The sequence below is a fragment of the Pseudomonas sp. NBRC 111139 genome (assembly GCF_001753955.1).
GTDB classification, from domain to species: Bacteria; Pseudomonadota; Gammaproteobacteria; order Pseudomonadales; family Pseudomonadaceae; genus Aquipseudomonas; species Aquipseudomonas alloputida.
Genome location: NZ_BCBP01000031.1, coordinates 56,602 through 107,296, shown reverse-complemented (window position 1 = coordinate 107,296; position 50,695 = coordinate 56,602). Strand labels below are relative to the sequence as shown.

The window sequence follows — 50,695 nt, the reverse complement described above, 5'->3', positions numbered from 1 at the left end:
GCCATCGCCCTGCTGGTCTGGGGCATGTTCACCTTCGCCGTGGTACCGCCGCTGCAAATGCGCGTCATGACTGCCGCCATCGAGGCGCCAGGCCTGGCATCGTCGATCAACGTGGGTGCGTTCAACCTGGGTAACGCCGTGGGCGCGGCGCTGGGTGGTGCGGTTATCAGCCTGAACCTGGGCTACGCCGCCGTGCCAATGGCCGGAGGTGTGCTGGCGGCTGCGGGGCTGTTGCTGGTATGGGTGGGCGGCCGCCACAAGGTCGCCGGCAAGACCGCAGCCGATATGGCCTGAAGGCAACCACCTGCAGGAGCGGCCCACCGCGATACAAGGCCGCTTCTGCACACGGGCCGCACCTGACGCCTGCGACGCGCCGTTCCTCACTGCAATGATGAAATGCCGGGCGATTGCGTGCGCTTGTCAGGCTGTGGGCACGGATGCCCGAAACGCGACATTGGCTGCCCGTTCGGCGTGAGACAGGCAACCTCGGCACTGGATAACCTGCTGCGGCAATGCCTTGCTCCCTTGCCATAGAAGAACCTTGCCCATGACAACTTCCGCCGCCTCCGTAGCCGCCGCCACGCCTGCCGACCAGCCTCAGGGCTTTGTCGTGCGCATCGTCGGTGCTGCTGCATTCGCCCACCTGCTCAACGACCTGATTCAAGCCGTACTGCCGTCGATCTACCCCATGCTGAAAAGCGATTTCGCGCTGAGCTTCGCCCAGATCGGCTGGATCGCCTTGGTGTATCAGGTGACCGCTTCCCTGCTGCAACCTTGGGTCGGCATGTTCACCGACAAGCACCCACAACCCTACCTGCTGCCTGCCGGCATGGTGGTGACGCTGGTGGGCATCGCCCTGCTCGCCTTTGCCGGCAGCTATGAAATGCTGCTGGTGGCCGCCGCCGTGGTCGGCGTGGGTTCGGCCACCTTTCACCCAGAGGCCTCGCGGGTCGCCAGGATGGCTTCCGGCGGGCGCTTCGGGACCGCGCAATCAACCTTCCAGGTCGGCGGTAATACCGGCTCGGCCCTCGGCCCACTGCTCACCGCTGCCATCATCATTCCGCACGGCCAACCGGCCATTGCCTGGTTCATGCTGGCCGCTGCGCTGGCCGTTCTGGTGCTGCTGCGGGTGACGGGCTGGAGCGTGCGCCACGGCCAGGCCCGGCTCAAGAGCTTCGCGGGCCAACAGGCCCCCGGCCTGTCGCGGGGTGCCATGTGGCGCGCTGTGGTGGTGATCGCCGTGCTGATGTTCGCCAAGTTCGTCTACATCGCTTCGTTCACCAACTTCTTCACCTTCTACCTGATCGAGCATTTCGGCCTGAGTGTGCAGCACAGCCAGCTGTACCTGTTCGTGTTCCTCGCAGCCGTTGCGCTGGGCACCTTTGCCGGTGGCCCGGTGGGTGATCGCATCGGGCGCAAGGCCGTGATCTGGGTCTCGTTCCTCGGCGTGGCGCCCTTCGCCCTGGCCCTGCCCCATGCCAACCTCGCCTGGACAGCCGTACTGGCGGTGGCCATCGGCCTGGTGATGTCCTCGGCATTCGCTGCCCTGGTGGTGTATGCCCAGGAGGCGGTGCCAGGCCGGGTCGGCATGGTTTCGGGGGTGATGTTCGGGCTGATGTTCGGCATCAGCGGCGTGGGTGCAGCCGGCCTGGGCACACTGGCCGACCGGCATGGCATCGAATGGGTGTACCAAGCCATCGCGTTCCTGCCGCTGCTCGGGTTGGCCACCGCCTTGCTACCGGCCACCCGCTCGCGGGCCCGCCCTGGCCGTTGCTGCTAAAGTGGCGCTGCCAGGCTGCTTCGATACGAGGTCACGATGGTAAAGCCGCAGCGTGAATTGCTGGTGGAGGTCGATGAGTGGACCTGGGAAGTGGGTAGCCGTGCGACAGACTACCCAAGCGACTGGTTCATCGAGCCCCATAGCCATACCAAGCATCAACTGATCTATGCCATCAAAGGCCTGATGATCGTCGAGTCCGGGAACGAATGCTGGACAGTGCCACCCAGCCGCGGTGTGTGGATGCCTTGCGGCCAGGTGCACGCCATTCGCTGTGTCGGCGACGTGAAGATGCGCAGTGTGTTCGTGCGCATCGACGCGGCAACCGGCCTGCCCCTGCAGAGCAAGGCCATCAGCATCTCGCCCTTGCTCAGCGAACTGATCAAGGCCTCGGTGGGGTTCACCGCACCGTTTGCCGAGGACTCGCGCGAAGCCCGGGTCATGCGCCTGATCCTCGACGAAATCTGCGTACTGCCGACCTTGCCGCTGAAGCTGTCGCAGCCCAGCGACCAGCGCCTGCGGGTGATCTGCACGGCATTACATGAACGACCCGAGGATAACGCCACCGTTGCCGACTGGGGCCTGCGCCTGGGGGTGGACGAAAAGACCATCCAGCGGTTGTTCCGCAAGGAAACCGGCATGACCTTCGGCCAGTGGCGTCAGCAGGCGCGGCTGATGCAGGCACTGGAGCGAATTGCCCTGGGCGAGCGAATCATCGATGTGGCGGGGGCCTTGGGCTATGACAGCCCAAGTGCCTTCGCCAGCATGTTCAAACGCCAGTTCGGTACCACGCCCAGCCAGTTCTTCAGATAACCTGAAGTCCACGCATTTGCCGGCACTGGCCCGCCGCATACGGGCTGTCCGCTGACGGCTCGCCCTGCCTGTTCTTGCACAGCATCCCCGCCAAGCCGTATACAGTACCCCTACAACAATGCCCGCAAAGGAGCCCGGCACATGACCGTGACGCTGTCCCCCCTGCAGATCGACTGCGATTTCGACTCCGGCAACATACAGGTACTGGATGCCAGTAACCCCGCCCAGGTACACCTGGCCATTCGCCCGGACACCCACAGCGGCCACTACCAGTGGTTCCACTTCAAGGTCAGCGGGCTCACACCGGGGCAGGTCCATCGCTTCAGCCTGGACAACGCTTCTGGCTCCTCGTACAAGAACGCGTGGAGCGGCTACAACGCTGTGGCCAGCTATGACCAGCAGCGCTGGTTCCGCGTGCCCAGCCAGTTCGACGGTACGGCGCTATCGTTCGAGGTCAAGGCTGAACAGGACCAGATCTGGTTCGCCTATTTCGAGCCCTACCCGCGTGCCCGCCACAACCAACTGATCGAACGCGCCCGCCAACTCCCGGGGGTCGAGTTGCTGGCCAGCGGCCGCAGTATCCAGGGCCGCGATATCCCGCTGCTGCGGGCAGGCGACGGTGCCGAAGGCAAGCGCAAGCTGTGGCTGATTGCCCAGCAGCACCCGGGCGAGCACATGGCCGAATGGTTCATGGAAGGCGTGATCGACCGCCTGCAGGCCAACGACGCAGTGGTCCAGCAATTGCTCGCCAAGGCCGACCTTTACCTGATCCCCAACATGAACCCCGACGGCGCCTTCCTCGGCCACCTGCGCACCAACTTCAAAGGCAAGGACCTCAACCGCGCCTGGCAGGACGCCAGCGTCGAATTCAGCCCGGAAGTGTTCTTTGCACAGGCGCAGATGAAGCAGTACGGTGTGGATGCCTTCATCGACGTGCACGGTGACGAAGAGATCCCGCACGTGTTCACGGCCGCATGCGAGGGCAACCCCGGTTACACCCCTCGGCTGGCCAAGCTCGAAGAGCAGTTCCGTACCACCTTGTGCAGCCTGACTCGCGACTTCCAGACGGTGCATGGCTATACCCGTGACGAACCCGGACAGGCGAACACGACGCTGGCCTGCAACGCGGTGGGCATGGCCCATGACTGCCTGTCACTGACGCTGGAGATGCCGTTCAAGGACCATGACGACGCGCCCGATGCAGTCACCGGGTGGTCGGGGGCGCGCTCGAAGGCACTGGCCGGGGCGGTGCTGGAGACCTTGGCCAGCATGGTAGGCGATTTGCGCTGAACCTCGTCTTGCGCAGCCCCTGCAGGAGCAGCACGTCGCGACACGCGGCGGCTCCTTCGGGGGTATAGACCGCCGTTCAGAACTGCACATCCAGTATCACACTGTCGGTATAGGTCGCAGCCGGCGGTGTCGCCTGATCGGTATAGACCTTGGCGTTGTAGTTGAACACCTGGCTACCCGTGCCGGTACCCACGCCGGGGTTGATGTCGGCGTCCGTACTGGAACGCCTGGCAGCCCCGGACGCCCCCCAGCGCACGGTACCGGCACTTTTGAAAATGTCATAGGCCAGGTAGTTGTTGGCCGAAGACTTCATCCGCCGCCGCCCTCCGGACACGTTCTGCCCGTCACCCAGCCCTACCGTGTAGCTGCTGCCCTTGGTGCATGACACGTTTATGCCCTGGCTCACCGTGCCGAACCCCGCCACCACCGGCGCACTGGCGAAGCTGATGTCGGGGGTGGTGATCTGGCAATCGTTGGTCACCGTCAGGCTCACGTTCAAGACCTGGCTACCCGAGCCGATGTCACGCCCAAGGCATATCCCCAACGCGCCAATACCCGAACAATAATCCCAGCTCCAGGCCACGGTCAGGGCCTCTTGATACAACCCGGCCGCGACATTGCTGCCAATTTGGGTGCGCATGTAGATCGGCACCGCCTTGGGCGTGGTACCGCCGAGCAGCCCCAACAAGTCGAGGATGCCGTTGCGGGCGAAGTCGTAGGCCACACCCCGGGTAATCGGGTAGCGGGTGGTGTTGTCGGCATAGAGCGTGTAGGGAATGACATCGCCTGTCGGGCCGACCAGACCGCCCGAAGCGGGCGTGATCGTGGCGTAGAAATGATCACCGCTGCTGAGCAAGGTCAGCAGCGAACCGGTGCACTGCAACCCGGAGTTGAGGCTGGAAGCCGTCTGTACCGTGTTGCGAACCTGCGTCGAATTAAGGCTGCCAAACGCTGCCGGCAAGGTGGCCACCGACGAGCAAAGCGCCCAGGCCGTACTGCTCGGCAACAGCAGCACGCTCGCCACCAGGCCCCGCCGCCAGGCATTCATCGGCACACCAACGGACCAATCAAAGGGACCGAGCCTTGCGCGTCAGGCAGGTCGAACGCCACTTCGCAATGCCCACCCCCTTCAAGCGCCACCTGAAGGCGGTTATGCGACGACAGGTTCTCCAGGTACACCAACCCGTCCCACCCCACCACCGCCTGGGTGCCACTCTCTGCGTGGGTAACACGGCTACCCAGTTTGAGCACCTGCTGGTTGCCATCCACCAATTCGACACTGGCCGCCATGACGCGCTTGAGGGGGAACTCCAGCAAGTAGCCACTGCCCCGTCGTACCGCCACACGCTGCTCAACGTCCGGCGCGAGGACATCCGGTGGCAGGTTCATGGGGTCGATCTCGTACTTGCCCCGGTAGTAACCGCTGCTGTAAGGCACCAGCAAGTGCCCCTTGGCATCGGTACGGCCGATTTCCTGGTTTTCATAACGCACCGGTACATCGGCGTAACCTGCGGTGCTGACCACCACGAAGGCATCATCGATACGGTTGGCGGCGAACACGCCGGCATCCATCCACACCAGAGAACCACTGGCGTCGGCCCAGCGGGTCATCTCGCCGCTGCTGCCATACACACCGGCCTGCAATTGTACCGATTGCAGGCGCCAGGTGACGTCGGCCTGGCGATAGGCATCACGGTCGCTGCCTGCGGCATAGCCCAGGTTGTAACCGACGCCGACACCCGCTGGCACCGCGCGGCTGTAGTTGACCCGTTGCAGGGTCTCGCCTTCATTGCTGCGTTCCATGCTCAGCGCCAGGGTGCCGTGCAGGTCGAACGGGATCACCAGCTGCGCCTGCACCGCCCACTGGCTGTCACCCACTTCACGGTTGGCCGACAGGTACACACTGCTGCTGCCCCACAGCGGCTTGCTGTAGCTCAGGTTGATCAACCGGGTACGCGTTCCGTCACCGGCGCGCACGTCGAAGTAGCCAGCGCCAATGCTGCCGTACGCGTTCAGGTTGACACTGAGGGTAACCTGTTCGCTGCTTTTGCTCAGTTGCATGTCCGGGGAGCCCACCCGGCTCAGGTCGGCATAATCGCCATGGCGTTGCAGGCGCTGGTAACCGAAGCCGATGCGCTGGCTGTTGTACTGGTAGCCAAGGGCGACCTGGTGGCCTTTGTCGCCCTCGAACCGGCTTTGCGCCAAGGCAGCGTTGAGCACGCCGAAATTGCCCACGCGCATGTTGCCACCCAGCCCTCCGAGCATCAGCGACTCCGCCGTTTCGGCGTGGGTTTCCAGGGTGAACATGTCACTGAGCCCATAGCGCAGGCTGCCCGAGGCAATACCCGGCCCATAGCTGAAATCGCGTACGCCGTAATCCCGGCGCAGGCTGCCGGCGGCCACCGAGTAGTCCGACAGGCCCTTCTGCAGCAGGCTGCTGGTGACATAGAACGGCAAGGTGGTCGACACCTGCCGGCCAAGGGCATCAGTGGTGACCACCACCGCCTCCCCGGCCCCGTTGATGAACGGCACGTTGGTCAGGGTGTACGGGCCTGGCTGAAGTTCGGTGGTGCTGGACTTGAAACCGTTGATGAACAGGTCGAGCGACGTGGGGACCGCCGCTTCACCGGCGAACGCAGGCAACGGGTAAGTGACAAGATCCGGACGCACCGCGAAGTCGCGTGACAGCTGCACCCCGCCCACGCGCACCGAACCGCTCCAGGGCAACGCACCCGTCACGAAGTCACCGGCTTCGTAGGTCAGCAGGCGCTGCTCGTCGGTAAAGCGCCAGGTGGTGTCGTAACGCATGAAGCCACGGCGGGTATCGTCCGCCTGTGCGCCATTGAAAGACTGACGCCACTGCCCGGTGCTGGAAAAGGTACCCCAGCTGTCGAACAGGCGCAGCTCGTTCCAGGCGGCCAGGTAGGTGCCGCCTTCATCGGTGTCGTTGAGATACAGGTCGTAGTTGAACAAGGCGCCAAAACTGCTGCGCGCATCGCTGGCCGGGTAAAGGTTGCGATCACCCACTTGCTGGTCAGGCAACCAGGCCGGCGGTACCTGCAGCAACAGGCGCTGGTTCTGACTGTCGTAATCGGTATGCAGCCCCGCGATGCTGTCCAGGGCCACCTCCCCCTGGGGGTTGCCCGGCAGCGAAACGCCGGCTGCACGCAATAGGTCGCTGTCCAGGTACAACCGCCCGGCCCGCTGCTGCACCGGTATCAGTTCAACCCTGGGCATCTGGTTCACCACCAGGTCGAGGTAAAGGGTGGCCTCGGCGATGGCGGACATCTCCGTGGGCGGTGGGGGCAAGTCGTCGGCCAGCACCAGCGCGGGGCTGACCATGGCCAGCCCTAGGCACCAGCGGCACGTCGTCGCCGGGAGCCGTTTCACACACGGTTTCCAACCATTGCCGGGTCCTCCTTGGCCCCTGCACTTCATTCAGCCGTTGGCTCATTGGCCTTGGCGGATGGCGTCCGCCGAGTGTTGACCATTGACCCTGCCCTTCAGCACGCTAACGTTGCCGGATGCCACGGGAGCCGGCCAGCGCATGCTTGCCCCTGGCAGTACATAGCCCAGCAGGCCTTCAGCCAGTGGCTTGCTCTGGGGGCCTTGCTGCACGACCACATCGGTCAGCCGCGCATGTACCGGGCCCGTGTTACGCAGTTCAATGTAGGGCTTGCCCTGCACCGTCACCGGGCGCCAACTGAGCTGTGGCTTGCCCACGCCCTCGGCATTGCGTTTGCCTTCAGGGTCGGCCTTGCCCCACAGCCCTTCGCCATAGACGAACAGCGGCACCGAATAACGCATCTGCAAACGAATGGCCGCCGTGGCACCGGGCTCGGCCTTGTCGACCGGGATGGCGGGCGGAATCTCGTCGATGATGATGCGGTAGGCCTGCTCCTGGCCGGCGGGTGAAGGGCCGGTACGGGTCAGGCGGATCAACTGCTTCTGCCCGGGCGCAATGTTGGCGACCGGCGGGCTGCCGATAATCTCGCGCTGTGCCTGGAACTGCTCCTGGTAATCACCCTGGCGCCAGGCGAATACCCGCACCTGCAGGTTTGCCGGCGCAGTGCCACGGTTTTCCAGCCACAACGCACCGGCCTTCTGGTCGGCCTCCAGCACCGGGTCGATCGGCCAGATCAGCACCGACGTGGCCGCCCAGGCCGGCAGGCTTGCCAGCGACAACAATCCAGTCAATCCACGCGTCCACTTCGCGCCTGCCCGCATGCAGCTCTCCTTAGACACTTGTCAGGGGTGGCGCTGGCCGTTACCAGGTCACCGTCACTTGCACCACATCGGTATAGGTCCCTGCCGGCAGTGTGCCGGTCAGCTGGACCCGCCCGTACACCGGAAGCTTGATCGCCGTCGGGTCGGAATAGCTCACCGCCACGCTCTGGCCGATTCCCAAGGCCTGGCTATAGGCGGCGTCCCGGTACAGCTGGTAGGCCAGCACTTGCGTGCCACTGGTGCGCTTCAGGTTGCGTGTGCCACTGGCAGTGTTTTGCCCGCCGTCCAGGCTCATGCTCATGGCCACGCCCGGCGTGCACTGGAACGTCACGGTAGAACCACCCAGCGATGTGCTGAGCAGCCCCGTGGACAGCGCCGACTGCGAGCCATAATCGAGCGTGCCGTAGCTGGTGACACCCCCCACCACCAGGCACCCGGCGACAACCTGCGCCGTCACCGTGAAGGTACTGGTGGTCACTGCCCCCAGTGGGGCGGCCAACAACATGCTGACGCCAGTCAGGCCTCCTGCCAGCCAGCCGCGCATGGGTCAGAACGACAGCTCGACCGAGATCGTGTCGCTGTAGACCCCTGCGGGCAGGCCCGCCTTGCCGACGGCCTTGCCGTAAAGGTTGACGGTCTGGGCGGCGCCGGTACTGGTCGGCAGGGTGATGGTGTCGTCGACAGCCAGCAACGCCGTACGCCCCGCGTCGGTATAGAGGTCGTACGGTACAAAGTTGCCAGAACCATCAGCGAGCGCACGGGTGCCGCCGCTCGACTGGCCGTCATGCAGGCCGGCACGCACTTTGATCACGGGCACCGTACCTGCCGAGCACAGGATGCTCATGGCGCCCCCCCCGCCTCCCAGCACCTGGGCATTGGCGGTGACGAACAAGGCATCCTGGGTACCGAAGTTCAAGGCACCGAAGTTAAGCCCCGACGTGCCCGACGTGCCATTGACCTGGCACGCCGCAGTCAGCGTCAGGGTCGAGCTGATACTGCCCGTCACCGTGGCCGCCTGGGCCTGGGAAGCCAACGCCAGGCCCAGGCCTGCGAGGACGCAATATGAAAGGTTCGTTCGCATCGGAGTCTCCTTGCGTGGTTACCAGTCCAGGGTCACTCTGAGGGTGTCGCGGTAAAGCCCGGCCGGCAGCGCACGCGGTTGCGCCACTACCACACCGTAGATGGGAATCGGTACTTGCTGGCTGCTGCGAATGGTGAAGGCCCGCGCCTGGCCGACGCCGTAGCGGCTGTTACCGCCTGGGTCGACCGCCAGCTGATAAGGAATCAGTTCACGGCCGTTGCTCAGGCGGCGAATGCCATCGTCGCCATTGAGGCCGCCATTGATACGCACGTTGAAGGCCCGCACTTCAGGCGTGCAACTGATTTGCAGGCTACCCTGGCCGCCCACTTCGTCCACCTGGCTGCGCAACGGCTGGTCCCAGTTCGGACCGCGCTCGCCAAAGTCCAGTACGCCTGGGTCACCCAGCACGGCCGGTTGCGTCTCGTTGCTGCTGATCTGGCAAGACGCGCTGATCACCAGCCGCGCCTGGATGAAACCGGTGGTGCTGCCATGCACCGCACCGCCTGGGACCAGCAGCGGGCCGAGGGTGAGCAACAGGATCGAAGTGCGGCTCATGGCATGGCGTCCTTGTGCATGGTGGCGTCCCTACCAGGTGACGGTGACTTTCAGCAGGTCGGCATAAACCCCTGCATCCGGCACCCAGGCCAGTTTGTCGATACGTGCATACAGCGGCAATTCCACCGAACCGCTGCCCGGCACACGCGCCGACTGGGCCACCCCCACCGCCAGAGGCTCACGCCAGGCAGCGTCACGGTACAAGCGATAAGGAATGGGCCGCGCCAGGCGATTGTCGCTGGCCAGGTAGCGCAGTTCGCCGACGCCCCCATGCTGGCCACCGTCGACCCGCACCTGATAGGGCGTATCCGGGTTGCACTCCAGGCGCGGCGGGCGCTGGCTTAGCAGCACACCGCTCAAGGGCGCGCCAGGGCCATCCAGGCGCGCCGTCGCCCCCAGGTCGATACGACCCAGGGCCTGAGCCCCCGCATCGCGGGTCTGGTTGACCAGCATGCAGCCACGCTGCACCAGTACCCGCACTTCCACGAGAAAATCCGCCGCCACGGTACTGCCGCTGAACAACAGGCCGAACAGCGCGGCCAGCATGCGCTCCGTCACCTTGTTATCCTTATCGAAACGTCCTGAACTGAGCGTAGCAGTGAGGTGGCGCAGCCGATGTGGCATAACGCCATTTTTTTTGTATTAGCGATAAAGCGATACCGTGGCATCAAAAAAAGCCTGTACCACACAGAACCCGTGGCCAACCCGTGCCTCCAATGGCCAAGAGCCGGTAAATGCACCGGGATTCTGTTAGGGTGAATCGTACTCGTCCTGCGCCAGACACCTGTGCCGTACACGGACGACATGACAGGAGCTTTTTCAATCATGACTGCAGACAACTCACTGGCAGACGCCATGGAGCGCTGTGCCCAGGAGCCGATCCAGGTTCCGGGCAGCATCCAGCCTCACGGCTTTCTGCTGGTGCTGGATGCCACCGACCTGTGCGTGCTGCAGGCCAGTGAAAATGTCGAGCACTGGTTGGGCTTGCCAGCCCGTGAACTGATCGGTTGCCGCTTCGCCGACCTGGTTCACGAGGGCTTTGACCTGCACGCGCACCTCACACGGCTTCCTGAAGATGAAGTCTTCCCGTTCCACATTGGCGACGTGCGCTTGCACCAGGGCGCCCCCATCAGTGCCCTGCTGCACTTGCTGGTTCATTGCCACGATCAGGTACTGATTGCCGAGTTCGAACCGCCCCGCCTGCCAGCAGACCTGGTCGGGCAAGGCGACTATTACCCGTTGGTGCGCAGCTTTGTCGCCAGTCTGCAAGTGGCCAGCAGTATTGAAGACCTGCTGCAGCAAACGGTGTTGCAGTTCAAGCGCATCACCGGCTTTGGGCGGGTCAAGGCCTACCGTTTCGATGCCGAAGGCAACGGCCAGGTGCTGGCCGAAGTGGCCGACCCAGGCTACCCCAGCTACGCGGGCCTGTGCTTCCCGGCTGCAGACATCCCGCGCCAGGCGCGCGAGCTGTACCGGGTCAACCGTATCCGCGTGATCGAAGATGCCAACTATCAACCCTCGCCTCTGCTGCCCGCTACCAACCCGCGCACCGGCAAGGCGCTGGACATGAGTTTCGCCGTACTGCGTAGCGTGTCGCCCGTGCACCTGCAGTACATGCGCAACATGGGCACGCTGGCCTCGATGTCGCTGTCGATCGTGGTCGACGGCGAGCTGTGGGGGCTGATTTCCTGCCACCATCAGCAGCCACGCCCGGTGGACCTGCGCACCCGCACGGCCTGCGAGCTGTTGGCCAGCGTACTGTCGTTGCAGATAGAGTCCCGCGAGTCCCATGCCAGCACGCGCAAGCTGTTGGCGCTGCGCCAACACATCGTACGCATGATCTCGTCCATGGCCGACCACGACAGCGTCAGTGACGGCTTGCGCGACCTGCCTCACGTGCTGCTGGCCTTCGCCGACGCCCAGGGCGCGGCAGTGATCTCGGCCGAGCGCTGTGACCTGATCGGCCAGACTCCGCCTGAGGCCCAGGTGACGGCGCTGGTGCACTGGCTAGGCCAACGTGACGAAGACAGCGTGTTCCATAGCGACAACCTGCGCCGCGACATCACTGAGCTACCCGAGCTGGCAAACCATGCTGGCGGGGTGCTGGCAGTGGCCATCTCGCAGATCCACTCGCACTACCTGCTGTGGTTCCGCCCCGAGCAGATACGCACGGTCAACTGGGCCGGCCAGCCGACCAAGCAGGTCGGGCCACAGGGCAACCTCGACCCGCGGCACAGTTTTGAACGCTGGCAGGAAGAACTGCGCGGCTATTGTCAGGCGTGGGACCCACTGGTGATCGAGGGCGTGATGGAGCTGCGCACCGCGGTACTGGGCATTGTCCTGCGCAAGGCCGAAGAGCTGGCACAATTGGCTGGCGAATTGCGCCGCTCCAACAAGGAGCTCGAAGCGTTTTCCTACAGTGTTTCCCACGACCTGCGCGCCCCGCTGCGGCACATCGCCGGCTATACCGAACTGCTTGGCGAAATCGAAGGCCAGGGCCTGAGCGAACGCGGCAAGCGCTTCCTGCAGCATATCGGTGAAGCGGCGCACTTTGCCGGCAGCCTGGTCGACAACCTGCTCAACTTCTCGCAGATGGGCCGCTCGGCCTTGCGCCTGTCCGACGTCGACCTCAACGCCCTGGTCGAGGCCATTCGCAGCGAGCTGGCCCCCGATTACGAAGGCCGCGCAATCGTTTGGGACATCGCCCCACTGCCCAAGGTGATCGGCGACCCGGCATTCATCAACATGGCCTTGCACAACCTGATAGCCAATGCCATCAAGTACACTCGCGGCCGTACGCCTGCTCGCATCGAGATCAGTGCCGTACAGCACCCTGACGAAACCGAGGTCTGCATCCGCGACAATGGCGTGGGCTTCGACATGGCCTACGCCAACAAGCTGTTCGGCGTCTTCCAGCGCCTGCACCGCATGGAAGATTTCGAAGGCACCGGCATTGGCCTGGCGAGCGTACGCCGCATCATCGAGCGCCATGACGGTCGAGTCTGGGCCACTGGCCAGATCGACCAGGGCGCCAGCTTTCACTTCACCCTACCCCGAAACACTGCTACCTGAGGCACCGCTACCATCATGCTCAAGCCCATTCTGCTGGTCGAAGACAATCCCCGAGACCTGGAGCTGACCCTGCTGGCCCTGGAGCGCAGCCAGTTGGCCAACGAAGTCATCGTGCTGCGTGACGGCGCCGATGCGCTCGACTACTTGCTGCGCCGCAACGCCTATGCCGAGCGCGATGACGGCAACCCTGCCGTGCTGTTACTCGACCTGAAACTGCCTAAGGTCGACGGCCTGGAAGTGCTCAAGGAAGTGCGCGCCACTGCCGAACTGCGCAGCATCCCCACCGTGATGCTGACCTCTTCGCGCGAAGAGCCCGACCTGCTGCGCGCCTACGAGCTGGGGGTAAACGCTTATGTGGTCAAACCCGTGGAGTTCAAGGAATTCGTCACCGCCATCTCCGACCTCGGGGTATTCTGGGCAGTGCTAAACGAACCGCCACCCGGCTCACTGCGACTGAACCGTCGCGGTAGCAACTGAGGCCGCCGCGACGATGCAGCAAACGCCGCTGAAAATACTGATGGTCGAAGACAGCTCGATGGACGCCGAGCTGACCCTGATGCGCCTGGAGCGCAGCGGGCTGCATGTTCAGTCACAGCTGGTGTTCGACCATGCAGGTGTCGAACATGCCTTGCGCCAGGCCCGCTACGACCTGATCTTGTGTGACTGCGTGCTACCAGGCTCATCCGGCACCGAAGTGCTGGCCATCGCCCAACGCCTGGCACCCGACATCCCGTTCATATTCCTGTCCGGCATTTATGGCGAAGAGCACGCGGTGGAAATGATCCGCCTGGGCGCGACCGACTATGTGCTGAAGAAGAACCTGCCACTGCTGCCCAAAGCCGTGCGCCGAGCCCTGAGCGAAGTGCAGGAACGCCAACGCCGTCGCCGCGCCGAAGAGGCCCTGGCGGACGTCGAAGCACGTGCTCGCATTGCCATCGACGCCGCCGGCATGGGCACCTGGGACCTGCGCCCGCAAGAGGGCCTGTTGCTGTGGGATGACCGCTGCAAGACCTTGTTCGGCGTGCCCACCAGCACCGAAATGAGCCTTGAAGTGTTCTACGCCGGCATCTACCCCGATGACCTGCCACTGGTGCGCGAGGCAGTGGAACATGCCATGCGCCCGGAAAGCGGCGGTCATTACCGCGTGGAGTTTCGGATCGCGCAACCCAATGGCCTGGAGCCCCGCTGGTTGCTGAGCAGCGGCCAGAGCCAGTTCGTCGATGATCAGTGCGTTCGCTTTTCAGGCGTACTGCAGGACATCCACACGCAACGCCAGGCCACCCAGGCGCTGCGTCAGCTGAACGAGATGCTTGGCGAGCGGGTTGAGCGCCGTACCCGCGAACGCGATCGTGCCTGGGAGCTGTCGCAAGACTTGCTGGCCGTGCTGAACAAAGACCTGACCCCGGTCGCACTGAACCCCGCCTGGGAAGCCAGCCTGGGCTTCTCGCGCGAACGCCTGAGCCAGTCCTCCTTGCTGCACCTGCTGCCTGAGCACGACCAGGAACAGTTACTCACCGAACTGGCCGCCCTCTCCCACGGCCGCACCAGCGCACGCTTTGTCGGCCGCATCCTGCATGCCGGCGGCCAACAGCGCTGGCTGTCGTGGGTGGTGGTGCCGGAGGACACCCTGCTGTACGTGGTGGCACGCGACATCACCAGCGAGCGCGAAGCCGCCCTGGGCCTGGCAGATGCCAACGCCCGGCTGCGCGAACAGATCAACGAGCGCGAGCGCATCGAGGCCGCTCTGCAGCAGATGCAGCGGCTGGAGGCGGTTGGGCAACTGACGGCTGGCGTGGCGCATGACTTCAATAACCTGCTGACGGTGATACTCACCGGTGCCAGCTTTCTGGAGCGCGATCTGGCCAAGGCCGACCTGGACAAGGCCCGCACTCGCCTCACCCATATCCGCGAAGCGGGTGAGCGTGGTGCCAAGCTGACCTCGCAGTTGCTGGCCTTCTCCCGCCGCCAGCGTCTGGAGCCGGTGCCGCTGAACCTCAACCGTACCCTGGCCGGCTTGGAAGAGCTGCTGCGCCGCACGCTGGGTGGCAACGTTTCGGTGCGTCTGGACCTGGACCTGGCCCTGTGGCAGGCACTGACCGACCCCACCCAGACCGAGATGATCATCCTCAACCTGGCGATCAATGCCCGCGATGCCATGCCCGACGGCGGTCAGCTGACCCTGACAACGCGTAACACCCATATCGACCAGCGCCCGCAACGCCCCGAAGACCCGGACCCGGGCGAGTACGTGATGCTGAGCATCCGCGATACCGGTTGCGGCATGAGCGAAGACTTGCTGGCCAAGGTATTCGAGCCTTTCTTTACCACCAAGGACATTGGCAAAGGTTCGGGCCTGGGCCTGGCCCAGGTGTTCGGCTTTGCCAAGCAGTCCGGTGGCGGCGTGCGCATCGACACCACACTCGGTCGCGGTACCGAGGTGGCGGTATACCTGCCGGCGGTAAAAGAGGAGATGGTGAACGAACCCGTTGCAGCAGTGCTCAGTCAGTCGATCAACGAAAGCGGCCATAACCGCACGGTGCTGCTGGTGGACGACGACCACCTGGTGCGCGACATGCTTGGCGATGTGTTACGCCAATACGGCTACCAGGTGCGCCAGGCGCACAGCGGCGAGCAGGCATTGGCATTGCTGGATGACGACATTGACCTGCTGCTGACTGATTTCGCCATGCCCGAGTTCAATGGTGCACAACTGGCGCTGGCTGCCCGCGAACGGTACCCCCACGTGCCGGTGGTGTTTCTGACTGGTTATGCGGAGTTGCAGGGGCTGGAACTGCCGGGCAGCCTGGTGATCCAGAAGCCGGTGCAGGCTGATGAACTGGCCAGGGCGCTGAACGAAATGCTGGGGATTTCCGGGTAACCCGGTACGGCACGTACCCGCGCTCAGGAGGCGCGGAGGCGCGCAAAATCACAAAAACGCGAAAACCCAGTGCTCATCTTTCCTGGCACCGGGTTAAATACGTTTTAATCTTGAAAAATGGCAGGGGCGGCTGGATTCGAACCAACGCATGGCAGGATCAAAACCTGCTGCCTTACCGCTTGGCGACGCCCCTGTATCGGATGCAGCGTTTGCTGCTCTGACAATTCCAACTGAGTGACAACTGGGTTGTTGTCTTGGAATGCGCGGCACTTTAACAACAAACTTTCGGTCTGTGAACCCCCCTGATAAAAAAAATTGCCAAAAAACAGCGAGTTAGTCATTTCGGTGCTGGTGCAGCGACCGTCCGTCGGTTTCCGCCCGCCTCGCTTCAACACAATCGCATTCCGCACTTCCAATCAGGTAAGCCCATCGCATTGACCAAGGAGGACCCCATGCCTGTCTCTCACGACCTCTACCAGGACCTGCACTACCCGCGCGAAATCGTCCAGCAGCGCCGCCAGCAGGACAAGGCGCTGGATCGCCTGCTGGACGAGTACGTGGACATCGACAACCAGGTGCTGGCTGCCGAATCGATATCGGCCGGTAACTTCGTCGACGAAGACCTGCGCCACCTCAAGGAGCGTCGCCTGGCGGTGAAGTACATGATCGAGCGCCAGCTGGAGCGAAAGTCATAGCCCGCACAGGCACAAGAGGCGGCCAGACCTATCGCAAGAAGTGATGATTGCCCGGCACTTTCTCTATTAGTCAAAATGGCCGCTCTCGGGCAAGCTGCAGGCTGCCCCGCCATCGCCCAAGGAGCGTTGCTTTTGTCTGCCTGGATCCCTACCCCGCTGCGCCAGCTTGGCCAACGCTTGCGCGGCACCGCCAATCAACAGAGCGAGCTGCTCGGCTGGTTCGAGGACAAGGCGCATAGCCGCGGTTATCAGCTGAGTGACGGTCAGCGGCGGGTAATCCACTGCATGGCCGAACAACTGACGCAGCTTGAACAAGGTCAACCGCGCAGTCTGTACCTGTACGGCTCGGTCGGCCGGGGTAAAAGCTGGCTGCTCGATGGCTTTTTCCAGGCCGTGCCGATAGCCGCCAAGCTGCGCCTGCATTTTCATGATTTCTTTGCACGCCTGCACCAGGGCATGCACCGCCACCGGGCGCTGGACGACGCGCTGGGCGCAACGCTGGACGAGCTGGTGGGTGGTTGCCGGGTGCTGTGCTTCGACGAATTCCACGTGCATGACATAGGCGATGCCATGCTGCTCACCCGGCTGTTCAACGCCTTGTTCGCCCGTGGCGTGTACCTGCTGGTGACCTCTAACTACGCGCCCGAAGGGCTGTTGCCCAACCCGCTGTATCACGAACGTTTTCTGCCGGTCATTCGCCTGATCAACAGCTCGATGCACGTGCTCGAAGTCGGTGGCGACACTGATTTTCGCAGCTTGCCGGCCAACCGCGAGCATCAGCGTTTTACCCAGGGTCATTATGTCTGGCCGGGTAATGCGGCGCAGCGCCAGGCACTGAACGTGCCGAACGAACAACCGGTGATACTGGACGTGAACAAGCGCCCGCTGCGAGCGCTGGCCATCGATGGCCGGCGGGTGGTGCTTGGCTTTGACGATCTGTGCGAGAAGGCCACTGCGGTCATCGACTACCTGGTACTGGCCAGGGAGTATGACGAGTGGGTGATCGATGGGCTGGATGACCTCTCGGCGTGTTCGCTGGCGGCTCAGCAGCGCTTCGTCAACCTGGTGGATGTGCTGTATGACCAGGATCGGCGGGTGATTGTCATAGGTAAACGTCCGCTGGAAGAGAGCCTGGGCGGCCCGCTGGCCGACCTGATGCGTACCCGCAGCCGGTTGGGGCAACTGCACCAGATTGCCCCCTGAGCCTGCAGTGCCTGAGCCGGCCCTTTCGCGGGTGAACCCGCGCCTACGACGGCCTCTGCCGAACCACCGATGCGCGTCCCGCCCGCGAAGGGGCCATCGAGGTCAAACCATCAACCCGCCCTGGGCAAATCCGCCAGCACCGCTTCGATCTCTCCCAGCACTGCCGGGTCATCCAGGGTCGAAGGCGGCACATAATCCTGCCCATCGGCAATCTTGCGCAGCACCGCCCGCAGAATCTTGCCGGAACGGGTCTTGGGCAGGCGCTTCACCAGCCGTACCCGATTGAAACAGGCCAGCGGGCCAATTTCCTCGCGCACGCTACCCACCAGCTCCACCAGCAACTGCGCCTCGGCAATGCCCTCGCCATCCTTGAGTACTACCAGCGCCAACGGTACCTGGCCCTTGATCTCGTCATGCACGCCGATCACAGCACACTCCGCTACCGCCGGGTGCCGGGCGACCAGGTCCTCCATTTCACCGGTGGACAAACGATGACCAGAAACGTTGATCACATCATCGGTGCGCCCCATGATGTAGACGAAGCCATCATCGTCCAGATAGCCGCCATCGCCCGTGTGGTAATACCCCGGATACGTGCGCAGGTAGGCCTGCAGGTAGCGCTCGTGATCCCCCCACAGCGTCTGGCTGCAGCCGGGGGGCAGTGGCAGTGCAATCACGATCGAACCCTGATGGTTGGCCCCGAGCAAGTGGCCTTCGTCATCCAGTACGCGAACGTGGTAACCCGGCACCGCGCGGTTGCTCGACCCTGGCTTCGCCGCGCTGCCCTCCAGCCCGACGCAAGGCGCGGTGACCGGCCAGCCGGTCTCGGTCTGCCACCAATGGTCGTGCACCGGCTTGCCACTCACCCGCTCCAACCATTCATGGGTGCTGGAATCCAGCTTTTCCCCCGCCAGGAACAGTTGACGCAGCGAGCTGAGGTCATGGTTGCGAATCAGTTCGCCCTCCGGGTCTTCCTTGCGAATGGCGCGCATGGCCGTAGGTGCACAGAACAGCGCGTTGACCTGGTACTGCTCCACCACCCGCCAATAGGCCGAAGCATCCGGGGTGCGGATCGGCTTGCCTTCGTAGAACACCGTGGTACAGCCGCTCATCAACGGCCCGTAGACGATCAGTGAATGGCCGACCACCCAACCGACGTCGGAAATACCCCACCACACATCGCCGGCCTGCATGCCATAGATATGGCGCATGGCGTAACACAGCGCCACGGCATTGCCGCCGTTTTCCCGGACGATACCCTTGGGTTTCCCGGTGGTGCCCGATGTGTACATGATGTACAGCGGGTCGCCGGCATCCAGCTCGACGGGCGCCACCGGCACGGCGCCGGCCAAGGCCGCCTGCCAGTCCAGGTCGCGGCCTGGCAGCAGTTCAGCGTGCGCCTGTGGCCGCTGCAGCACCAGCACATTGCGCGGCTGGTGCCGGGCCAGTTGCAGGGCACGGTCAACCAGCGGTTTGTAGGCAATGACCCGGTCGAACTCCAGCCCGCACGATGCCGTCAGCAACAAGGTGGGCCGGGCGTCATCGATGCGCAGGGCCAACTCGTTGGCGGCAAAGCCACCGAACACGACCGAATGCACCGCGCCGATCCGCGCGCAGGCCAGCATCGCCATGGCCGCTTGCGGCACCATGGGCATGTAGATGATCACGCCATCGCCCTTGTTCACCCCCAGCTGGCGCAGCAAACCGGCCAGGCGTGCTACCTCGTCGCGCAACTGGTTGTAGGTGTAGGTCTGCTGCGCGCCGGTCACTGGCGAATCGTAGATCAGCGCCAACTGCTCGCCCCGGCCCTGCTCGATCTGGTGATCGAGGGCCAGGTAACAGCTGTTGAGGCGGCCGTCAGCGAACCAGCGGTGGGTACCGTCGGCGTTGTCTTGCAGGGTCAAGGCAGGCTTGCGGTGCCAGGCCAGGTGTGCGGCCTGTTCCGCCCAGAACGCGGCAGGGTCGGAAATGGAATGGGCGTAGCTGTGCTGGTAGCTCATGTCGTTAGAAACCCGGTACTTGTTGTTATTGAAGGGCGAAACTTGAGTATGGACCGCTATACCCACGCCGCCATGGGACTAAAGTCACAACCGACCTGCAAATTTGCAGACAACGCAATAGCGCCCCATAACGGTGCAAAGCCTCTAGAATAGGCAACCCCTTCAAACACCGAGCAGCCCATGGACATCGATCAGGCCCGTACCTTCCTGGAAATAGTGCGTTGCGGCAGCCTGGTCGCCGCGGCCGAACGCCTGTTCGTGTCACAAACCGCGATCACCGCGCGCGTGCAGCGCCTGGAACAGCAATTGGGTTGCCAGTTGTTCGTGCGTAGCCGCAGCGGCGCCAGCCTGACCAGCGATGGCGAAGCGTTCGTCAGTTATGCCAACCAGTTGGTGCAAACCTGGGAAGCCGCGCGCCGCGACCTGCCGTTGCCTGAAGGTTGCCAGCAGGTGCTGCATGTGGGCGGTGAGGTGAGCCTGGGCAACCCGATGATGCTCGACTGGGTAAGTGCCCTGCACCGTGAATTGCCCAGCCATGCCATCCGCAGCGAGGTGAGCGATGGAGAGTCGCTGCTGCGCAAGGTCGAGATGGGCTTGCTGGACGCCGCGCTGGTCTACCAGCCGACCTACGGTCCAGGCCTGCAGGTGGAGCAGTTGATGGAAGAGAAGCTGATTCGCGTGCGCCGGGTCGAGCGGCCCGAGCCGTACATCTACATCGACTGGGGCGAGGCCTTCCGCCGCCAGCATGATGCGGCCCTGCCCGACTGCGCACGCCCGGCGCTAAGTTTCAACCTTGGCCCGCTGGCCCTGCAGTTCATACTCGACCAAGGTGGCAGTGGCTACTTCCGCACGCGGGTGGTGCAGGCCTATCTGGACAGCGGCGTGTTCGAGCGGGTACCGCAGGCACCGGAATTCACCTACCCGACCTTTCTGGTGTACCCGCGTAAACGTGACAGCGAAGCCCTGCAACAGGCCTTCGCGATCCTGCGTCGGCTGGTAGCTGCCGGCGCCAGCGACTGGTCACAACGCTGGGACCCGGTTATCTGAAGCCTCGGTCTTGCTGAGCAACTGACGCTTGAGGCCGGCGATCAGGTCGGTCTGGGTGATCACCCCCACCAGCGTGTCGGCATCAAGCACCGGCAAGCAGTGCAGGCCTTGTTCGCACAACAAGGGCAGCAGGCGTTCCAACGGGTGCTGGCTGCTGACACTGACAACCCGCCTGCTCATCACTTGCGCCATGCGCACCGCCTGGCGGCCGAACAGACCGCGCCAGCTGAAACGCCCACGCTGCATCGCCGGGCCAACCAGGTCGCTGAGGCTGACGATGCCTACAAGCTTGCCGTGCTGCAGGACTGGCAGGGTTTTCAGGTGATGGCTGGCGAGCATTTTCCAGGCCTGCTCCAGCGTGGTATCAGGCGTGACGAACTGCACATCGCGGGACATCACCGAGGCCGCGGTGATACCGCCAAGGCTGCGCTGCAGGGCGTGCTGCTCGGTGGCGAGGATGATGCGCTCCAGCTCGTCACGGGTGACATCGACGAACTCGCCCAGCTCTTCCAGGGCCTGGTCCAGGTCTTCACTGCGGATGCCGACCCGCTCGCCGGGCAGCGGGTCATGGGTGTGGTGCAGGTCTTTGCGTGGCACCGTGCCTTTCGGGTAGCGCACACCCGTCAAACGGTTGTAGGCGATTGCCACTGTCACCAGGATCAGCGCATTGAGCAGCACCGGCTCCAGCAGGTGATCGCCCATGGCGGTCAACCCCGGGTCGGCCAGCACCGCGCTCACTGCCACACCGCCACCCGGCGGGTGCAGGCAGCGCAACAGGCACATGACCAGGATCGAGATGCCGAGCGCCGCAGCGGCCACCCACAGCTCGGCGCCGAAGCCTGCACGCATGGCCAGCCCCACTGCACCCGCCAGGGCGTAGCTGCCCAACACCGGCCAAGGTTGGGCCAAGGGGCCGGAATGCACCGCAAACACCAGTACCGCCGAGGCTGCCAGCGGGCCGAGCAAGTGCAGGGCGATGCTGGGGCCATAGACCATGCTGGTCAGCCAGCCCGCGAGGAAAAGGCCAAGCAGCGCACCGATTCCGGCACGCAACCATTCTTTTGGGGGGATGTTGAGAGGGGCCGGCAACAGCCGCTGCAGACGACTTTCGGAACGCGAGGCAGACATTTGGGCAATCGGGATCTTTGGTTTTTCTGTTTAAAAAGAAAGCCCAGCCGAGCTGGCCTGGGCCTCGTATTGCGCATGCAATACCACAAGGGGCTCCGTCCGTGGAGAGATGGAAACCGCAGGGTTTCGTGGGGCGATTTTGCCGGGTGGGGGGAATTTGGGCTAATTCAAAAAACTGCGGCTGTACTGCAATTTTTTTGCAGTACTGATAGGGCCAAAGGGGCGCTGCGCGCCCTTTCGCGACACAAGGCCCCCAGGGGATTGCGTACACCTGTGGGAGCGGCCTTGTGTCGCGATGGGCCGCACAGCGGCCCCGGCATTAACGAGCCTTGCGCGGCAGGTCGATGCTCACCCGCAGGCCGCCCAGCGGGCTCTCCAGCAAGGCCAGGCGGCCGCCCCAGGCATCAACGATATCGCGCACGATGCCCAACCCCAGCCCATGCCCAGCCACCTGTTCGTCCAGCCGCGAACCACGCTCCAGCACCTGCTGCCGCTGGTCTTGCGCAATACCCGGGCCATCGTCATCAACCCACAGCTGGTAGCCCTCGGCGTTCGGCGCGATACCCACGCGCACTTCGCTGTCTGCCCACTTGCAGGCGTTGTCCAGCAGATTACCCAACAGTTCCAGAACGTCCTCGCGGTCCCAGGGCAACAACAGCCCGGGCGACACATCACTTGCCAGCAGCAGGCCCTCGCCATGAATCATGCCCAAGGTCCCGAGCAACCCCGGCAGTTCGGCATCACAATCGAACTGCGCGCCCGGCAGCGCATCCCCTGCCAGGCGTGCACGGTTCAGCTCGCGCGCCAGGCGCTCCTGAATCTGCTGCAACTGCTCGCGCATTTGCGCGCGCACCTCCGGCAGACCCTGCAAGCGTTCACTGGAGGCCAGGCTCAGCAGCACCGCCAGCGGCGTCTTCAGCGCATGGCCGAGGTTACCGAGGGCATTGCGTGAACGGCGCAGGCTGTCTTCGGTATGGCTAAGCAAATGGTTGATCTGCCCCACCAGCGGTACCAACTCGCTGGGCACCTCGGCATCCAGCTGCGAGCGCTGCCCCTGCTGCAGCTGGGCGATCTGCTGGCGCGCCCGCTCCAGCGGCCGCAGCGATCGGGTAACCGTGATGCGCTGCAGCACCAGAATCAGGATCAGCGCCACCAGGCCCATGCCCAGGCCGATCTGCTGCAAGCGCCGAAAACCTTCGCGCACCGGCGAATAGTCCTGAGCCACACTGATCGAAATGTCCTGGCCCAGGCGCCGGTAGTCGGCACGCAGGGCCAGCAGTTGCTGGCCTTCCGGGCCGAGTTCATGGCTATCGGAAAGCCCGGGCGCTGCGGGCTTGGGCATGTCCAGGTCCCACAGCGAACGAGACCTCCAGGTACCCTGGTCGAAATCGATGCGGAAGTAGTAACCGGAAAACGGCCGCTGATAGGCAGCCGAGATGCGCCGCTCATCCAGCTGCAGGCCGGAAGGCCCGCGCACCAATGCCACCAGAAGGTTCTCGCTTTCGTTGCGCAGGCCGTTTTCCAGATAACGTTGCAGGCCGGCCTCGAACAGCCACAAGGTCAGTTGCGCCAGCACCACGCCGACCACCACCAATACCGCCACCAGGCCCAGGCTCAGGCGCGCCTGGATCGACTTCACTCGCCGCTCCCGGCATAGATGTAGCCTTGCCCGCGACGGGTTTCGATCACACTGCGGCCCAGCTTGCGGCGCAAATGGTTGACGTGGACCTCCAGCACGTTCGAGTCGCGCTCGGTTTCACCGTCGTAGAGGTGCTCGGCCAGGTGGCTTTTGGACAGGATCTGCTGCGGGTGCAGCATGAAGTAGCGCAGCAGGCGGAACTCGGCGGCAGTCAGTTGCACGTCCACACCCTCGCGGCTCACGCACTGACGGCTTTCGTCAAGGTGCAGACCGGCCGCTTCCAGCTTCGGCTGATTGGCCAGGCCACGGGCACGGCGCAGCAACGCCTGGATGCGCAGTTGCAGCTCTTCGGGGTGGAAGGGCTTGCTCAGGTAATCGTCAGCCCCGGCCTTCAGCCCTTCGATGCGCTCGGCCCAGGAGCCGCGGGCGGTGAGGATCAATACCGGTGTGGCCAGGCCAGCGGCGCGCCACTGGGCCAGCACGTCCAGGCCAGGCAAGCCAGGCAGGCCGAGGTCCAGGATGATCAGGTCGTAAGGTTCGCTTTGCCCCTGGTAAACCGCGTCACGGCCATCAGCCAGCCAGTCCACGGCATAGCCCTGGCGCTGCAGGCCGGCGGTCAGTTCATCGGCCAACGGTACGTTGTCCTCGACAAGCAACAGGCGCATTCAGTCATCTTCCTCGTCTTTGAGCAGGGCGCCGGTGCTGGCATCGAGCTTGATCTCGCGCACCACACCTTCAGTCGTCAGCAACTCGACTTCATATTCGTAGCGATCATCGTCTTCTTCCAGCTCGGCTTCCAGCAGACGCGCCCCGGGGTGACGCCCCAGGGCGGTCTCGAGCAGTTGTTCGAGCGGCAGGATGATGCCCTTCTGACGGAGCTTCAGGGCTTCATCCTGGTCCAGGTCGCGGGCAACAGCCAAGGAGCAGACGGCAAGCAGCGAGAGCGCCAGGTAACGTGCCGTCCGGGATACATGGATCATCAGTTGTCTCGTGCGTCCTTGAGTACCTCACCGGTCTTGGCATCCATGTCGACGTCCCATTCGACGTTCTGCGTATCACGCAGTTCGACCTTGTAGATGTAGCGGCCGTACTCGTCTTCAAGCTCCGAGTCAGTGACGGTGGCGCCTGGGTGCTTGGCCACGGCAGCGGCCTTGAGTTCGTCCAGCGACTTGATGGTCTTGGCGTTGACCAGTTTGACCACTTCGTCAGGCTGAACGTCCTTGGCGAAGGCGGCATTGGCGCCCAGGGCGAGGGCAGCGGCGGTGATCAGGGCAGTCATGGTTTTCATCGTTCTTCTCTCCTGAGAACTGTGCAAGTTGTCTACGGGGTTAAGATTAACCAGCGGTCCTTAATTCAACCTGAAAACAGCTGGCGGCATGATAGCGCAGTTACGCCGCCAACCCGACTCGGCCCCGTGCAAGGGGCGGCCTTGTGCTGCGAAAGGGCCAATACAGGCACCTACAGGTGTGTTATCTGTAACGGCTGCTTTTCGCCCAAGAGACCCACCATGAGCGCCATCCACATCAAATACCCCGCCCTCACCTTCAAGGCCGGCCAGCGTGCCTTGCGACACATCCGCGAGCGCGGCCTGCAGGCGGCCGATGTCGGGGTATTGCCGGGCGCGGCGGGTGGGCCGAAGCCGCTGGGCATCCAGGGCCTTGACCTGGCGCTGTTCGGCGAGTGGCTACCCTCGGCACCCCGTCAGCGTGCCCTGATCGGTGCTTCGATCGGTGCCTGGCGCTTTGCCAGCGCCTGCCTCGACGACCCGGTCGCCGGCATCCGTCGCCTGGGCGAGCTATACACCGAGCAGGATTTCGCCAAGGGCGTCACCCCGGCCGAAATCAGCCGCAGCTGCCAACGCATGCTCGATGACCTGCTGGAAGGCCGCGACGGCCAGCTGCTGGCCAACCCACACTACCGCCTGAACATTCTGGTGGTGAAAAGCCATGGCCAGCTCGCGCACGACCATCGCGGCCGCCTGGGCCTGGGGCTGGGCTCGGTGGTTGCCAGTAACCTCCTGGGCCGTTCGCGCCTGGCCCGCCACTTCGAGCGCATCATTCTGCACGATGGGCGCGCCGCGCCTCCGCTCGACACGCTGACCGACTTCCCCTCACGCTACCTGCCGCTGGACTTGACCAACCTGCGCCACGCCCTGCTCGCTTCCGGGTCGATACCGATGGTCATGCAGGGCGTGAAAGACATCCCCGGTGCCGGCGCCGGAACCTACCGCGACGGCGGCCTGCTCGACTATCACCTCGACCTGCCCTACCGCGGCGACGACCTGGTGCTGTACCCGCACTTCACCGACAAGGTCGTACCCGGCTGGTTCGACAAGGCCCTGCCCTGGCGCAAGGGCGATGCCACCCGCCTGCAAAACGTGCTGCTGATGACGCCTTCGCCGCAATACCTGGCCGCCCTGCCCTACGGCAAACTGCCCGACCGCAACGACTTCAAGCGCTTCATGGGCGATGCGCCAGGGCGCAAGCGCTATTGGTACAAGGCCATTGCCGAAAGCCAGCGCCTGGGTGATGAACTGCTGGAACTGACCGCCACCGGGCGGCTGCATGAACGCCTGCAAGACTTGTAGCGCCATGTCACAAGCCTATCGTTGATTGGAAAGCTTGCAGCACGGCAGACCGCGCAGATGTAAAAAGCCCAGCACGGGGCTGGGCTTGGGATTACTAGGCGGAGTGAACGCTCAAATTTTGCATTTGGCCATACTGAATTCCCCAGACTTTGCTGAGCGAATCACATCCTTCTGCTCGTCGATGGCAGCCGTTGCAGCCATTCGATACACAGATCGCCTCTCCTCCACGGACCCGTGGCGGAAAAACTCAGACATAGTCGATGCCTCGTGGGGCTTAGTCGACACGCCTGCTACCTTTTCGCCTTTCATTGGGACTCTCCGTTCAAAACACGCTCAAGCTCATGGTGATCATAGGGCTGGTTGACAAATGCGTCAATTTCGTCAGCTGAAAGGTCGATACCAATGTCACTGTTGCTGCCATCGTTATCCTTGATGATCACATCTACCTGCAGCCTGGCATCAAATTCACGTTTCAGTGCACATACCGACACCTTGGCCGCGTAAAACTGTCTTACAAATTCCGAGCACGGGATGTTCCTCCCGTCCTTCTTCTCTCTCGCTAGAACAAACTCCCAAGCCAGCTCAGGTCGCTGGTACACGTAGATAACCTGGGCCGACCTGTTCACTTTTTCAAGCGCGCGAGCGATGTTTCTTCTTCCGACATCAAGGTTGGCGAGGGTGCCATCCAAGAGAAAAGACTGCCGCTGCTTGTACACCAGATCCAGGGTTCTCTCCACAAACGTGGTTACCCCACGCTGGAAAAGGCTGGAATTTTTCCCGTTGTAGTCGGGAAAATACTCCCTGAAATCGTCAGGATCGATACGTAGCGCACTAGATCCTGTGGACTGCATGTGACCTATAAAAGCTCTTGAAACCTCGGTTTTCCCAGCGCCAGGAGATCCTGCCATAAAAACTGACACCGGGTATTCATCCGCCGGATAGGTTTCAATGCAAGTGAGTTCACGAGCGATGCGTGTACGATTCTCTTTTGCGAACTGCAGAGCGCGGCTAGAAATTTCCTGCTCTTCTTGGGTCATCTCTCAGTCCTTTTGACGATCAGGGAAATGTACCACTGCAGCATTATTCTCCGCACCCAGGAGAGGCGGGACGAGCAGACGAATCGAATCTGTACCCGCAGCTATCACCGCCAACGTCTCGTTCTTCATGGCACGCAAGTCCAGCCTGCAGCTGTACCTGGCCGGCAGTGAACCGCTCAAGGCCTGACCGCCCATATAAGAGAAGCCCATGCGACATGCAGAACACCTCGACCGCTTCCTGCGCCTCGACATGTTGCTGCACTTGACGAGGGTAGACCGGGACACCGCCTATCGCGGAATCCGTGAGGGCACGTTTACAAAACAGGTTAAGATACGCGCAATTCGGTTGCCTGGCGCCAGCGACGACCAATCAGTACATTGAGCAGTCCACTGAAACACCAGTTTCTGCCCAAGCCCTTATCCCACCAGCTTATACAGGTCCACCAGTGGAAATTTTCAAGGAATTCACATTCGAATCGGCCCACCGCCTGCCCCACGTCCCTGAAGGGCACAAATGCGGCCGTTTGCATGGCCACTCGTTCAAGGTCGGCCTGCACCTGACCGGCCCGCTCGACCCGCACACGGGCTGGATCCGCGACTTCGCCGAGGTCAAGGCGATCTTCAAGCCGATCTATGATCAGCTGGACCATAACTACCTGAACGACATCCCCGGCCTGGAGAACCCCACCAGCGAAGTGATCGCCAAGTGGATCTGGGACCAGGTCAAGCCGCTGATGCCGGAGCTGTCCAAGGTTCGCATCCACGAAACCTGCACCAGCGGTTGCGAATACACCGGCGACTGATTCGCCCGGCTCACTGGCCCTGCGCGCTGCCCATGGCATCGCGCAGGAAGCTGGGGGCGATGTAGCGCTGGTAGTGCGCCTCTGAAAGCAGGAAGAACTCGCGATCGATCGCATCGCGCAATTGGGGCAGTTCCCAGTCACGGAACTCCGGCAGCAACACCATGCCATAGGCCTCCAGGTCACGGATCATCCGCGCCCCGCGGGCAATCAGCTGGTAAGCCCAGCAATACACCGACTGCTGCTCGACAAAGCGGATGGAGCGCTGCTCCAGTTGCTGGCGCAGCAGGCCTTTGTCGAACACCTCAAGCTTGGCCATCATCACCTGCACCAGCAGCTGCTCAAGGCGCAACCACACGGCGCGCTTCTGCGTGTCGTCGTAGCCGTTCCAGTTGATCACTTCGTGGTGAAAACGCTTGCAGCCACGGCACACCGTGTCTCCATACACCGTGGAGCACAGGCCGACGCAAGGGGTTTTGATGGACTTGTTGGACATGAAAAACAACAGCTTGGCGATGGAACACAGGCCCATGTTAGCCCTTTGTCTAACCAGGGTCACTCGTTAAAGTCACGAACACCGCCTTACCTTCAGGCTTTTTTTACCGTAGAATCACCCGGCCTTTTCAAAGGCAACAATGTCCGTTGGAAGCTGTTTTCAAAGCGTCACGAGCACAGTTGATCCGGTAGAACGGCGTTGGCCCGGGCCATGCATCCCTCGCATGCCCGCGCCAGCCCTCATCAGTCCCCGTTCTGCAGGCGTAAAACTTTGAAAGCAGCTTCTGTAAGGATTCCTTGCGACCCTGGTTGGGCGGCCCACAAAGCCGCGGCAGCGCATGGGTGCATTGAATGCTGGATAAGCGTCCCGGACCCCCTTTAGGGACCACTGATGAGGGAAATAACTGTGCTTGAAGCCTACCGCAAACACATCGAAGAGCGCGCCGCCCTGGGTATCGTTCCCCAGCCGCTGAACGCCGAACAAACTGCAGGCCTGGTCGAGCTGCTGAAAAACCCGCCGGCCGGCGAAGAAGCCTTCCTCGTAGACCTGATCACCAACCGCGTACCGCCAGGGGTCGACGAAGCTGCCTACGTCAAGGCCGCTTTCCTCTCCGCCGTTGCCAAGGGCGAAACCAAGTCGCCACTGATCGACCGCAAGCACGCCACCGAACTGCTGGGCACCATGCAGGGCGGCTACAACATCGAAACGCTGGTCGCACTGCTGGATGACGCCGAACTGGGCGCCGTCGCGGCCGAACAGCTCAAGCACACCCTGCTGATGTTCGATGCCTTCCACGACGTGGCCGAAAAAGCCAAGGCCGGCAACACGCACGCCAAGGCCGTCCTGGAATCCTGGGCTGCCGGCGAGTGGTTCACCTCGCGCCCGGCCATCGCCGAGAAGTACACCCTGACCGTGTTCAAGGTGCCTGGCGAAACCAACACCGACGACCTGTCGCCTGCCCCGGACGCCTGGTCGCGCCCTGACATTCCGCTGCACGCCCTGGCCATGCTGAAAATGGCCCGCGACGGCATCGAGCCGCAGCAGCCTGGTTCGGTCGGCCCGCTGGCCCAGATCGAAGCCGTCAAGGCCAAGGGCTTCCCGGTTGCCTATGTCGGCGACGTGGTCGGTACCGGTTCCTCGCGTAAATCCGCTACCAACTCGGTACTGTGGTTCTTCGGCGACGACATCCCTTACGTGCCGAACAAGCGCGCCGGTGGCTTCTGCTTCGGCACCAAGATCGCCCCGATCTTCTACAACACCATGGAAGACGCCGGCGCCCTACCGATCGAATTCGACTGCACCAACCTGGGCATGGGCGACGTCATCGACGTTTACCCATACAAAGGTGAAGTACGCCGTCACGACAGCGACGAGCTGGTCACCAACTTCGAGCTGAAAACCGAAGTGCTGCTGGATGAAGTCCGCGCTGGCGGCCGTATCCCGCTGATCGTCGGCCGTGGCCTGACCGAAAAAGCCCGCGCCGAGCTGGGCCTGGGTGCTTCCGACCTGTTCAAGAAACCAGAGCAGCCTGCCGATTCCGGCAAGGGCTTCACCCTGGCGCAGAAAATGGTCGGCCGTGCCTGTGGCCTGCCAGAAGGCCAGGGCGTGCGCCCAGGCGCCTACTGCGAGCCCAAAATGACCACCGTCGGCTCCCAGGACACCACGGGCCCGATGACGCGCGACGAGCTGAAAGACCTGGCATGCCTGGGCTTCTCTGCTGACCTGGTCATGCAGTCGTTCTGCCACACCGCGGCCTATCCGAAGCCGATCGACGTCACCACCCACCACACCCTGCCAGACTTCATCCGCACCCGTGGCGGCGTGTCGCTGCGCCCGGGCGACGGCATCATCCACAGCTGGCTGAACCGCATGCTGATGCCTGACACCGTAGGTACCGGTGGCGACTCGCACACCCGCTTCCCGATCGGCATCTCGTTCCCGGCCGGTTCCGGCCTGGTGGCCTTCGCTGCCGCCACCGGCGTCATGCCACTGGACATGCCAGAATCGATCCTGGTGCGCTTCAAGGGCAAACTGCAGCCAGGCATCACCCTGCGTGACCTGGTTCATGCCATCCCTTACTACGCCATCCAGAAGGGCCTGCTGACCGTCGAGAAGAAAGGCAAGAAAAACGCCTTCTCCGGCCGCATCCTGGAAATCGAAGGCCTGGACGAACTGACCGTCGAGCAAGCCTTCGAGCTGTCCGACGCCTCGGCCGAGCGTTCCGCTGCCGGTTGCACCATCAAGCTGCCGGAAAAGGCCATCGCCGAGTACCTGCAGTCCAACATCACCCTGCTGCGCTGGATGATCGGCGAAGGCTACGGCGATGCCCGCACCCTGGAGCGCCGTGCCCAGGCCATGGAAGCCTGGCTGGCCAAGCCTGAGCTGCTGTCGGCCGACGCCGATGCCGAATACGCCGACATCATCGAAATCGACCTGGCCGACGTCAAAGAGCCTGTGCTCTGCGCGCCGAACGACCCGGACGATGCCCGCCTGCTGTCCTCGGTACAAGGCGAGAAGATCGACGAAGTGTTCATCGGTTCGTGCATGACCAACATCGGTCACTTCCGCGCTGCCGGCAAGCTGCTGGAGAAGGTCAAGGGTGGCATTCCGACCCGTCTGTGGCTGGCTCCGCCAACCAAGATGGACGCTCACCAGCTGACCGAAGAAGGCTACTACGGCATCTACGGCAAGGCCGGTGCACGCATGGAAATGCCAGGCTGCTCGCTGTGCATGGGCAACCAGGCACGTGTGCAGACCGGTTCGACCGTGGTCTCCACCTCGACCCGTAACTTCCCGAACCGTCTGGGCGACGCGACCAACGTGTACCTGGCATCGGCCGAGCTGGCCGCTGTCGCTTCGATCATCGGCAAACTGCCGACCGTCGAAGAGTACATGCAGTACGCGAAAGACATCGACAGCATGGCTGCCGACGTTTACCGCTACCTGAGCTTCGACCAGATTGCCGAGTTCCGCGAAGCGGCAGCCAACGCCAAGATCCCGGTGGTTCAGGCGTAAGCTGAGTTGTAAGGTGTAACAGAAAGCCCCGGCAGCGATGCCGGGGCTTTTTTGTTCGCCCTGTCCCGCCTTCCTGCAGCAGCCTTGGCAGGCCTCACGCTGCTCAGATCACGAACAGATCCACAAACCTGTGCACCGCCATCTGTTCCAGCGTTTGCTGGTCCTTGCACAGTTCGACAATCTGCTGACACCGCTGCCGGGCAAAACGTGTCGCCAGGTTAGCCCTGAACTTGCTCTCCAGCAGTGGTATGCCCTCCCCGCGCCGGCGCCGATGCCCTATCGGGTATTCCACCACCACCTGCTCGGTACTGCTGCCATCCTTGAAGAACACCTGCAGCGCATTGGCGATCGAACGCTTGTCTGGCTCCAGGTACTCACGGCTGAACCGCGGGTCTTCCACCACTTCCATCTTCTCGCGCAAGCGGTCGATGCTCGGGTGGTTGGCATGAAAGGCGTCTTCATATTGCTCAGCTACCAGATGCCCGAAAATCAGCGGCACCGCCACCATGTACTGCAGGCAGTGGTCGCGGTCAGCGGCATTGGCCAGCGGCCCGCTCTTGGAAATGATACGGATTGCCGACTCCTGGGTGGTGATGACGATACGGTCGACTTCGTGCAAGCGGTTACGCACCTTGGGGTGCAGGGTCACCGCCGCCTCGCAGGCCGTCTGGGCGTGGAACTCGGCAGGGAAACTGACCTTGAACAGTACGTTTTCCATCACGTAGCTGCCCAGCGGTTGCGGCAGGCGCAGCTCGTACTGGCCGGCAGGCTTGAGCGCCAGGTCCTTGTTGGTATGGCTGAACGACACATCGTAGAAGCCCCACTGCGGCGCCGTGAGCACACTTGGGACGCCCATCTCGCCGCGCAGGGCGATGTCTGCCAGGCGCACGCCGCGGCTGGAGGCATCGCCTGCAGCCCAGGACTTGCGCGACCCGGCGTTGGGGGCATGGCGGTAGGTGCGCAACGCCTGGCCGTCGACAAAGGCATGGGACAGCGCGCTCAGCATCTGCTCGCGGTTGGCGCCCATCAGCCTCGCGCACACGGCCGTGGAGGCCACCTTGACCAGTATCACATGGTCAAGGCCCACACGGTTGAAGGCGTTTTCCAGCGCGAGCACGCCCTGGATTTCGTGGGCCATGATCATGGCCTGGAGCACATCACGCATCAGCAGCGGCTGCTCGCCTGCGGCCACATGCTTCTGCGACAGGTGATCGGCGACCGCCAGGATGCCACCGAGGTTGTCCGAGGGGTGGGCCCACTCAGCGGCCAGCCAGGTGTCGTTGTAGTCCAGCCAGCGCACCGTACAGCCAATGTCCCATGCGGCCTTGACCGGGTCTAGGCGGTAAGCAGTGCCGGGAACGCGCGCGCCATTGGGCACCACGGTGCCTTCCACCTGGGGGCCAAGAAGCTTGGTGCACTCCGGGAAGCGCAAGGCCAGCAGGCCACAACCGAGGGTGTCCATCAGGCAATTGCGCGCAGTGTCCAGGGCCTCGAGGGATTCGACCCGGTAGCCGAGGGCGTAATCGGCCAAGGTTTGCAGCACCCGGTCGTAGTCCGGGCGGTCGTTGAGGTCTACGTTGGCGCTCATATCCAGCTCCCTTCAGAATTGCCGGGGCTGCTGTGCAGCCCTTCGCGGGCTTGCCCGCTCCCACAGATTGACCACAGCATTCAGAACCAGTGGTTACCCTGTGGGAGCGGGCAAGCCCGCGAAGGGCCGCACAGCGGCCCCAACGAACTAAAGCCGAGCGCCAGTGGTGCGTTAGAAGCTATCGCCAGGCACGCGAACCCAGCCCTCCATCAGCACGCGAGCACTACGGCTCATGATTGCCTTGGTTACCGTCCACTCACCCTCCACCTGGCGCGCCTGGGCCCCAACCCGCAAGGTGCCCGAGGGGTGGCCGAACCGTACGGCACTGCGCTCACCCCCACCAGCAGCAAGGTTGACCAGCGTACCCGGAATGGCCGCTGCGGTGCCGATTGCCACCGCCGCCGTTCCCATCATGGCATGGTGCAGCTTACCCATCGACAACGCCCGCACCAGCAGATCGATGTCGCCCGCCTGCACCGTCTTGCCACTGGACGCAGTGTAGGTGCTCGGCGGCGCGACGAAAGCGACTTTCGGCGTGTGCTGACGCCCGGCAGCCTGGTCGACGTTTTCGATCAGGCCCATGCGCACTGCTCCATAGGCACGAATGGTCTCGAAACGCAGCAGCGCCTGGGGGTCACCGTTGATGGCATCCTGCAGTTCCGTACCGCTATAACCAATGTCGGCGGCATTGAGGAAAATGGTCGGGATGCCGGCATTGATCAACGTCGCCTTCAGGGTGCCCACACCGGGCACCTCCAAGTCATCGACCAGCTTGCCGGTGGGGAACATAGCCCCCCCGGCACCGTCTTCGTCGGCGGCGGGGTCAAGGAACTCCAGTTGCACCTCGGCGGCCGGGAACGTGACCCCGTCCAGCTCGAAGTCGCCGGTTTCCTGCACTTCACCTTCAGTGATCGGGACGCGGGCGATGATGGTCTTGCCGATATTTGCCTGCCAGATACGCACGGTGGCGATACCGTTGCGCGGAATACGCGCCGGGTCGACCAGCCCACTGCTGATGGCAAACGAACCGACCGCAGCGGACAGGTTGCCGCAGTTGCCACTCCAGTCGACGAAGGCCTTGTCGATGCTGACCTGGCCAAACAGGTAGTCGACATCGTGTTCGGGCTTGATGCTTTGCGACAGGATGACGGTCTTGCTGGTACTGGACGTGGCGCCGCCCATGCCGTCGATCTGCTTGCCGTAAGGGTCGGGGCTGCCGATTACCCGCAGCAGCAGTGCGTCGCGAGCGGGGCCTGGAATTTGCGCCTGCTCGGGCAGGTCTTGCAGGCGGAAGAACACGCCTTTGCTGGTGCCGCCGCGGATGTACGTGGCGGGGATTTTGATCTGGGGTACATGTGCCATTTTCTTGGGCATCCTGATAGTCCGGTGAAATACCCTGGGGCTGCCTTGCAGCCCTTTCGCGACACAAGGCCGCTCCCACAGGTACTGCGCCGCCCTTTGTGGGAGCGGCCTTGTGTCGCGAAAGGGCCGCAAAGCGGCCCCCGATTCATGCTCAGGCGGTCGCTTCGAGGAAGTCCTGGGCAAAGCGCTGCAGCACCCCGCCCGCTTCGTAGATCGACACTTCCTCGGCGGTGTCCAGGCGGCAGGTCACCGGTACCTCCAGGCGCTCGCCATTGGCACGGGTAACCACCAGGGTCAGGGTCGCCCGTGGCGTACGCGCACCCAGCACGTCATAGGTTTCGCTGCCATCCAGGCCCAGGGTGTTGCGGTCGGTGCCCGGCTTGAACTCCAGCGGCAGCACGCCCATGCCTACCAGGTTGGTGCGGTGAATACGCTCGAAGCCTTCGGCCACGATCGCCTCGACACCCGCCAGGCGCACGCCCTTGGCCGCCCAGTCGCGCGACGAACCCTGGCCGTAGTCGGCACCCGCAACGATGATCAGCGGCTGCTTGCGCTGCATGTAGGTCTCGATCGCCTCCCACATGCGGGTAACCTTGCCTTCCGGCTCGATACGCGCCAGCGAGCCCTGCTTCACGCTGCCATCGTCGTTGCGCACCATTTCGTTGAACAGTTTGGGGTTGGCGAAGGTGGCGCGCTGGGCGGTCAGGTGGTCGCCACGGTGAGTGGCGTAGGAGTTGAAGTCTTCTTCCGGCAGGCCCATTTTCGCCAGGTATTCACCGGCGGCGCTGTCGAGCATGATCGCGTTGGACGGCGACAGGTGGTCGGTGGTGATGTTGTCCGGCAGCACCGCCAGCGGGCGCATGCCGCGCAGGGTGCGCTCGCCGGCCAGGGCACCTTCCCAGTAGGGAGGGCGGCGGATGTAGGTGCTCATCGGGCGCCAATCATACAGCGGCGCAACTTTCGGCCCGCAGTCTTCCTCAATGGCGAACATCGGGATGTAGACCTTGCGGAACTGCTCCGGCTTGACCGCGGCACGCACCACCGCATCGATTTCTTCGTCGCTGGGCCAGATGTCCTTGAGGCGGATTTCCTTGCCGTCGACCACCCCCAGTACATCCTTCTCGATGTCGAAGCGGATGGTACCGGCTATGGCGTAGGCGACCACCAGCGGTGGCGAAGCCAGGAAGGCCTGCTTGGCGTACGGGTGGATACGCCCGTCGAAGTTGCGGTTACCCGACAACACGGCAGTGGCGTACAGGTCGCGGTCGATGATTTCTTGCTGGATCACCGGGTCCAGGGCGCCGGACATACCGTTGCAGGTGGTGCAGGCGAAGGCGACGATGCCAAAGCCAAGCTGCTCCAGCTCCTTCTCCAGCCCTGCCTCCTCCAGGTACAGCTGCACCGCCTTGGAGCCGGGTGCCAACGACGACTTGACCCACGGTTTGCGGGTCAGGCCCAGCTTGTTGGCATTGCGCGCAATCAGGCCTGCGGCAATCACGTTGCGCGGGTTGCTGGTGTTGGTGCAACTGGTGATGGCAGCGATGATCACCGCGCCGTCCGGCATCTGCCCCGGCACTTCTTCCCAGCTGCCGGCGATGCCTTTGGCCGCCAGGTCGCTGGTGGCGACGCGGGCATGCGGGTTGGACGGGCCGGCCATGTTGCGTACCACGCTCGACAGGTCGAAGCTCAGGGTGCGCTCGTAGACGGCGCCGCCCAGGCTGTCAGCCCACAGGCCGGTGGCCTTGGCGTAGGTTTCCACCAGTTTGACCTGCTGCTCTTCACGGCCGGTCAGGCGCAGGTAGTCGATGGTCTGCTGGTCGATGGCGAACATCGCCGCCGTGGCGCCGTATTCCGGGGCCATGTTGGAAATGGTGGCGCGGTCGCCCAAGGTCAGGGCGCGAGCACCCTCGCCATGGAACTCCAGGTAAGCGCCGACCACTTTCTGCTTGCGCAGGAATTCGGTCAAGGCCAGTACCAGGTCGGTGGCGGTGATGTTCGGGGCCAGTTTGCCAGTCAGCTCGACGCCGACGATTTCCGGCAGGCGCATCCAGGAGGCGCGGCCGAGCATCACGTTTTCGGCTTCCAGGCCGCCTACGCCGATGGCGATCACACCCAGTGCATCGACATGCGGCGTGTGGCTGTCGGTGCCGACGCAGGTGTCCGGGTAGGCGACACCGCGGTCGCTGTGGACCACCGGCGACATCTTCTCCAGGTTGATCTGGTGCATGATGCCGTTGCCCGGCTGGATCACGTCGACGTTCTTGAACGCCTTCTTGGTCCAGTTGATGAAGTGGAAGCGGTCTTCGTTGCGGCGGTCTTCGATGGCGCGGTTCTTTTCGAAGGCCTGCGGGTCGAAACCACCGCACTCGACGGCCAGCGAGTGGTCGACGATCAGTTGCACCGGCACCACCGGGTTGACCTGGGCCGGGTCGCCGCCTTTGTCGGCAATGGCGTCACGCAGGCCGGCAAGGTCGACCAGCGCAGTCTGGCCAAGGATGTCATGGCACACCACGCGGGCCGGGAACCACGGGAAGTCGAGGTCGCGCTTGCGCTCGATCAGTTGGCTCAGCGAGGCATCGAGCGTAGCAGGGTCGCAGCGGCGCACCAGGTTCTCGGCGAGCACGCGGGACGTGTATGGCAAGCCGTCGTAGGCGCCGGGCTTGATCGCCTCGACCGCCGCGCGGGCATCGAAGTAGTCCAGGTCGGTGCCTGGCAGGTGCTTGCGGTATGCAGTGTTCATCATGGAATCAGGCTCGGTCACAGGATTCGGAAGGTTCACCGTACCTGTGGAAGCGGGCGTGCCCGCGAATGCGTCAGCAGGTGCACAGTGGTTGCAAGGCCGGCGCATTCGGGGGCACGCCCGCTCCCACAAGGGGAACGGGTTGCCTCTCTATAGCTATTCAGCGCTGCTCGATCGGCACGAACTGGCGCTGTTCGACGCCGACATACTCGGCGCTCGGGCGGATGATGCGGTTGTTGGCGCGCTGCTCGAAGACGTGCGCCGCCCAGCCGGTCAGCCGCGAGCAGACGAAGATCGGGGTGAACAGCTTGGTCGGAATGCCCATGAAGTGATACGCCGAGGCATGGTAGAAGTCGGCGTTGGGGAACAGGCGCTTCTGCTCCCACATGGTCTTGTCGATGGCTTCGGACACCGGGTACAGCACCTTGTCACCCACTTCGTCAGCCAGCTGCTTCGACCAGCCCTTGATCACCTCGTTGCGCGGGTCGGACTCTTTGTAGATGGCATGGCCAAAGCCCATGATCTTGTCTTTGCGCTCGAGCATGCGCAGCAGCTCGGCGGTGGCTTCCTGCGGGCTCTGGAAGCGTTCGATCAGTTCCATCGCAGCCTCGTTGGCACCGCCGTGCAGCGGGCCACGCAGCGAGCCGATGGCTGCGGTAACGCAGGAGTACAGGTCAGACAGGGTCGAGGCGCAAACGCGGGCAGTGAAGGTCGAGGCGTTGAATTCGTGTTCAGCGTAGAGAATCAGCGACACGTTCATGACCTTGACGTGCAGCTCGCTCGGCTTCTTGCCGTGCAGCAGGTGCAGGAAGTGGCCACCCAAGGTGTCTTCATCAGTGGTGCAGTCGATGCGTACGCCATGATGGGTGAAGCGGTACCAGTAGCACATCACGGCCGGGAACAGCGCCAGCAGACGGTCGGTCTTGTCGCGCTGGGCTTCGAAGGTCAGTTCTGGTTCGAGGGTGCCCAGTACCGAGCAACCGGTGCGCATGACGTCCATCGGGTGGGCATCGCGCGGGATGCGCTCAAGCACTTCCTTCAAGGCTTGCGGCAGGTCACGCAGGCCCTTGAGCTTGCGCTTGTAGTCGGCCAGTTCGGCCTGGGTTGGCAGCTCGCCGTACAGCAGCAGGTAGGCGACTTCTTCGAACTCGGTACCGGCCGCCAGGTCACGCACATCATAACCACGGTAGGTCAGCCCGGCACCGGCCTGGCCCACGGTCGACAGTGCAGTCTGGCCGGCCACCTGGCCACGCAGGCCTGCGCCACTGAGTACTTTTGCTTCGGCCATGGTGTTTCTCCTTTCTTGAATTTGTTATGGATGCTTTCTGGCTAATTCGGGCGCTAGCGCTTAGCCCTTCTTCTGGGCAAACAGTGCATCGAGGCTCTGCTCGAAGGCGTGATAACCAATGGCATCGTAAAGCTCCATGCGAGTCTGCATGGTGTCGATCACGTTCTTTTGCGTGCCGTCACGACGCAGTGCGGCATACACGTTCTCGGCCGCCTTGTTCATGGCGCGGAACGCCGACAGCGGGTACAGCACCAACGACACGTCGACCGAGGCCAGCTCTTCGGTTGTGTACAGCGGCGTGGCACCGAACTCGGTGATGTTGGCCAGGATCGGTGCCTTCACCCGATCAGCGAAAGTCTTGTACATCTGCAGTTCGGTGATGGCTTCCGGGAAGATCATGTCGGCGCCCGCTTCGACACACGCCTCGGCACGGTCCAGGGCGGCGTTCAGGCCTTCGACGGCCAGCGCATCGGTACGCGCCATGATCACGAAGCTGTCATCGCTGCGGGCGTCGACGGCAGCTTTGATACGGTCGACCATTTCCTGCTGGCTGACAATTTCCTTGTTGGGGCGGTGGCCACAACGCTTGGCGCCAACCTGGTCCTCGATATGAATGGCGGCAGCGCCGAACTTGCTCATCGAGCGCACGGTACGGGCAACGTTGAAGGCCGAAGCGCCGAAGCCGGTGTCGACATCCACCAGCAGCGGCAGGTCGCACACGTCGGTGATACGACGCACGTCGGTGAGCACGTCGTCCAGGCCAGTGATGCCCAGGTCTGGCAGGCCCAGGGAGCCAGCGGCCACGCCGCCACCTGACAGGTAGATGGCCTTGAAGCCGGCACGCTTGGCCAGCAGGGCATGGTTGGCGTTGATGGCGCCAACTACCTGCAGCGGGTGTTCAGCGGCAACGGCGTCACGGAAACGCTGACCGGGGGTGCTCTTGACTGTCATTTCTCACCTCGTGTGCTGTTGTTGTGGGCGTCCAGGTAGTGACGCTCGATATTGCGCTTGGACGCGCCGATGTGGCGGCGCATCAGGAGTTCGGCCAGTTCGCCGTCACGGTCGGCGATGGCATCAAGAATGCGATGGTGCTCGGCAAAGGCCTGGCGTGGCCGGTTGGGGGTGGCAGAGAACTGGATACGGTACATGCGCACCAGTTGGTACAGCTCGCCGCAGAGCATCTTGACCAGGGTCTGGTTGCCGCTACCCTGAATAATCCGGTAATGGAAGTCGTAGTCACCTTCCTGCTGGTAGTACCCCAGGCCGGCCTGGAACGCGGCATCGCGCTCATGGGTGTCGAGCACCCGGCGCAGTTCGTCGATGTCGGCCTGGCTCATGCGTTCGGCGGCCAGGCGGCAGGCCATGCCTTCCAGCGACTCGCGAATTTCGTACAGCTCGATCAGTTCGGCGTGGTTGAGCGATACCACCCGCGCGCCCACATGCGGCACGCGCACCAGCAGGCGCTGGCCTTCAAGGCGGTGGATAGCTTCGCGTAGCGGCCCGCGGCTGATGCCATAGGTGCGCGCCAACTCCGGCTCGGAAATCTTGCTGCCGGGGGCGATATCACCCTTGACAATGGCCGCCTGGATGCGTCGGAAGACGTTTTCGGAGAGGGTTTCCGTTTCGTCTGTCAGCACCGGGCCGGGGGTGGAAAGGTCCTGCATATTGTCGACACCTTTTAAATCTCTTCGCCAGAAACTAACGAAACGAGCCCTCCAAGTCAAAGACAAAATGAACATTGTCGACAATCGTCTAATCGCGAACTATCACCACTACAACGCTGTCAGATCGCGCACCGCTGGCGTCAAGACGTCGGCGTGATAGAATGCCGCGCCTCCGATGGGGTATGGATAGCCTGTCTGTCATGCATTCGTGCCTGTTGACAGATCAACGAGGAAGCTTGCGCAGTAATTGCCAGTCACCTTGACCTGAACCTTGCCTAGAACCTTGCAATGCACCGCGCCAGGAATATGAGACTTACACCCGTTTTATTGCTGCTATGCCTCACCCTGCTGCCGGCCCTTGGCCAGGCTGCGGGCAAGACCGTGTATGGTCTCAACGAATACGCACATCTGGGCGACCTGGACCTGGAAGTGGCCGCCAAGCTCGACACCGGTGCCAAGACCGCCTCGCTCAGCGCCCGCGACATCAAGCGGTTCAAGCGCAATGGCGAAAGCTGGGTACGCTTCTACCTCGCCATCGATGCGGCCCATTCGCACCCGATCGAACGCCCACTGGCACGCGTCAGCAAGATCAAGCGCCGGGCCGGCGACTATGATGCCGAATCAGGCAAGGCCTACACGGCCCGCCCGGTCATCGAACTCGAAATCTGCATGGGCCAGACCAGGCGCACCATCGAAGTCAACCTCACCGACCGCAGCGCCTTCCAGTTCCCGCTGCTGATCGGTTCCGAGGCGCTCAAGCACTTCGACGCACTGGTTGACCCAAGCCTTAAATATGCGGCCGGCAAACCTGCCTGTGCCACCGACGCTCCCAAAGCAGAGTAATCCCGATGCGCTCTCTCACCCTCCATCTGAAAGTCCTGATCACCGTGCTGGTGCTATTGGGCGTGGCGGTCACGGCTTATCAGATCTTCGTGCTCGGCATCCCGGTGACCGAGGATGAAACCGACGACCTGTGGAACATCGACGCCAAGGTCGAGTTCGTGGCCAGCAGCAAGGACCCGGTCAAGGTGCAGATGTTCGTGCCACCGCTGAACCGCGACTACGTCAGCCTCAACGAGAGCTTCATCTCCAACAACTACGGGGTCAGCATCAACCGCGCCGACGGCAACCGCAAGGTTACCTGGTCGGCACGTCGCGCCAGTGGCAACCAGACCCTCTACTACCGCCTGGTACTGACCAAGCGCTACAGCAACGAGAAGACCAAGATCAAAGGCCCGACCTTCCGTGACAGCCTGGCCGTCGAGGGCCCCGAGAAGATCGCCGCTGAAGCCCTGATGGCCCCTATACGTCAGCACTCGGCCGACGTCGAGACCTTTGTCAGCGAAACCATCAAGCGGGTCAACAACCTCAACGACGACAACGTCAAGCTGCTGCTGGCTGGCGACACTTCGGCGATGAAGAAGGCCCAGGTCATCGACCTGCTGCTGTCGATCGCCCACGTGCCGATGGAAAAGGTGCACACCATCCGCCTGCTGGCCGACACCCCGCAAACCCCGGAGCTGTGGCTGCGCAGCTTCAACGGTGACGACTGGCTGTACTTCAACCCGGACACTGGTGAGCAAGGCCTGCCGAGCGACCGCCTGCTGTGGTGGACCGGTGACGACAACCTGATCACCGTCGATGGCGGCAAGAAGGCCACTGTCACCTTCAGCATGAACAACAGCGAGATGAACGCCATCCGCCTGGCCAAGCTGACCGACGAGAACACCGACGCCGACTTCCTCGAATACTCGCTGTACGGTCTGCCGCTGCAAACCCAGCAAACCTTCATGATCATGGTCATGATCCCGATCGGCGTGTTGGTGATCCTGGTGCTGCGCAACCTGATCGGCATCCAGACCCTGGGCACATTCACCCCGGTGCTGATCGCCCTGGCGTTCCGCGAAACCCAGCTGGGCTTCGGTATTGTGCTGTTCACGGTGATCACGGCCCTGGGCCTGTCGCTGCGCTCGTATCTGGAACACCTCAAGCTGCAGATGCTGCCACGCCTGTCGGTGGTATTGACCTTCGTCGTGGTGCTGATTGCCGCCATCAGCCTGTTCAGCCACAAGCTGGGCCTTGAACGCGGGCTGTCTGTAGCGCTGTTCCCGATGGTGATCCTGACCATGACCATCGAACGCCTGTCGATCACCTGGGAGGAGCGTGGTGGCGGCCATGCCATGAAAGTGGCCATCGGCACCCTGTTCGCCGCCTCCCTGGCACACCTGCTGATGATGGTGCCGGAGCTGGTGTACTTCGTGTTCACCTTCCCGGCGGTGCTGCTGATCCTGGTGGGCTTCATGCTGGCGATGGGCCGCTATCGCGGCTACCGCCTGACCGAACTCGTGCGCTTCAAAGCCTTCCTGAAAAAGGCTGACTCCTGATGTTTGGCCTGATCAAGACGTGGAAAGCCCTGGAGGCCCGGGGCATCATGGGGATCAACCGACGTAACGCAGACTATGTGCTGAAGTACAACAAGCGCAGCCTGTACCCGATCGTCGACGACAAGATCATCACCAAGGAGCGCGCACTGGCGGCCGGCATCCATGTGCCGGAAATGTACGGCATCATCGAGACCGAAAAAGAGATCGATAAGCTCGACCAGATCATCGGCGGTCGCAGCGATTTCGTCATCAAGCCGGCGCAAGGCGCCGGCGGTGACGGCATCCTGGTAATCGCCGACCGCTTCGAGGACCGCTACCGCACAGTGTCGGGCAAGATCATCAGCCACGAGGAAATCGAGCACCAGATTTCCAGCATCCTCACCGGGCTGTACTCCCTCGGCGGGCACCGCGATCGCGCGCTGATTGAGTACCGCGTGACCCCGGACCAGATTTTCAAGAGCATCAGTTACGAAGGTGTACCGGACATCCGCATCATCGTCCTCATGGGCTACCCGGTGATGGCCATGCTGCGCCTGCCGACTCGCCAGTCTGGCGGCAAGGCCAACCTGCACCAGGGCGCCATCGGTGTGGGTGTCGACCTGGCCACCGGCGTGACCCTGCGCGGCACCTGGCTGAACAACATCATCAGCAAGCACCCGGACACCACCAACGCGGTGGACGGCGTGCAACTGCCGAACTGGGACGGCTTCATGAAGCTGGCCGCTGGCTGCTATGAACTGTGCGGCCTGGGCTATATCGGCGTGGACATGGTGCTTGACCAGGACAAGGGCCCGCTGATTCTGGAGCTCAACGCCCGCCCGGGGCTGAACATCCAGATTGCCAACGACTGCGGCCTGACTCAGCGCACCCATGCCATCGAGGCGCACATCGAAGCACTGGCCAAGGAGGGTGTGACCGAAGACGCCGAGCAGCGGGTACGGGTCGCGCAGGGTCTGTTCGGGCATGTGCCTAACCGCTGAAATACAAGGGCTGCCTTGCAGCCCATTCGCAGCACAAGGTTGCTCTTGCAAGCACTGCAGTTGAATCATGCGCTTCGCTCAACCTGCAGGAACTGCCTTGTGCTGCGTATGGGCCAAACACAATGTTGAATGTCGTACCCAGCGCTAGGCGCTTTTCCTGCACAGGTCTACAATCGCCCTCCTCGCTTTTACATCGCCGTCCATACTGATGCCGACCTGCACGCTACACCCCCTGCCCTACCAACCCGACCCTGCCGCCTATTTCGCCCACCTGCGCCAGGCCCCCGGTGCGATCCTGCTCGACAGCGCCCGCCCCGGCGCCGAACGCGGGCGTTTCGACCTGCTCAGCGCCTGGCCGCTGCAACAACTGCAGGCGCAGCCCGATGAAGATGGCCGCGTCTTCCTCCAGCGCCTGCGCGCTGGCCTGGCACAACTGGGCCACGCCGACTTGCCCAACGGTGTAGAACTGCCCTTTGCCGGGGGCCTGATCGGCTACCTGAGCTACGACTTCGGCCGCCGCCTGGAACACCTGCCAAGCCTGGCCGTGGACGACCTCGGCCTGCCAGACGCACAACTGGGCCTGTATGCCTGGGCACTGGTCAGCGATCATCTGCTCGGCACCAGCCAGCTGGTGTTCCACCCGAGCCTGGCAGACGACGAACGCCAACGCCTGATCAGGCTGTTCCAGGACACCACCACCACCACCGGCGACTTCCGGCTGCTCGCACCGATGGTCGGTGACCTGGAGCCCGAGCAGTACAAAACAGCGTTCGACCAGGTACAACGCTACATCCAGGCCGGTGACTGCTACCAGATCAACCTCACCCAACGCTTTCGCGCGCCCTGCCAAGGCGATCCATGGCGAGCCTACCAGGCCCTGCGCCAGGCCTGCCCGACACCCTTCTCCGGCTACCAGCAACTGGCCGACGGCAGTACCCTGCTGAGCTTTTCGCCCGAGCGCTTCATCCGCGTCAGCCAGGGCCAGGTGGAAACCCGGCCGATCAAGGGCACCCGCCCACGCGCCAGCGACCCGGCTGAAGACCAGCGTAATGCCCAAGAGCTGCTGCACAGCCCGAAGGACCGCTCGGAAAACCTGATGATCGTCGACCTGCTGCGCAACGACCTGGGGCGCACGTGTGAGATCGGCTCAGTGAAGGTACCGGAACTGTTCAGCTTGGAGAGTTACCCCAATGTGCACCATCTGGTCAGCAGCATCACCGGCCAGCTGGCCAGCGACAAAGATGCGCTGGACCTGATCGGCGACAGCTTCCCTGGCGGCTCGATTACCGGCGCCCCGAAAATCCGTGCCATGCAGATCATCGACGAACTGGAACCCGCGCGCCGCGCGCTGTACTGCGGCTCGCTGCTGTATGTGGATGTGCGCGGCGAAATGGACAGTTCGATCGCCATTCGCAGCTTGCTGATCAAAGATGGACAGGTCAGTTGCTGGGGCGGCGGCGCGGTGGTAGCCGACTCGCAGTGGCAGGCCGAGTATGAAGAGTCGATCGCCAAAGTGCGGGTGCTGATGCAGACCCTGCAGGGCTTGTGAGCCCATCTAGACCACGTTTTTTTTGTTACCATCCCCCTACTACGAGCGCACAGCGCCACAGCCAAGATGGAAACCGCCTGATGAGCCACCCCTTCGACGTCGCCGCCCTGGCCGCGACCTATGCCAACAAGTCCCCGCAGGACATCCTCAAGCTTGCCTTCGAGCACTTCGGTGATGACCTGTGGATCTCCTTCAGCGGCGCCGAGGATGTGGTGCTGGTCGACATGGCCTGGAAGCTGAACAAGCAGGTAAAGGTATTCAGCCTCGACACTGGGCGCCTGCACCCGGAGACCTACCGGTTCATCGACCAGGTACGCGAACAGTACAACCTGCCGATCGAAATCCTCAGCCCGGACCGCGCCAAGCTCGACCCGTTCGTCAAGGAAAAGGGCCTGTTCAGCTTCTACAAGGACGGCCATGGCGAGTGCTGCGGCATTCGCAAGATCGAGCCGCTGCGACGCAAGCTGGCCACCGTCAGCGCCTGGGCCACCGGCCAGCGCCGCGACCAAAGCCCGGGCACCCGCAGCCAGGTGGCAGCACTGGAAATCGACAGCGCCTTTTCCACGCCTGAGCGCACGCTGTACAAGTTCAACCCGCTGGCGCAGATGAGCAGTGAAGAAGTATGGGGTTATATCCGCATGCTCGAGCTGCCGTACAACAGCCTGCACGAGCGTGGCTTCATCAGCATTGGCTGCGAGCCATGCACCCGCCCGGTGCTGCCAAACCAGCATGAGCGTGAAGGGCGCTGGTGGTGGGAAGAGTCGACGCAGAAGGAATGCGGGTTGCATGCGGGCAACCTGATCAGCAAGGCTTGAGATAGCCCGGGCGGTCTGTAGGAGCGGGTTTACCCGCGAAGCAGGCGACGCGGTGCATGGCACCGCCTTTGCCGGTGATCGCGACCAAAGCCGCCCGCTCCCACAGCGGCCCCATCACTCCCGAATCAGTGAACCGGCAGCTCGACACCTTCGAACAACGCTTCCAGCTCTTGCTTGTTATGGCACTGAATGGCCTTGGCCATCACTTCACGGGTCAGGTGCGGGGCAAACTTCTCAATGAAGTCGCACATGAAGCCGCGCAGGAAGGTACCCCGACGGAAGCCGATCTTGGTGATGCTGGCTTCGAACAGCTCACTGGCATCCAGCGCCACCAAGTCACTGTCGAGCTTGGCGTCCACAGCCATGCCGGCAACGATACCCACGCCCAGCCCCAGGCGCACATACGTCTTGATCACGTCGGCGTCAGCCGCGGTGAAGACCACCTTTGGCGTGAGGCCACGGTGATTGAAAGCCTCATCCAGCTTTGAGCGCCCGGTGAAACCGAACACGTAGGTGACGATCGGGTACTCGGCGACGGCTTCCAGGGTCAGTTTCGGCAGCTTGGCCAGCGGGTGCCCCTGCGGCACCACAACGCAACGGTTCCACTTGTAGCACGGCATCATGATCAGATCGCCGAACAGCTCCAGCGCCTCGGTGGCGATGGCGAAATCGACCGTACCGTCCGCAGCCATCTCGGCAATCTGCATGGGCGAACCCTGATGCATGTGCAGGGACACCTCCGGATACTGCTTGATAAAGCTGCTGATAACCGGCGGCAACGCGTAGCGCGCCTGGGTGTGGGTGGTGGCGATGGACAGCGTGCCCTTCTTCTCGTTGGAGAACTCTTGGGCAATCTGCTTGATGCTCTCGACCTTGCGCAGGATTTCGCCTGCGGTATTGATGATGCGCTCACCGGCCGGGGTCACGCGGGTCAGATGCTTGCCGCTGCGGGCAAAGACTTCAACACCCAATTCGTCTTCGAGCAGGCGGATCTGCTTGCTGATACCTGGCTGGGAGGTATACAGGCTCTGCGCCGTCGCGGAGACGTTGAGGTCATGGTGCGCCACTTCCCAGATGTAGCGCAGTTGTTGAAGCTTCATAGGTTTCCCTCGGTTCAGCGATGAGTCCGCGGCAGCAGGCAGCGACGATATATAACTATATTAGTGGTTCTGGAAATAAATCTAGAACTATTTTGTTACATGCCCACGGAAATGGACTGCACCTATCTTCACGTTTTCCTACGCCCCAGATGCTGCGCCAAGGGCACCATGTACACCGGCACCGGCGACAGCTGCAGCAGCCGCACCGCCGTGCGCCCAAGCGGTACATCCACCCCGGCACCGGCACTGTGGCTACCGAATATCAACAGGTCGACGCTTAGCCGCTGGGCCTGGTCGAGAATCACCTGCGCCGGGTCGCCCTGACGCACACGCACGGCCTTGATCACTGCCAGGTCAGCCTCTTCGCCCAACTCGTCGCGAAAGTTTTCCAGCACACGCTGCTCTATGTTCGCCATCACTGTGTTCACCCCCTGGCTGTGCAATTGATCGAGCGTCTGCTCATCGAGGTAGCTTTGCAGGAGGGATTCGGCGAACTGGCCCATCGGCTCGACCGCGTGGATCACATACAACTCGGCACCGAACGTGCGCGCCAGGGCCAGCGCGTGTTGCATCACGAAAGGGGCGTAGACACCGAGGTCGGTGGCGTACAGCATGGAGCGGATCATTCGACCTCCTCGACTGCCGCAGCGGCAGAGCAAGCTTCAGCTTAGCAGCGCGCCGGACGCTCGCTTTGCCGTCCGGCGCGCTGCCGCCGTGGGCTGGAGGGCCCCGCCGAAGCCTCGGCCACCCTCAGGCCGGCCGGTCGCTGTTGTCGATGAAACTCAGCGCTTGGTACAGCATTTCAATGCGCGGCATGCTGCAGCCTGCCGCCCGTGCGCGTGCCAGCGGCTCGGCGTAAATGGCCCCCAGCTCCAACGGGCGTTTGTGGACATGATCGTGATACATGCTCGGCCAGTAGTCGGGCATGCGCTCGGTCACCTGGAACAAGTGCTCGGCATAGCCCTCGGGCAGTACATGGCCACAGGCTGCCGCCCCCTGCACCACCTCGGCCATCAAGGCCTGTATCAGCTCGCGGCTATTGCTGTCGGCCATCAGTGGCGCAGTGCTGGCCCCCAGCAGCACCGACAGCCCGTTGTAAGGCACGTTCCACACCAGCTTCTGCCAACGCGCCAAGGCCAGGTTCGGCATGGCCTGCGAGTCGATCCCCGCCGCCTGGAACAACCCGGCGCCTTCATTCACCAGCGCGACACCGCAATCGGTGGCCGGCCCGCTGTGATACCCCAGGTTGACCGCCCCCAGCGCCTGGTGGCGGATTACACCTGGCGCCTGGCGGTTGACGCAGATGAAGCACAGGCCGCCGAGCAGGTGCATGTCGCTGCGCAAGGCCGGACGCAACTGCTCCTCGACACCCAGGCCGTTCTGCAACAGCACCACCTTGGCGCCGGGCGCAGCAGCCTGGACGATCAACGGTGCCAACTGCTCGTTGCTGGTGGCCTTGGCCCCGATCAGAAGCCAGTCACAGGGCGGCATGTCGGCGGCACTGACGTAAGCCTGCACCCGCATGTGCAGTGCGCCATGCACGGCACTGTCCAGGCTCAGCCCGCGTTCACAAACGGCCTGGTACTCGCTGCGCAACAGAAAATGCACATCGAAACCGGCCCGGGCCAGCATCAACCCATAAAAGCCGCCGATGGCGCCACTGCCGATGATGCCGATGCGAGGGGGGTGCGAATGCATGCCAATCTCCAGGTAAAGGGTCAGCACTCTTTTTACACAGGTTACGTTGCGCTGGGCAGTCCATTCGCGCGCAACCCCCTCGCTCAGGTAAAAACCCCACAATGACTGGGTTCAGCCCATTGTCGTGCCATCTGTAACGCGCTAAGGTTCGGCTCCCCGCTGCGATTATTCTTGCTGCTGGGCCGCACGGGGATAGTTGGCGGCCGGCACCCGTGACCTGACGAGTAACACGATGGCTGATTTACCGATCGATGACTTGAACGTTGCCTCCAACGAGACCCTGATCACCCCTGATCAGCTCAAGAAGGAAATCCCCCTCAGCGCCAAGGCCCTGCAGACCGTGACTGCCGGCCGTGAAGTGGTGCGCAATATTCTCGACGGCAAGGACCATCGCCTGTTCGTCGTGGTCGGCCCTTGCTCCATCCACGACATCAAGGCAGCCCACGAATACGCCGAGCGCCTGAAAGTACTGGCCGAAGAAGTGTCCGATACGCTGTACCTGGTCATGCGCGTGTACTTCGAAAAGCCGCGCACCACCGTCGGCTGGAAAGGCCTGATCAACGATCCGTACCTGGATGACTCGTTCAAGATCCAGGACGGCCTGCACATCGGCCGCAAGCTGCTGCTGGACCTGGCCGAAATGGGCTTGCCGACTGCCACCGAAGCGCTCGACCCGATTTCCCCGCAGTACCTGCAAGACCTGATCAGCTGGTCGGCCATCGGTGCCCGCACCACCGAATCGCAAACACACCGCGAGATGGCCTCGGGCCTGTCCTCGGCGGTGGGTTTCAAGAACGGCACCGACGGCGGCCTGACCGTTGCCATCAATGCCCTGCAGTCGGTGTCCAAGCCGCACCGCTTCCTGGGCATCAACCAGGAAGGCGGCGTGTCGATCGTCACCACCAAGGGCAACCCATACGGCCACGTGGTACTGCGCGGCGGCAATGGCAAGCCGAACTACGACTCGGTCAGCGTCGCCCTGTGCGAACAGGACCTGGCCAAGGCCAAGATCAAGGCCAACATCATGGTCGACTGCAGCCATGCCAACTCCAACAAGGACCCGGCCCTGCAACCGCTGGTGATGGAGAACGTCGCCAACCAGATTCTCGAAGGCAACCAGTCGATCATCGGCCTGATGGTCGAAAGCCACCTGAACTGGGGCTGTCAGTCCATTCCGAAAAACCTGGACGAGTTGCAGTATGGCGTGTCGATCACGGACGCCTGTATCGACTGGTCGGCGACCGAGAAAACCCTGCGCAGCATGCATGCCAAGCTCAAGGATGTGCTGCCGCAGCGTAAGCGCGGCTGAACATTGCGGGAATAAAAAACGCCGGGCACTGCCCGGCGTTTTTTTGTTGTGTCGGGTGCCTATGGTCAGCTCAGGCCTTGCTCGAATGCCGCTGCTGGCGCTCCATGTAACGCTCCACATACGAGCAAGACGGGATCACCGTGTAGCCCATCTGCTCGGCGTACTCCAGCGCCCGCTCGGTCAGGGCGGCAGCGATCCCACGGCCGCGCAGGGCGTTGGGCACGAAGGTGCGATAGATGTCCAGCGTCTGCTTGCCCAGATCCATGTACGTCAGGTAGGCACGATGACCGTCCACGTTGGTCTCGAACTGATGACCGGCCTGGTCATGGTGGATGGTCAGCGCTTCGCTCATCACTACTCCTCGCAGGTCTTCTCGGCAGACCCTTACCTTAACCGATGGTGGTTTATCCGGCACAGAATCCTCTACGCCACCTGTTGCCGCTTCGACCATTGGACGATTGTAATCGTTCGGATCGTCTGGCACTCACAAGATAGTAGGCACCGCGAGCGGGATTGCTCAAGGTGGTGGCGCTTAAAAAAGGTCAAAACGCCGCCCGGGTGACTTTCCCAAGCCCGCGCAACAGCCACCGGATGTTCTAGGGCTTAAGACGCTGATCGACAGTTAAAGTCACCCTTAGTTCAACAAAAAAGTTCCTGTACCACAACCGCTTGCGAACCCTGCACATTTTTTTCACAGACACGTCGCAAATCTTGTCGGCGCGGAGTCAAGCAACATTTTTTTTGCAGTTCTTGCGCTCTGTCAGTTTACTTACTACAAGTAATGGGTACTATGTACGCCGGCCAGTTTCTCTTTCCTGAGAGATGGCTATTTAATAGAAAGTCCTTGAAGGGGAACACGATGAACAACGTTCTGAAAT

44 protein-coding genes, 1 tRNA gene and 1 pseudogene (1 of these 46 cut by a window edge) are annotated in these 50,695 nt (G+C 62.8%); 20 read left to right on the top strand and 26 right to left on the bottom strand.

What is annotated here, in order from left to right:
* The 4 genes and pseudogenes from BJQ17_RS12425 to BJQ17_RS12410 form a co-directional block, all read left to right on the top strand.
* Positions 1-294: pseudogene (locus tag BJQ17_RS12425) on the top strand (MFS transporter); the annotation flags it as partial.
* 253 nt (positions 295-547) lie between these two features.
* On the top strand, positions 548-1,780 hold the full coding sequence (locus BJQ17_RS12420; protein WP_003250383.1) for an MFS transporter: 1,233 nt from the start codon (positions 548-550) through the stop codon (positions 1,778-1,780).
* Between the two features lie 36 nt (positions 1,781-1,816).
* The gene (locus BJQ17_RS12415) at positions 1,817-2,590 is read left to right on the top strand and encodes a helix-turn-helix domain-containing protein (RefSeq protein ID WP_070096132.1); all 774 of its coding nucleotides are present in this window, start codon (positions 1,817-1,819) and stop codon (positions 2,588-2,590) included.
* A 141-nt stretch (positions 2,591-2,731) separates the two neighbouring features.
* On the top strand, positions 2,732-3,880 hold the full coding sequence (locus BJQ17_RS12410; RefSeq protein ID WP_004575752.1) for a M14-type cytosolic carboxypeptidase: 1,149 nt from the start codon (positions 2,732-2,734) through the stop codon (positions 3,878-3,880).
* Between the two features lie 76 nt (positions 3,881-3,956).
* On the opposite strand, the gene BJQ17_RS12405 is transcribed toward BJQ17_RS12410, so the two are convergent.
* The 7 genes from BJQ17_RS12405 to BJQ17_RS12375 all read right to left on the bottom strand — a co-directional run bounded on the left by BJQ17_RS12405 (position 3,957) and on the right by BJQ17_RS12375 (position 10,301).
* A complete protein-coding gene (locus tag BJQ17_RS12405) occupies positions 3,957-4,928 on the bottom strand; it encodes a spore coat U domain-containing protein (RefSeq protein WP_003250377.1) in 972 nt (323 codons plus the stop codon).
* Positions 4,925-7,222, bottom strand: a complete 2,298-nt coding sequence (locus BJQ17_RS12400) for a fimbria/pilus outer membrane usher protein (protein ID WP_070096131.1) — start codon at positions 7,220-7,222, stop codon at positions 4,925-4,927. Before BJQ17_RS12400 ends, BJQ17_RS12405 begins: the two co-directional genes overlap by 4 nt.
* Before the next feature lie 108 nt (positions 7,223-7,330).
* The gene (locus tag BJQ17_RS12395) at positions 7,331-8,107 is read right to left on the bottom strand and encodes a molecular chaperone (protein WP_014861818.1); all 777 of its coding nucleotides are present in this window, start codon (positions 8,105-8,107) and stop codon (positions 7,331-7,333) included.
* A gap of 40 nt (positions 8,108-8,147) precedes the next feature.
* The gene (locus BJQ17_RS12390) at positions 8,148-8,651 is read right to left on the bottom strand and encodes a spore coat U domain-containing protein (protein ID WP_054888666.1); all 504 of its coding nucleotides are present in this window, start codon (positions 8,649-8,651) and stop codon (positions 8,148-8,150) included.
* A 3-nt stretch (positions 8,652-8,654) separates the two neighbouring features.
* Positions 8,655-9,188, bottom strand: a complete 534-nt coding sequence (locus tag BJQ17_RS12385) for a spore coat U domain-containing protein (RefSeq protein WP_003250368.1) — start codon at positions 9,186-9,188, stop codon at positions 8,655-8,657.
* Between the two features lie 18 nt (positions 9,189-9,206).
* A complete protein-coding gene (locus tag BJQ17_RS12380; protein ID WP_012052961.1) occupies positions 9,207-9,743 on the bottom strand; it encodes a spore coat U domain-containing protein in 537 nt (178 codons plus the stop codon).
* A gap of 30 nt (positions 9,744-9,773) precedes the next feature.
* Entirely contained in the window at positions 9,774-10,301 is a 528-nt protein-coding gene (locus BJQ17_RS12375) for a spore coat U domain-containing protein (RefSeq protein ID WP_019752031.1), read from the bottom strand.
* 267 nt (positions 10,302-10,568) lie between these two features.
* Here BJQ17_RS12375 and BJQ17_RS12370 point away from each other — a divergent pair, with 267 nt between their 5' ends.
* Genes BJQ17_RS12370 through BJQ17_RS12360 form a run of 3 tightly spaced genes read left to right on the top strand, consistent with a single transcriptional unit; the run spans position 10,569 to position 15,693 of the window.
* Positions 10,569-12,815 carry an ATP-binding protein gene (locus tag BJQ17_RS12370; protein ID WP_004575754.1) on the top strand — a complete coding sequence of 749 codons (2,247 nt, stop codon included), beginning with the start codon at positions 10,569-10,571 and terminating at the stop codon, positions 12,813-12,815.
* A gap of 15 nt (positions 12,816-12,830) precedes the next feature.
* Positions 12,831-13,292 (top strand): response regulator, encoded by a 462-nt coding sequence (locus BJQ17_RS12365; protein WP_003250360.1) that lies wholly within the window; start codon positions 12,831-12,833, stop codon positions 13,290-13,292.
* 13 nt (positions 13,293-13,305) lie between these two features.
* Positions 13,306-15,693: a response regulator gene (locus BJQ17_RS12360; RefSeq protein ID WP_070096130.1), complete on the top strand. Its 2,388-nt coding sequence runs from the start codon at positions 13,306-13,308 to the stop codon at positions 15,691-15,693.
* 118 nt (positions 15,694-15,811) lie between these two features.
* Here the strand turns inward: BJQ17_RS12360 and BJQ17_RS12355 are convergent.
* A tRNA-Gln gene (locus tag BJQ17_RS12355) sits at positions 15,812-15,886 on the bottom strand.
* Between the two features lie 259 nt (positions 15,887-16,145).
* Between BJQ17_RS12355 and BJQ17_RS12350 the strand changes: the two genes are divergently transcribed.
* Complete coding sequence (locus tag BJQ17_RS12350; protein ID WP_003250356.1) at positions 16,146-16,388, top strand: hypothetical protein; 243 nt, start codon at positions 16,146-16,148, stop codon at positions 16,386-16,388.
* 132 nt (positions 16,389-16,520) lie between these two features.
* Positions 16,521-17,591: a cell division protein ZapE gene (gene zapE, locus BJQ17_RS12345; protein ID WP_070096129.1), complete on the top strand. Its 1,071-nt coding sequence runs from the start codon at positions 16,521-16,523 to the stop codon at positions 17,589-17,591.
* A gap of 110 nt (positions 17,592-17,701) precedes the next feature.
* On the opposite strand, the gene BJQ17_RS12340 is transcribed toward zapE, so the two are convergent.
* Entirely contained in the window at positions 17,702-19,591 is a 1,890-nt protein-coding gene (locus BJQ17_RS12340) for a propionyl-CoA synthetase (RefSeq protein WP_070096128.1), read from the bottom strand.
* Positions 19,592-19,771: 180 nt separating this feature from the next.
* On the opposite strand from BJQ17_RS12340, the gene BJQ17_RS12335 reads away from it, so the two are divergent.
* Positions 19,772-20,638, top strand: coding sequence for a LysR family transcriptional regulator (locus BJQ17_RS12335; protein ID WP_004573884.1), 867 nt, complete (start codon positions 19,772-19,774; stop codon positions 20,636-20,638).
* Here the strand turns inward: BJQ17_RS12335 and BJQ17_RS12330 are convergent.
* The 5 genes from BJQ17_RS12330 to BJQ17_RS12310 form a co-directional block, all read right to left on the bottom strand.
* Positions 20,612-21,766: an HPP family protein gene (locus tag BJQ17_RS12330; RefSeq protein WP_070096127.1), complete on the bottom strand. Its 1,155-nt coding sequence runs from the start codon at positions 21,764-21,766 to the stop codon at positions 20,612-20,614. The two genes, BJQ17_RS12335 and BJQ17_RS12330, sit on opposite strands and share 27 nt — an antisense overlap.
* Positions 21,767-22,085: 319 nt before the next feature.
* Positions 22,086-23,405: a sensor histidine kinase gene (locus BJQ17_RS12325; RefSeq protein WP_003250347.1), complete on the bottom strand. Its 1,320-nt coding sequence runs from the start codon at positions 23,403-23,405 to the stop codon at positions 22,086-22,088.
* A complete protein-coding gene (locus BJQ17_RS12320) occupies positions 23,402-24,070 on the bottom strand; it encodes a response regulator transcription factor (RefSeq protein ID WP_003250345.1) in 669 nt (222 codons plus the stop codon). The genes BJQ17_RS12325 and BJQ17_RS12320 overlap by 4 nt, the downstream gene beginning before the upstream one ends.
* Positions 24,071-24,385 carry a PepSY domain-containing protein gene (locus BJQ17_RS12315; RefSeq protein WP_003250344.1) on the bottom strand — a complete coding sequence of 105 codons (315 nt, stop codon included), beginning with the start codon at positions 24,383-24,385 and terminating at the stop codon, positions 24,071-24,073.
* A complete protein-coding gene (locus tag BJQ17_RS12310) occupies positions 24,385-24,693 on the bottom strand; it encodes a PepSY domain-containing protein (RefSeq protein ID WP_003250340.1) in 309 nt (102 codons plus the stop codon). Before BJQ17_RS12310 ends, BJQ17_RS12315 begins: the two co-directional genes overlap by 1 nt.
* Before the next feature lie 219 nt (positions 24,694-24,912).
* On the opposite strand from BJQ17_RS12310, the gene BJQ17_RS12305 reads away from it, so the two are divergent.
* Positions 24,913-25,992 (top strand): patatin-like phospholipase family protein, encoded by a 1,080-nt coding sequence (locus BJQ17_RS12305; RefSeq protein WP_003250336.1) that lies wholly within the window; start codon positions 24,913-24,915, stop codon positions 25,990-25,992.
* Between the two features lie 305 nt (positions 25,993-26,297).
* Here BJQ17_RS12305 and BJQ17_RS12295 read toward each other — a convergent pair whose 3' ends face one another.
* Positions 26,298-27,029 carry a zeta toxin family protein gene (locus tag BJQ17_RS12295; protein WP_003250333.1) on the bottom strand — a complete coding sequence of 244 codons (732 nt, stop codon included), beginning with the start codon at positions 27,027-27,029 and terminating at the stop codon, positions 26,298-26,300.
* A 446-nt stretch (positions 27,030-27,475) separates the two neighbouring features.
* Here BJQ17_RS12295 and queD point away from each other — a divergent pair, with 446 nt between their 5' ends.
* The gene (queD, locus tag BJQ17_RS12285; RefSeq protein WP_003250327.1) at positions 27,476-27,832 is read left to right on the top strand and encodes a 6-carboxytetrahydropterin synthase QueD; all 357 of its coding nucleotides are present in this window, start codon (positions 27,476-27,478) and stop codon (positions 27,830-27,832) included.
* A 10-nt stretch (positions 27,833-27,842) separates the two neighbouring features.
* On the opposite strand, the gene BJQ17_RS12280 is transcribed toward queD, so the two are convergent.
* Positions 27,843-28,325: a DUF1289 domain-containing protein gene (locus tag BJQ17_RS12280; protein ID WP_003250325.1), complete on the bottom strand. Its 483-nt coding sequence runs from the start codon at positions 28,323-28,325 to the stop codon at positions 27,843-27,845.
* 405 nt (positions 28,326-28,730) lie between these two features.
* Here BJQ17_RS12280 and acnB point away from each other — a divergent pair, with 405 nt between their 5' ends.
* Entirely contained in the window at positions 28,731-31,340 is a 2,610-nt protein-coding gene (acnB, locus tag BJQ17_RS12275; RefSeq protein ID WP_070096126.1) for a bifunctional aconitate hydratase 2/2-methylisocitrate dehydratase, read from the top strand.
* 103 nt (positions 31,341-31,443) lie between these two features.
* Here acnB and prpD read toward each other — a convergent pair whose 3' ends face one another.
* From prpD to BJQ17_RS12245, 6 genes are all read right to left on the bottom strand, one after another.
* Positions 31,444-32,928: a 2-methylcitrate dehydratase gene (gene prpD / locus BJQ17_RS12270; RefSeq protein WP_047604059.1), complete on the bottom strand. Its 1,485-nt coding sequence runs from the start codon at positions 32,926-32,928 to the stop codon at positions 31,444-31,446.
* A gap of 171 nt (positions 32,929-33,099) precedes the next feature.
* Positions 33,100-34,290 (bottom strand): 2-methylaconitate cis-trans isomerase PrpF, encoded by a 1,191-nt coding sequence (gene prpF / locus BJQ17_RS12265; RefSeq protein WP_070096125.1) that lies wholly within the window; start codon positions 34,288-34,290, stop codon positions 33,100-33,102.
* A 151-nt stretch (positions 34,291-34,441) separates the two neighbouring features.
* Positions 34,442-37,030 carry a Fe/S-dependent 2-methylisocitrate dehydratase AcnD gene (gene acnD, locus BJQ17_RS12260; protein WP_070096124.1) on the bottom strand — a complete coding sequence of 863 codons (2,589 nt, stop codon included), beginning with the start codon at positions 37,028-37,030 and terminating at the stop codon, positions 34,442-34,444.
* Positions 37,031-37,190: 160 nt separating this feature from the next.
* Entirely contained in the window at positions 37,191-38,318 is a 1,128-nt protein-coding gene (prpC, locus tag BJQ17_RS12255) for a 2-methylcitrate synthase (protein ID WP_070096123.1), read from the bottom strand.
* Positions 38,319-38,378: 60 nt separating this feature from the next.
* On the bottom strand, positions 38,379-39,269 hold the full coding sequence (gene prpB / locus BJQ17_RS12250) for a methylisocitrate lyase (RefSeq protein WP_003250310.1): 891 nt from the start codon (positions 39,267-39,269) through the stop codon (positions 38,379-38,381).
* Positions 39,266-39,982 carry a GntR family transcriptional regulator gene (locus tag BJQ17_RS12245; protein ID WP_003250308.1) on the bottom strand — a complete coding sequence of 239 codons (717 nt, stop codon included), beginning with the start codon at positions 39,980-39,982 and terminating at the stop codon, positions 39,266-39,268. Before BJQ17_RS12245 ends, prpB begins: the two co-directional genes overlap by 4 nt.
* Before the next feature lie 306 nt (positions 39,983-40,288).
* On the opposite strand from BJQ17_RS12245, the gene BJQ17_RS12240 reads away from it, so the two are divergent.
* The 5 genes from BJQ17_RS12240 (at position 40,289) to BJQ17_RS12220 (ending at position 45,710) form a co-directional block, all read left to right on the top strand.
* Entirely contained in the window at positions 40,289-40,825 is a 537-nt protein-coding gene (locus tag BJQ17_RS12240; RefSeq protein ID WP_010953297.1) for an ATP-dependent zinc protease, read from the top strand.
* A gap of 5 nt (positions 40,826-40,830) precedes the next feature.
* On the top strand, positions 40,831-42,366 hold the full coding sequence (locus BJQ17_RS12235) for an inactive transglutaminase family protein (RefSeq protein ID WP_003250305.1): 1,536 nt from the start codon (positions 40,831-40,833) through the stop codon (positions 42,364-42,366).
* Positions 42,366-43,346 carry an alpha-L-glutamate ligase-like protein gene (locus tag BJQ17_RS12230; RefSeq protein ID WP_003250303.1) on the top strand — a complete coding sequence of 327 codons (981 nt, stop codon included), beginning with the start codon at positions 42,366-42,368 and terminating at the stop codon, positions 43,344-43,346. The genes BJQ17_RS12235 and BJQ17_RS12230 overlap by 1 nt, the downstream gene beginning before the upstream one ends.
* A gap of 208 nt (positions 43,347-43,554) precedes the next feature.
* Positions 43,555-44,895: an aminodeoxychorismate synthase component I gene (pabB, locus tag BJQ17_RS12225; RefSeq protein ID WP_070096122.1), complete on the top strand. Its 1,341-nt coding sequence runs from the start codon at positions 43,555-43,557 to the stop codon at positions 44,893-44,895.
* An 80-nt stretch (positions 44,896-44,975) separates the two neighbouring features.
* Positions 44,976-45,710, top strand: a complete 735-nt coding sequence (locus BJQ17_RS12220) for a phosphoadenylyl-sulfate reductase (RefSeq protein WP_070096121.1) — start codon at positions 44,976-44,978, stop codon at positions 45,708-45,710.
* A gap of 125 nt (positions 45,711-45,835) precedes the next feature.
* Here the strand turns inward: BJQ17_RS12220 and cysB are convergent, their stop codons facing one another.
* The 3 genes from cysB to BJQ17_RS12205 form a co-directional block, all read right to left on the bottom strand.
* Positions 45,836-46,810 (bottom strand): HTH-type transcriptional regulator CysB, encoded by a 975-nt coding sequence (cysB, locus tag BJQ17_RS12215; protein WP_003250297.1) that lies wholly within the window; start codon positions 46,808-46,810, stop codon positions 45,836-45,838.
* Positions 46,811-46,938: 128 nt separating this feature from the next.
* Positions 46,939-47,436 (bottom strand): universal stress protein, encoded by a 498-nt coding sequence (locus tag BJQ17_RS12210; protein WP_003250295.1) that lies wholly within the window; start codon positions 47,434-47,436, stop codon positions 46,939-46,941.
* Between the two features lie 124 nt (positions 47,437-47,560).
* Positions 47,561-48,508, bottom strand: coding sequence for a putative 2-dehydropantoate 2-reductase (locus BJQ17_RS12205; protein WP_029380677.1), 948 nt, complete (start codon positions 48,506-48,508; stop codon positions 47,561-47,563).
* A 232-nt stretch (positions 48,509-48,740) separates the two neighbouring features.
* Between BJQ17_RS12205 and BJQ17_RS12200 the strand changes: the two genes are divergently transcribed.
* Entirely contained in the window at positions 48,741-49,817 is a 1,077-nt protein-coding gene (locus tag BJQ17_RS12200; protein ID WP_003250292.1) for a 3-deoxy-7-phosphoheptulonate synthase, read from the top strand.
* Positions 49,818-49,887: 70 nt separating this feature from the next.
* Here BJQ17_RS12200 and BJQ17_RS12195 read toward each other — a convergent pair whose 3' ends face one another.
* The gene (locus BJQ17_RS12195) at positions 49,888-50,169 is read right to left on the bottom strand and encodes a GNAT family N-acetyltransferase (protein ID WP_003250290.1); all 282 of its coding nucleotides are present in this window, start codon (positions 50,167-50,169) and stop codon (positions 49,888-49,890) included.
* Between the two features lie 507 nt (positions 50,170-50,676).
* On the opposite strand from BJQ17_RS12195, the gene BJQ17_RS12190 reads away from it, so the two are divergent.
* Positions 50,677-50,695, top strand: partial view of an Lpp/OprI family alanine-zipper lipoprotein gene (locus BJQ17_RS12190; protein WP_003250288.1) — the start only. 233 nt of this gene lie beyond the right edge of the window; the window shows 19 of its 252 coding nt (coding positions 1-19); the start codon lies at positions 50,677-50,679; its stop codon lies beyond the right edge, outside the window.

Bases quoted from the DNA above. Each gene is read 5' to 3' on its own strand.
- BJQ17_RS12205 (WP_029380677.1), bottom strand. From the start codon at position 48,508: ATGCATTCGCACCCCCCTCGCATCGGCATCATCGGCAGTGGCGCCATC.
- prpF (WP_070096125.1), bottom strand. From the start codon at position 34,290: ATGGCACATGTACCCCAGATCAAAATCCCCGCCACGTACATCCGCGGC.
- BJQ17_RS12320 (WP_003250345.1), bottom strand. From the start codon at position 24,070: ATGCGCCTGTTGCTTGTCGAGGACAACGTACCGTTGGCCGATGAACTG.
- BJQ17_RS12340 (WP_070096128.1), bottom strand. From the start codon at position 19,591: ATGAGCTACCAGCACAGCTACGCCCATTCCATTTCCGACCCTGCCGCG.
- BJQ17_RS12360 (WP_070096130.1), top strand. From the start codon at position 13,306: ATGCAGCAAACGCCGCTGAAAATACTGATGGTCGAAGACAGCTCGATG.
- BJQ17_RS12200 (WP_003250292.1), top strand. From the start codon at position 48,741: ATGGCTGATTTACCGATCGATGACTTGAACGTTGCCTCCAACGAGACC.
- BJQ17_RS12235 (WP_003250305.1), top strand. From the start codon at position 40,831: ATGCGCTCTCTCACCCTCCATCTGAAAGTCCTGATCACCGTGCTGGTG.
- BJQ17_RS12395 (WP_014861818.1), bottom strand. From the start codon at position 8,107: ATGCGGGCAGGCGCGAAGTGGACGCGTGGATTGACTGGATTGTTGTCG.
- BJQ17_RS12420 (WP_003250383.1), top strand. From the start codon at position 548: ATGACAACTTCCGCCGCCTCCGTAGCCGCCGCCACGCCTGCCGACCAG.
- BJQ17_RS12400 (WP_070096131.1), bottom strand. From the start codon at position 7,222: ATGGTCAGCCCCGCGCTGGTGCTGGCCGACGACTTGCCCCCACCGCCC.
- BJQ17_RS12410 (WP_004575752.1), top strand. From the start codon at position 2,732: ATGACCGTGACGCTGTCCCCCCTGCAGATCGACTGCGATTTCGACTCC.
- BJQ17_RS12295 (WP_003250333.1), bottom strand. From the start codon at position 27,029: ATGACCCAAGAAGAGCAGGAAATTTCTAGCCGCGCTCTGCAGTTCGCA.
- BJQ17_RS12350 (WP_003250356.1), top strand. From the start codon at position 16,146: ATGCCTGTCTCTCACGACCTCTACCAGGACCTGCACTACCCGCGCGAA.
- BJQ17_RS12390 (WP_054888666.1), bottom strand. From the start codon at position 8,651: ATGCGCGGCTGGCTGGCAGGAGGCCTGACTGGCGTCAGCATGTTGTTG.
- BJQ17_RS12195 (WP_003250290.1), bottom strand. From the start codon at position 50,169: ATGAGCGAAGCGCTGACCATCCACCATGACCAGGCCGGTCATCAGTTC.
- BJQ17_RS12415 (WP_070096132.1), top strand. From the start codon at position 1,817: ATGGTAAAGCCGCAGCGTGAATTGCTGGTGGAGGTCGATGAGTGGACC.
- BJQ17_RS12330 (WP_070096127.1), bottom strand. From the start codon at position 21,766: ATGTCTGCCTCGCGTTCCGAAAGTCGTCTGCAGCGGCTGTTGCCGGCC.
- BJQ17_RS12280 (WP_003250325.1), bottom strand. From the start codon at position 28,325: ATGTCCAACAAGTCCATCAAAACCCCTTGCGTCGGCCTGTGCTCCACG.
- prpD (WP_047604059.1), bottom strand. From the start codon at position 32,928: ATGAGCGCCAACGTAGACCTCAACGACCGCCCGGACTACGACCGGGTG.
- BJQ17_RS12335 (WP_004573884.1), top strand. From the start codon at position 19,772: ATGGACATCGATCAGGCCCGTACCTTCCTGGAAATAGTGCGTTGCGGC.
- BJQ17_RS12305 (WP_003250336.1), top strand. From the start codon at position 24,913: ATGAGCGCCATCCACATCAAATACCCCGCCCTCACCTTCAAGGCCGGC.
- BJQ17_RS12370 (WP_004575754.1), top strand. From the start codon at position 10,569: ATGACTGCAGACAACTCACTGGCAGACGCCATGGAGCGCTGTGCCCAG.
- BJQ17_RS12315 (WP_003250344.1), bottom strand. From the start codon at position 24,385: ATGATCCATGTATCCCGGACGGCACGTTACCTGGCGCTCTCGCTGCTT.
- BJQ17_RS12380 (WP_012052961.1), bottom strand. From the start codon at position 9,743: ATGAGCCGCACTTCGATCCTGTTGCTCACCCTCGGCCCGCTGCTGGTC.
- BJQ17_RS12210 (WP_003250295.1), bottom strand. From the start codon at position 47,436: ATGATCCGCTCCATGCTGTACGCCACCGACCTCGGTGTCTACGCCCCT.
- prpB (WP_003250310.1), bottom strand. From the start codon at position 39,269: ATGACAGTCAAGAGCACCCCCGGTCAGCGTTTCCGTGACGCCGTTGCC.
- BJQ17_RS12230 (WP_003250303.1), top strand. From the start codon at position 42,366: ATGTTTGGCCTGATCAAGACGTGGAAAGCCCTGGAGGCCCGGGGCATC.
- BJQ17_RS12240 (WP_010953297.1), top strand. From the start codon at position 40,289: ATGAGACTTACACCCGTTTTATTGCTGCTATGCCTCACCCTGCTGCCG.
- BJQ17_RS12220 (WP_070096121.1), top strand. From the start codon at position 44,976: ATGAGCCACCCCTTCGACGTCGCCGCCCTGGCCGCGACCTATGCCAAC.
- BJQ17_RS12385 (WP_003250368.1), bottom strand. From the start codon at position 9,188: ATGCGAACGAACCTTTCATATTGCGTCCTCGCAGGCCTGGGCCTGGCG.
- cysB (WP_003250297.1), bottom strand. From the start codon at position 46,810: ATGAAGCTTCAACAACTGCGCTACATCTGGGAAGTGGCGCACCATGAC.
- BJQ17_RS12405 (WP_003250377.1), bottom strand. From the start codon at position 4,928: ATGAATGCCTGGCGGCGGGGCCTGGTGGCGAGCGTGCTGCTGTTGCCG.
- acnD (WP_070096124.1), bottom strand. From the start codon at position 37,030: ATGAACACTGCATACCGCAAGCACCTGCCAGGCACCGACCTGGACTAC.
- prpC (WP_070096123.1), bottom strand. From the start codon at position 38,318: ATGGCCGAAGCAAAAGTACTCAGTGGCGCAGGCCTGCGTGGCCAGGTG.
- pabB (WP_070096122.1), top strand. From the start codon at position 43,555: ATGCCGACCTGCACGCTACACCCCCTGCCCTACCAACCCGACCCTGCC.
- BJQ17_RS12245 (WP_003250308.1), bottom strand. From the start codon at position 39,982: ATGCAGGACCTTTCCACCCCCGGCCCGGTGCTGACAGACGAAACGGAA.
- BJQ17_RS12310 (WP_003250340.1), bottom strand. From the start codon at position 24,693: ATGAAAACCATGACTGCCCTGATCACCGCCGCTGCCCTCGCCCTGGGC.
- BJQ17_RS12365 (WP_003250360.1), top strand. From the start codon at position 12,831: ATGCTCAAGCCCATTCTGCTGGTCGAAGACAATCCCCGAGACCTGGAG.